General features: G+C 63.7%; 55 protein-coding genes and 1 tRNA gene (1 of these 56 cut by a window edge). 21 read left to right on the plus strand and 35 right to left on the minus strand.

The window, feature by feature from the left end; all coding sequences use genetic code 11:
• The first annotated feature begins 132 nt into the window (after positions 1-132).
• Positions 133-208, plus strand: a tRNA-Thr gene (locus tag AB5Y48_RS16135).
• A 41-nt stretch (positions 209-249) separates the two neighbouring features.
• Here the strand turns inward: AB5Y48_RS16135 and AB5Y48_RS16140 are convergent.
• The 3 genes from AB5Y48_RS16140 to AB5Y48_RS16150 all read right to left on the minus strand — a co-directional run bounded on the left by AB5Y48_RS16140 (position 250) and on the right by AB5Y48_RS16150 (position 3038).
• On the minus strand, positions 250-1167 hold the full coding sequence (locus AB5Y48_RS16140) for a hypothetical protein (protein ID WP_050665234.1): 918 nt from the start codon (positions 1165-1167) through the stop codon (positions 250-252).
• A 105-nt stretch (positions 1168-1272) separates the two neighbouring features.
• Positions 1273-2367, minus strand: a complete 1095-nt coding sequence (gene ompA / locus AB5Y48_RS16145) for a porin OmpA (RefSeq protein ID WP_050665235.1) — start codon at positions 2365-2367, stop codon at positions 1273-1275.
• 113 nt (positions 2368-2480) lie between these two features.
• Entirely contained in the window at positions 2481-3038 is a 558-nt protein-coding gene (locus AB5Y48_RS16150) for a TetR/AcrR family transcriptional regulator (protein WP_050665236.1), read from the minus strand.
• A 130-nt stretch (positions 3039-3168) separates the two neighbouring features.
• Between AB5Y48_RS16150 and AB5Y48_RS16155 the strand changes: the two genes are divergently transcribed.
• The gene (locus AB5Y48_RS16155) at positions 3169-3564 is read left to right on the plus strand and encodes an HPP family protein (protein WP_368165158.1); all 396 of its coding nucleotides are present in this window, start codon (positions 3169-3171) and stop codon (positions 3562-3564) included.
• Between the two features lie 12 nt (positions 3565-3576).
• Here AB5Y48_RS16155 and ilvA read toward each other — a convergent pair whose 3' ends face one another.
• The 5 genes from ilvA to ilvG form a co-directional block, all read right to left on the minus strand.
• On the minus strand, positions 3577-5103 hold the full coding sequence (ilvA, locus tag AB5Y48_RS16160; protein ID WP_368165120.1) for a threonine ammonia-lyase, biosynthetic: 1527 nt from the start codon (positions 5101-5103) through the stop codon (positions 3577-3579).
• A 5-nt stretch (positions 5104-5108) separates the two neighbouring features.
• On the minus strand, positions 5109-6959 hold the full coding sequence (gene ilvD / locus AB5Y48_RS16165; protein WP_050665239.1) for a dihydroxy-acid dehydratase: 1851 nt from the start codon (positions 6957-6959) through the stop codon (positions 5109-5111).
• A 119-nt stretch (positions 6960-7078) separates the two neighbouring features.
• Positions 7079-8002: a branched-chain amino acid transaminase gene (locus tag AB5Y48_RS16170; protein WP_050665240.1), complete on the minus strand. Its 924-nt coding sequence runs from the start codon at positions 8000-8002 to the stop codon at positions 7079-7081.
• Between the two features lie 10 nt (positions 8003-8012).
• A complete protein-coding gene (gene ilvM, locus AB5Y48_RS16175; RefSeq protein ID WP_050665241.1) occupies positions 8013-8288 on the minus strand; it encodes an acetolactate synthase 2 small subunit in 276 nt (91 codons plus the stop codon).
• On the minus strand, positions 8285-9931 hold the full coding sequence (gene ilvG, locus AB5Y48_RS16180; RefSeq protein ID WP_224163649.1) for an acetolactate synthase 2 catalytic subunit: 1647 nt from the start codon (positions 9929-9931) through the stop codon (positions 8285-8287). Before ilvG ends, ilvM begins: the two co-directional genes overlap by 4 nt.
• Positions 9932-10332: 401 nt before the next feature.
• On the opposite strand from ilvG, the gene AB5Y48_RS16185 reads away from it, so the two are divergent.
• The 3 genes from AB5Y48_RS16185 (at position 10333) to AB5Y48_RS16195 (ending at position 13740) form a co-directional block, all read left to right on the plus strand.
• A complete protein-coding gene (locus tag AB5Y48_RS16185; RefSeq protein ID WP_368165123.1) occupies positions 10333-11841 on the plus strand; it encodes a YifB family Mg chelatase-like AAA ATPase in 1509 nt (502 codons plus the stop codon).
• Positions 11842-11903: 62 nt separating this feature from the next.
• Entirely contained in the window at positions 11904-12797 is an 894-nt protein-coding gene (locus AB5Y48_RS16190; protein WP_050665243.1) for an acyltransferase, read from the plus strand.
• Between the two features lie 7 nt (positions 12798-12804).
• A complete protein-coding gene (locus AB5Y48_RS16195; RefSeq protein WP_050665244.1) occupies positions 12805-13740 on the plus strand; it encodes an acyltransferase in 936 nt (311 codons plus the stop codon).
• On the opposite strand, the gene AB5Y48_RS16200 is transcribed toward AB5Y48_RS16195, so the two are convergent.
• Positions 13698-14153, minus strand: coding sequence for a DUF523 domain-containing protein (locus tag AB5Y48_RS16200; protein WP_050665245.1), 456 nt, complete (start codon positions 14151-14153; stop codon positions 13698-13700). The genes AB5Y48_RS16195 and AB5Y48_RS16200 overlap by 43 nt on opposite strands.
• Positions 14150-14800: a DNA mismatch repair protein MutT gene (locus AB5Y48_RS16205; RefSeq protein WP_050665246.1), complete on the minus strand. Its 651-nt coding sequence runs from the start codon at positions 14798-14800 to the stop codon at positions 14150-14152. Before AB5Y48_RS16205 ends, AB5Y48_RS16200 begins: the two co-directional genes overlap by 4 nt.
• A gap of 76 nt (positions 14801-14876) precedes the next feature.
• Between AB5Y48_RS16205 and AB5Y48_RS16210 the strand changes: the two genes are divergently transcribed.
• The 3 genes from AB5Y48_RS16210 (at position 14877) to AB5Y48_RS16220 (ending at position 18233) form a co-directional block, all read left to right on the plus strand.
• Complete coding sequence (locus AB5Y48_RS16210; protein WP_136614442.1) at positions 14877-15512, plus strand: nicotinamidase; 636 nt, start codon at positions 14877-14879, stop codon at positions 15510-15512.
• A gap of 1 nt (position 15513) precedes the next feature.
• Entirely contained in the window at positions 15514-16689 is a 1176-nt protein-coding gene (gene pncB, locus AB5Y48_RS16215) for a nicotinate phosphoribosyltransferase (protein WP_368165126.1), read from the plus strand.
• 338 nt (positions 16690-17027) lie between these two features.
• Entirely contained in the window at positions 17028-18233 is a 1206-nt protein-coding gene (locus tag AB5Y48_RS16220; protein WP_050665249.1) for a NupC/NupG family nucleoside CNT transporter, read from the plus strand.
• A gap of 54 nt (positions 18234-18287) precedes the next feature.
• Here AB5Y48_RS16220 and AB5Y48_RS16225 read toward each other — a convergent pair whose 3' ends face one another.
• On the minus strand, positions 18288-18779 hold the full coding sequence (locus AB5Y48_RS16225) for a metal-dependent hydrolase (protein ID WP_050665252.1): 492 nt from the start codon (positions 18777-18779) through the stop codon (positions 18288-18290).
• Positions 18780-18877: 98 nt separating this feature from the next.
• Positions 18878-19330, minus strand: a complete 453-nt coding sequence (locus tag AB5Y48_RS16230; protein WP_058628256.1) for a YaiI/YqxD family protein — start codon at positions 19328-19330, stop codon at positions 18878-18880.
• 97 nt (positions 19331-19427) lie between these two features.
• Between AB5Y48_RS16230 and zntB the strand changes: the two genes are divergently transcribed.
• Together zntB and AB5Y48_RS16240 are read left to right on the plus strand one after the other, a co-directional pair.
• The gene (gene zntB / locus AB5Y48_RS16235; protein ID WP_050668077.1) at positions 19428-20393 is read left to right on the plus strand and encodes a zinc transporter ZntB; all 966 of its coding nucleotides are present in this window, start codon (positions 19428-19430) and stop codon (positions 20391-20393) included.
• A gap of 10 nt (positions 20394-20403) precedes the next feature.
• Positions 20404-20919, plus strand: a complete 516-nt coding sequence (locus tag AB5Y48_RS16240) for a mechanosensitive ion channel domain-containing protein (protein ID WP_050668076.1) — start codon at positions 20404-20406, stop codon at positions 20917-20919.
• 39 nt (positions 20920-20958) lie between these two features.
• On the opposite strand, the gene AB5Y48_RS16245 is transcribed toward AB5Y48_RS16240, so the two are convergent.
• The 3 genes from AB5Y48_RS16245 to AB5Y48_RS16255 form a co-directional block, all read right to left on the minus strand.
• Positions 20959-21207 (minus strand): hypothetical protein, encoded by a 249-nt coding sequence (locus AB5Y48_RS16245; RefSeq protein ID WP_050668075.1) that lies wholly within the window; start codon positions 21205-21207, stop codon positions 20959-20961.
• A 95-nt stretch (positions 21208-21302) separates the two neighbouring features.
• Positions 21303-21866 carry a DNA-J related domain-containing protein gene (locus AB5Y48_RS16250; RefSeq protein WP_050668074.1) on the minus strand — a complete coding sequence of 188 codons (564 nt, stop codon included), beginning with the start codon at positions 21864-21866 and terminating at the stop codon, positions 21303-21305.
• Positions 21863-23650, minus strand: a complete 1788-nt coding sequence (locus AB5Y48_RS16255; RefSeq protein WP_050668073.1) for a sodium:proton antiporter — start codon at positions 23648-23650, stop codon at positions 21863-21865. Before AB5Y48_RS16255 ends, AB5Y48_RS16250 begins: the two co-directional genes overlap by 4 nt.
• Positions 23651-23829: 179 nt before the next feature.
• Here AB5Y48_RS16255 and AB5Y48_RS16260 point away from each other — a divergent pair, with 179 nt between their 5' ends.
• Positions 23830-25791 (plus strand): LTA synthase family protein, encoded by a 1962-nt coding sequence (locus AB5Y48_RS16260; RefSeq protein WP_050668072.1) that lies wholly within the window; start codon positions 23830-23832, stop codon positions 25789-25791.
• Between the two features lie 32 nt (positions 25792-25823).
• Here the strand turns inward: AB5Y48_RS16260 and AB5Y48_RS16265 are convergent, their stop codons facing one another.
• From AB5Y48_RS16265 to AB5Y48_RS16300, 8 genes are all read right to left on the minus strand, one after another.
• Positions 25824-26720, minus strand: coding sequence for a GGDEF domain-containing protein (locus AB5Y48_RS16265; RefSeq protein ID WP_050668071.1), 897 nt, complete (start codon positions 26718-26720; stop codon positions 25824-25826).
• Between the two features lie 217 nt (positions 26721-26937).
• Positions 26938-28134, minus strand: coding sequence for an acyltransferase (locus tag AB5Y48_RS16270; protein ID WP_050668070.1), 1197 nt, complete (start codon positions 28132-28134; stop codon positions 26938-26940).
• A gap of 231 nt (positions 28135-28365) precedes the next feature.
• Positions 28366-29787 (minus strand): magnesium transporter, encoded by a 1422-nt coding sequence (mgtE, locus tag AB5Y48_RS16275; RefSeq protein WP_050668069.1) that lies wholly within the window; start codon positions 29785-29787, stop codon positions 28366-28368.
• A 109-nt stretch (positions 29788-29896) separates the two neighbouring features.
• A complete protein-coding gene (gene cysG, locus AB5Y48_RS16280) occupies positions 29897-31297 on the minus strand; it encodes a siroheme synthase CysG (protein WP_050668068.1) in 1401 nt (466 codons plus the stop codon).
• A 13-nt stretch (positions 31298-31310) separates the two neighbouring features.
• Positions 31311-32111 (minus strand): nitrite transporter NirC, encoded by an 801-nt coding sequence (gene nirC, locus AB5Y48_RS16285; RefSeq protein ID WP_050668067.1) that lies wholly within the window; start codon positions 32109-32111, stop codon positions 31311-31313.
• 56 nt (positions 32112-32167) lie between these two features.
• Positions 32168-32485 (minus strand): nitrite reductase small subunit NirD, encoded by a 318-nt coding sequence (gene nirD, locus AB5Y48_RS16290; RefSeq protein ID WP_050668066.1) that lies wholly within the window; start codon positions 32483-32485, stop codon positions 32168-32170.
• 2 nt (positions 32486-32487) lie between these two features.
• A complete protein-coding gene (gene nirB / locus AB5Y48_RS16295; protein WP_050668065.1) occupies positions 32488-35031 on the minus strand; it encodes a nitrite reductase large subunit NirB in 2544 nt (847 codons plus the stop codon).
• A 203-nt stretch (positions 35032-35234) separates the two neighbouring features.
• On the minus strand, positions 35235-35621 hold the full coding sequence (locus AB5Y48_RS16300) for a hypothetical protein (RefSeq protein WP_050668064.1): 387 nt from the start codon (positions 35619-35621) through the stop codon (positions 35235-35237).
• 276 nt (positions 35622-35897) lie between these two features.
• Between AB5Y48_RS16300 and AB5Y48_RS16305 the strand changes: the two genes are divergently transcribed.
• Positions 35898-36377: a DM13 domain-containing protein gene (locus tag AB5Y48_RS16305; RefSeq protein WP_050668063.1), complete on the plus strand. Its 480-nt coding sequence runs from the start codon at positions 35898-35900 to the stop codon at positions 36375-36377.
• Positions 36378-36447: 70 nt separating this feature from the next.
• Here AB5Y48_RS16305 and AB5Y48_RS16310 read toward each other — a convergent pair whose 3' ends face one another.
• Entirely contained in the window at positions 36448-36801 is a 354-nt protein-coding gene (locus AB5Y48_RS16310) for a cystatin domain-containing protein (protein ID WP_368165130.1), read from the minus strand.
• A 208-nt stretch (positions 36802-37009) separates the two neighbouring features.
• On the opposite strand from AB5Y48_RS16310, the gene AB5Y48_RS16315 reads away from it, so the two are divergent.
• Positions 37010-37627 carry a chromophore lyase CpcT/CpeT gene (locus AB5Y48_RS16315; protein ID WP_050668061.1) on the plus strand — a complete coding sequence of 206 codons (618 nt, stop codon included), beginning with the start codon at positions 37010-37012 and terminating at the stop codon, positions 37625-37627.
• A gap of 9 nt (positions 37628-37636) precedes the next feature.
• On the opposite strand, the gene AB5Y48_RS16320 is transcribed toward AB5Y48_RS16315, so the two are convergent.
• From AB5Y48_RS16320 to AB5Y48_RS16345, 6 genes are all read right to left on the minus strand, one after another.
• Positions 37637-38269: a LysE family translocator gene (locus AB5Y48_RS16320; RefSeq protein ID WP_050668060.1), complete on the minus strand. Its 633-nt coding sequence runs from the start codon at positions 38267-38269 to the stop codon at positions 37637-37639.
• Between the two features lie 87 nt (positions 38270-38356).
• Entirely contained in the window at positions 38357-39157 is an 801-nt protein-coding gene (locus AB5Y48_RS16325) for an AraC family transcriptional regulator (RefSeq protein WP_050668059.1), read from the minus strand.
• An 84-nt stretch (positions 39158-39241) separates the two neighbouring features.
• Entirely contained in the window at positions 39242-40141 is a 900-nt protein-coding gene (gene rarD / locus AB5Y48_RS16330; RefSeq protein WP_368165132.1) for an EamA family transporter RarD, read from the minus strand.
• An 80-nt stretch (positions 40142-40221) separates the two neighbouring features.
• On the minus strand, positions 40222-40389 hold the full coding sequence (locus AB5Y48_RS16335) for a hypothetical protein (protein WP_169793523.1): 168 nt from the start codon (positions 40387-40389) through the stop codon (positions 40222-40224).
• A gap of 124 nt (positions 40390-40513) precedes the next feature.
• Complete coding sequence (locus AB5Y48_RS16340; protein WP_368165134.1) at positions 40514-42010, minus strand: aldehyde dehydrogenase; 1497 nt, start codon at positions 42008-42010, stop codon at positions 40514-40516.
• A gap of 93 nt (positions 42011-42103) precedes the next feature.
• Positions 42104-42646, minus strand: a complete 543-nt coding sequence (locus AB5Y48_RS16345) for a cupin domain-containing protein (protein ID WP_050668056.1) — start codon at positions 42644-42646, stop codon at positions 42104-42106.
• 185 nt (positions 42647-42831) lie between these two features.
• Here AB5Y48_RS16345 and AB5Y48_RS16350 point away from each other — a divergent pair, with 185 nt between their 5' ends.
• From AB5Y48_RS16350 to AB5Y48_RS16375, 6 genes are all read left to right on the plus strand, one after another.
• Positions 42832-44163: an aspartate aminotransferase family protein gene (locus tag AB5Y48_RS16350; protein WP_050668055.1), complete on the plus strand. Its 1332-nt coding sequence runs from the start codon at positions 42832-42834 to the stop codon at positions 44161-44163.
• Positions 44163-45662, plus strand: a complete 1500-nt coding sequence (locus AB5Y48_RS16355; RefSeq protein ID WP_368165160.1) for a CoA-acylating methylmalonate-semialdehyde dehydrogenase — start codon at positions 44163-44165, stop codon at positions 45660-45662. The genes AB5Y48_RS16350 and AB5Y48_RS16355 overlap by 1 nt, the downstream gene beginning before the upstream one ends.
• 17 nt (positions 45663-45679) lie before the next feature.
• Positions 45680-46411, plus strand: a complete 732-nt coding sequence (locus tag AB5Y48_RS16360) for a glutamine amidotransferase (protein ID WP_136614428.1) — start codon at positions 45680-45682, stop codon at positions 46409-46411.
• Positions 46412-46569: 158 nt separating this feature from the next.
• The gene (locus AB5Y48_RS16365) at positions 46570-47541 is read left to right on the plus strand and encodes a LysR substrate-binding domain-containing protein (protein ID WP_060587822.1); all 972 of its coding nucleotides are present in this window, start codon (positions 46570-46572) and stop codon (positions 47539-47541) included.
• A gap of 86 nt (positions 47542-47627) precedes the next feature.
• Positions 47628-48467, plus strand: a complete 840-nt coding sequence (locus AB5Y48_RS16370; protein WP_050668051.1) for a PfkB family carbohydrate kinase — start codon at positions 47628-47630, stop codon at positions 48465-48467.
• A gap of 158 nt (positions 48468-48625) precedes the next feature.
• Positions 48626-49078 carry an Rrf2 family transcriptional regulator gene (locus AB5Y48_RS16375; RefSeq protein WP_368165138.1) on the plus strand — a complete coding sequence of 151 codons (453 nt, stop codon included), beginning with the start codon at positions 48626-48628 and terminating at the stop codon, positions 49076-49078.
• A gap of 24 nt (positions 49079-49102) precedes the next feature.
• On the opposite strand, the gene AB5Y48_RS16380 is transcribed toward AB5Y48_RS16375, so the two are convergent.
• Positions 49103-49633: a ferredoxin-type protein NapF gene (locus AB5Y48_RS16380; protein WP_368165140.1), complete on the minus strand. Its 531-nt coding sequence runs from the start codon at positions 49631-49633 to the stop codon at positions 49103-49105.
• Positions 49634-49763: 130 nt separating this feature from the next.
• On the opposite strand from AB5Y48_RS16380, the gene AB5Y48_RS16385 reads away from it, so the two are divergent.
• Positions 49764-49979: a hypothetical protein gene (locus tag AB5Y48_RS16385; RefSeq protein ID WP_050668048.1), complete on the plus strand. Its 216-nt coding sequence runs from the start codon at positions 49764-49766 to the stop codon at positions 49977-49979.
• Positions 49976-51322: a DNA recombination protein RmuC gene (gene rmuC, locus AB5Y48_RS16390; protein ID WP_368165141.1), complete on the plus strand. Its 1347-nt coding sequence runs from the start codon at positions 49976-49978 to the stop codon at positions 51320-51322. The genes AB5Y48_RS16385 and rmuC overlap by 4 nt, the downstream gene beginning before the upstream one ends.
• Positions 51323-51361: 39 nt before the next feature.
• Here rmuC and AB5Y48_RS16395 read toward each other — a convergent pair whose 3' ends face one another.
• The 4 genes from AB5Y48_RS16395 to fmt form a co-directional block, all read right to left on the minus strand.
• Positions 51362-52804 carry a TrkH family potassium uptake protein gene (locus AB5Y48_RS16395; RefSeq protein WP_050668046.1) on the minus strand — a complete coding sequence of 481 codons (1443 nt, stop codon included), beginning with the start codon at positions 52802-52804 and terminating at the stop codon, positions 51362-51364.
• A gap of 96 nt (positions 52805-52900) precedes the next feature.
• Positions 52901-54277 (minus strand): Trk system potassium transporter TrkA, encoded by a 1377-nt coding sequence (trkA, locus tag AB5Y48_RS16400; RefSeq protein WP_050668045.1) that lies wholly within the window; start codon positions 54275-54277, stop codon positions 52901-52903.
• Positions 54278-54284: 7 nt separating this feature from the next.
• Entirely contained in the window at positions 54285-55577 is a 1293-nt protein-coding gene (rsmB, locus tag AB5Y48_RS16405; protein WP_050668044.1) for a 16S rRNA (cytosine(967)-C(5))-methyltransferase RsmB, read from the minus strand.
• A 57-nt stretch (positions 55578-55634) separates the two neighbouring features.
• Positions 55635-55927: the 3' portion of a methionyl-tRNA formyltransferase gene (gene fmt, locus AB5Y48_RS16410; protein ID WP_224162800.1), read on the minus strand. It continues 652 nt past the right edge of the window; 293 of the gene's 945 nt are visible here — the last part of the coding sequence; its start codon lies beyond the right edge, outside the window — the gene reads right to left on this strand; it ends in the stop codon at positions 55635-55637.

Consider the following 55927-nt stretch of genomic DNA (forward strand, 5'->3'; position numbering starts at 1 on the left):
CTGTTTCCATGCCGAACACAGAAGTGAAACGCCGTAGCGCCGATGGTAGTGTGGCAGATGCCATGCGAGAGTAGGACACTGCCAGGCACCCAATTCAGAGATGACGCGAGGCGTTGTTTCGACCGGTTTTGTGCTGATATGGCTCAGTCGGTAGAGCGCATCCTTGGTAAGGATGAGGTCCCCAGTTCGATTCTGGGTATCAGCACCATATAAGAGAAGGCCTTCCCACTCGGGAAGGCCTTTTTGCATTTATACTCTCAGGTCTACCTGTTGCACCCAACCCCCCTCTCCGGATTCCATCAGATATATGCCGCTCTGACGAAGCACACCTTTTTCATCTCCCAGACGCTGAAATGGGGTATCGAGAGGGGTGAGCTGTATCGCTCCGATACCCAGGGTCACCAAAGCGATGGGGGTCCGCTCTGGTTGCCACCAGAGTAGTTGTGATAGCCCCTTGTCTCTCTCGTCAAGCCACTGGTTGCCATCCTCATCGAGAGCGGCAAGTTCCGCGAAGCCGTTACCGCTTTGGGCTCCTAACAGCTCGCTGCCGTCATCGACAGTACCGTTACCATTCCGATCCAGCGCAAGAAACCCGCTCGCCCCGGCGAGGCCAGGTAGCTTCTCATTCTGGCCATCACCGTCCAGATCGAACTCGAATTTTGCCGTACTGAAGTCGGCTATTTTTCCATCGAGCGTGAGAACCAGCGGATCCTTGAGTTTGCCCAGCGTGGTACGTCGCTGCTCCACTGATAATTCGCGCCAGTCGAGGGCGAAGGCCAGGCTGATGTCGAACGTTTCCCCCTCCTGCGTCTGGATGCTCGCCCGCGTGAGGACTTGCAGAGTCTCCTGATCCAGTCTGAGGTCGGTCACATCGACCACCTGAGCCGGATCGCTGTTCTCCTGAAGAGGCTGGGAGGGGATTTTATCGCGATCGATGGGGTCGGGTATCTCTATCTCGTGCCCCAGCATGGCTTCGATCATCAACTTGATGAGACGGGTTCGGTTATTGAGCCCATCACTTTCCCACTCGCTCTCTTCCTGCTTCGCGTTGCTCTGGGGGGGACTGGCTTGAGGCACTGGCTGGGCCGCAGGGCGCACGACACGCTGCTGCTCGCTCGCGTGTTGATAGTCGATGCGTGCCATGCTCTGGGCGCTCTCTATGCGCATGATTCACCTCCTTGTCGATCGTCCTGTTATCGACCGTGGGGAGGTGACTGATTAACTGTGAATAGCTATATGCCCAATCTCTGGCAGTGAGCACAGATATAAGGGTCAGAGAGCGGGTCTGACCCCTTCTACCAGTATCTCGACCCTGCGATCCGGAGCCAGGCAGGAGATTAAGCGGCGACGCTCGTGGCCATTACATTGCGCGCCGGTGACAGACTCATGCTGGCCACGCCCCTCCGTATAGATCTTGTTGGCAGGTATGCCCTTCCCAATCAGGTAATTAGCGACACTCTGGGCCCGCCTCTGGGAGAGGCCGAGATTGTAGTCATCCCTGCCAAGACGATCGGTATGGCCAATGACGGTCACCATGCCATCTCTGGGGCGATTGGCTTCGATCTGGGCAAACAGTCGATCAAGCGCTTGATGAGCCTCTGATTTCAGACCGCTCTGGTTGAACTCGAATAGCACATCCGAATTCAGGCTGAAGCGCTGGTTGATGATGACCCTGGCGGGAGGGATCTCGGCAGGAGGGGAAGTGGCGGGTATGGTGCTCTGCCACTGACCCAAACGGTAAACAAGACCCAGGGCCAGCAACCCGTTATCGAGCTCGATGGCAGTACGATCCCAGGAGGCATCACCGATCGGGGTCGTGTATTGATACTCAAGGCGCAGGGCCCAACTCGGGTTTAGGGCATACTCAGCCCCCAGAGCAGCCACGAAGGCAGCGCTGTGTTCCTTGCCCGTTTCACTGACGGAACGGCCGCCATAGTGAGCCGTCGCGGTCGCGTCGGCCCAGGCATAGGCCCCCCCCATGCGAGTGTAGAGATCGAGTCGCTCGTTGAATGCCCCGCCGATCTTCACCGTTCCCTGAAGCATCTGCCCCTTGACCTCGCCGCTTAAGAGAAGACCGTCGAGGGCCCCTTCCGTCTTGTAGCGGCCCAGCCAGTCATAACCCAGCTCAAACCCCACATTTCGATTGAGTTGGTAGCCGGCAAACAGACCGGCCCCCAGGCCGTCACCGCTCTCTTGGCGGGATTGCAGGCGGCCATTGATCTCTTCGACTAGCCGCTGGGTATCGGCATCGAAGTAGTTGGACCAACCGACCTTGGCTCCGATATACCAGCTCTGATCATCGGGAGCGGCGTGTGTTCCCCCGGCCAGCAGAAGGCTGAGCAGTAGAGAGAGGTGATATCGATTCATGGTGTCATCCTTGCGACAGAGGCTTGTCTTCCTTCCCTAGCCTACCCCAAAGCGTCTGGGGCTCAAATGACCGTCTCTCCCTGGCTGTGACCCGGGCAACATTCTGGCTGTTGTCACCCTGCGAGAAGTTCTCTCTCATGCTCCTCCAGCCACCCGAGGCTGAGCCGGCGGGCCTCTTCCAGGGCGGTGGGCTGCTGGTAACTGTGCGCCATGACGATGGCACCTTCGAGCAGCAGGCATATGCGGGTTGCCAGCGCCGCATCGATGCCGAGCCATTCGCCAATAAGCCGTTGCAGTTCATGCTTGTGGGTGGCAACCAGGCGCCGTACCGGGTGGCGCGGGTCGCCAAATTCGGCGCTGGCATTGATGAAGTTGCAGCCGTAGAAGTCGTTCCGTCCAAACCACTCGGCAAAGCCGTCGAACAGTGCCTGCGCCCGTTCGGATTGCGTAGTGCAGGGGCGGATCCTGTCCTCGATCAGGGCGAAGAATTCCCGATCGCGGGCGGTCAGCACCGCTTCAATCAAGGCGTCCTTGGTGGGAAAGTGGCGATAGAGGGTGCGCTTGGTGCTGCCTGCCTCGCGCCAGATACGATCGATGCCGGTGGCATGAAAGCCGTGGCGGTTGAAGAGTCGATAGGCGGTGTCGAGCAGCTGTTGGCGCTTGTCGCTCATGATGATCCCTCTTGAAGTACACCGATCTGTCTACCTAGCATCCTCTCTCGAGCCAAGAAACACAACGAGGAGAATCATGGCGTGGAAAGAGGCGGGTGTGGCAGGGATAGGGGCGGCGTTGGCCATCGGAGTGCTGGGCGGGCTCGATCTGGGGTTACGGCAGGCGCTCCTGATGGCGCCGTTCGGAGCGAGCTGCGTGCTGCTCTTCTCCCTGCCCCAGAGTCCGTTGGCGCAGCCGCGTAACCTGGTGGGCGGGCACCTGACGGCCTGTGTGGGCCTGGCGCTGCAGGCTTTGCCCCTGCCTCCCGAGGTGCAGATGGCATTGGCGGTGGGGCTCGGCATTGGCCTGATGCAGGGGCTTGGTCTTATCCACCCGCCGGCCGGGGCCAACCCGCTGCTGGTGCTGATGACCGGCCAGTCCTGGCCCTTCCTGTGGCAGACGGTGCTGCCAGGGGCCTTACTGTTGTGGCTGCTCAGCCGGAGCTATCACAGGGCGCGGCAGTGGAAAATAAGCAGGGAGGCCTAGGCCTCCCCTCTGTTAACGGCCGCTGGCCAGGAACAGGCGGTAGGCCGGGTCCTCGCTCACCTCCTTCCAGGCGTAGCCAATCTCCCGCAGATAGTCGTGGAAGGCGCTCACGTCCTCGTCCGGCAGCTCGAAGGCACACAGCACCCGGCCGTAGTCGGCGCCGTGGTTGCGATAGTGGAACAGGCTGATGTTCCAGCGGCAGCCCAGGGTCTCGAGGAAGCGCATCAGGGCGCCAGGATGCTCCGGAAACTTGAAGCTGTAGAGCCGTTCGTGCAGAGCCCGCGCCGGGCGGCCGCCAATCATGTAGCGCACGTGATTCTTGGCCAGCTCGCTCTCGGTCATGTTGACCACCGGGTAACCGTTGCCACCGAGCTCCTCGATGATCTGGCCGAGCTCCTGCTCACCACCGGTGAGGCGTACCGAGACAAACAGGGCGGCCTGCTCGGCGTCCGAGTAACGGTAGTTGAACTCGGTGACCATGCGTGGCCCCAGGTTGCGGCAAAAGTCGAGGAAGGCCCCCTTGCGCTCCGGGATGGTGATGGCCAGCATCCCTTCCCGCTTCTCGCCGATCTCGCAGCGCTCCGATACGTAGCGCAGGTTGTGAAAGTTGACGTTGGCCCCCGACAGGATGGCCGCCATTCGCCCCCCTTTGACCTGCTCGCGCTCGCAGTAGGCCTTGAGGCCTGCCAGCGAGAGGGCACCGGAGGGTTCGGCGATGGCGCGGCAGTCATCGAAGATGTCTTTAAGCGCCGCACAGATCTGATCGTTGGAGACGGTGATCACCTCGTCGAGGTACTGATCGCACAGGCGGAAGGTCTCCTCACCGATGCGACGCACCGCCACCCCGTCGGCGAACAGGGAGACCCGATCCAGCGATACCGGCTTGCCGGCGGTCATGGCGGCCTTGAGGCAGGCCGAGCCGTCGGCCTCGACGCCGATCACCTTGATGTCGGGCAGCAGTTGCTTGAGGTAGACCGCCACCCCGGCGGCCAGCCCACCGCCGCCCACCGGCACGAAGACGTGGGTGAGGTGGGTGTCCTGCTCCAGCAGCTCCTTGCCGATGGTGCCCTGGCCCGCGATCACCTCCACATCGTCGAACGGCGGGATCAGGGTGTAGCCCTCAAGCTCGGCAAGGCGGCGGCTCTCGGCGTAGGCCTCGTCGAAGTTGTTGCCGTGCAGCAGCACGTTACCACCGTGGCGGCGCACCGCATCGACCTTGATGTCCGGGGTGGTGGTCGGCATCACGATCAGCGCCCTGATGCCGAGCCTGGCCGCCGACAGGGCGACCCCCTGGGCATGGTTGCCGGCGGAGGCGGCGATGACGCCGCGCTCCTTCTGTTCACTGCTCAGGGTGGCGATCTTGTGGTAGGCGCCGCGCAGCTTGAAGGAGTGGACCGGCTGCAGATCCTCGCGCTTGAGCGCGACCTGGTTGCCGAGCCGCTCAGAGAGCTTCTTGAGGGGCTGCAGGGGGGTGATGCGCGCCGCCTCGTAGACGGGGGAGAGCAGGATTTTGCGCAGGTATTCCGCCGCTGAGACCATGGTGCTTACTCCTCCAGCTTGCTGCGATCGCGCACCGCGCCCTGATCGGCACTGGTGGCCAGCATGGCGTAGGCGCGCAGGGCGAACGACACGGCGCGCTCACGGCTCACCGGTTTCCACGCCTTGGCGCCGCGCGCCTCCATGGCGGTGCGGCGGCTCGCCAGCACCTCGTCGGCCACTTCCAGCACCAGCTCACGGGTCGGGATGTTGATGCGGATGATGTCGCCGTTCTCCACCAGGCCTATGGTGCCTCCAGCCGCTGCCTCGGGGGAGACGTGGCCGATAGAGAGGCCCGAGGTGCCACCGGAGAAGCGGCCGTCGGTGATGAGAGCGCACGCCTTGCCGAGCCCCATGGATTTCAGGTAAGAGGTGGGGTAGAGCATCTCCTGCATGCCGGGACCCCCCTTGGGCCCTTCGTAGCGGATCACTACCACTTCGCCGGCCTGTACGGTACCGTCGAGGATGGCGGCGACGGCATCTTCCTGGCTCTCGAATACCCGGGCCGGGCCGCGGAAGGTGAGGTTCTCCTCATCCACCCCGGCGGTCTTGACGATGGCCCCCTTGAGGGCGACGTTGCCGGTCAGTACCGCAAGGCCACCATCCTGGCTGTAGGCATGCTCGCGAGAGCGGATGCACCCCTCGGCACGGTCCAGATCCAGGGTCTCCCAGCGGCAATCCTGACTGAAGGCGCGGGTGGTGCGGATGCCGGCCGGACCGGCGCGGTAGAAGTCGTGAACCGCTTGCGCATCGCTGCGGCTCACATCGTATTGAGCCAACAGCTCGGCGAGGGAGAGGCCGAGCACGTTGCGGGTGTCGCTGTGCACCAGGCCGGCTCTTTCCAGCTGGCCCAGGATGGCGACCACGCCACCGGCGCGGTGCACGTCTTCCATGTGGTACTTCTGGGTCGAGGGGGCCACCTTGCACAGCTGGGGAACCTTGCGCGACAGGCGGTCGATGTCATCCATGGTGAAGTCTACGCCCGCCTCCTGAGCCGCGGCCAGCAGGTGCAGCACGGTATTGGTGGAGCCGCCCATGGCGATATCGAGTGCCATGGCGTTCTCGAACGCCGCCTTGTTGGCGATGTTGCGCGGCAGGGCGGTGGGGTCTTCCTGTTCGTACCAGCGCTTGGTCAGGGCCACGATGCGCTGACCGGCCAGCTTGAACAGCTGCTCGCGATCGGCGTGGGTGGCCAACAGCGACCCGTTGCCCGGCTGGGAGAGACCCAGGGCCTCGGTCAGGCAGTTCATGGAGTTGGCGGTGAACATGCCGGAGCAGGAGCCACAGGTGGGGCAGGCACTGCGCTCGACCTGTTCGCTCTGGGCATCGGAGACCTTGGGGTCGGCGCCCTGGATCATGGCGTCCACCAGGTCCAGCTTGATGATCTGATCCGACAGCTTGGTCTTGCCGGCCTCCATGGGGCCGCCGGAGACGAAGATGACCGGGATGTTGAGGCGCAGGGCGGCCATCAGCATGCCCGGGGTGATCTTGTCACAGTTGGAGATGCAGACCATGGCGTCGGCACAGTGGGCGTTGACCATGTACTCCACCGAGTCGGCGATGAGTTCGCGCGACGGCAGGGAGTAGAGCATGCCGCCGTGGCCCATGGCGATGCCGTCATCCACGGCGATGGTGTTGAACTCCTTGGCGACCCCGCCGGCGGCCTCGATCTCGCGGGCCACCAGCTGGCCGAGATCCTTGAGGTGAACGTGACCCGGCACAAACTGGGTGAAGGAGTTGACCACGGCGATGATGGGTTTGCCGAAGTCGTCCTCCTTCATGCCGGTGGCACGCCACAGGGCGCGGGCACCGGCCATGTTGCGGCCGTGGGTGGTGGTGGCGGATCTCAGCTTCGGCATTGTCTCTACTCCCTGAATACCCTGCTAGGGCTTGCTATCTATATGGTGGAATCGGTCCGGGTCAGGGTGATCCCTCACCCGGAGCGACTCGGGGAGGTGTCGCCACCTCCCCGTGTTCGTCAGTCGGCGACCGGCGTCAGCCAGCCCCACTTGTCCTCGGTCTGGCCGTTGAACAGGCCAAAGAAGGCCGCCTGCAGCTGCTCGGTCACAGGACCACGGCGACCGGCACCTATGGTCATGCGGTCCACCGAGCGCACCGGGGTCACCTCGGCCGCCGTGCCGGTCATGAAGATCTCGTCCGCCACGTAGAGTGCCTCGCGCGGCAGGGCCTGTTCGCGTACCTCATACCCCAGGTCACGGGCCAGGGTCATGATGGTGTCGCGGGTGATGCCGGGCAGGATGGCGGCGGTGGCGGGCGGAGTGAACAGCACGCCGTTTTTGACCAGGAAGAGGTTCTCGCCGGCCCCCTCGCTCAGGTAGCCGTTGACGTCCAGCGCCAGCCCCTCGGCGAAGCCGTTACGCTTGGCCTCACGGCTGATGAGCTGGGACGAGAGGTAGTTACCGCCCGCCTTGGCGCCGGTCGGGATGGTGTTGGGAGCGAGCCGGTGCCAGGAGGTAACACACACATCCACCCCGTTCTTCAGTCCCTCTTCACCGAGGTAGGCTCCCCAGGGGATGGCGGCGATCATGACGTCGGCCTTGGCATCCTTGGGGGGGTGAAGCCCCAGACCCACATCGCCCATAAAGGCCAGGGGGCGCAGATAACCGCTCTTGAGGCCGTTGTCGCGTACCACGCTGCGGCATGCCTCATTGATCTCGGCCTGGCTGTAAGGGATCTCCAGCCAGTAAATTTTGGCGGAGTCGAACAGGCGGCGGGTGTGCTCCTGCAGACGGAAGATAGCGGTGCCCTTGGGGGTGTCATAGGCGCGCACCCCTTCGAACACAGACGAACCGTAGTGGAGGGCGTGGCTCATCACGTGAACCTGGGCGCTCTGCCAGGGGACCAGCTGGCCATTGAACCAGATGAATTGGGGATGTGACATGGCGTTTTCCTTATGCTCGGAGGCTCGACAGAGGTTCCTCGCTGCCCGCATGGCAGCCGTCGACGCGAGAGACATCCACCAGTTTCACCAGCTGGCTCCACAACTGCTGGATGGGACGTCCCGACTCGACAGTAACCGTGATCCACAGTTGTTGGCAATCCTGCTCCGCTTTTGTCTCCATCGTGAGAGCGCAGAGGTTGAAGCCACGGTGACGAACGACGCGCAGGACGCGCTCCATGACTTCGGGCTTGGGCTGGGCGTGGATATGCAGGGTGTGCTGGTTCATGGGCGTTGCTCCATCATCTTGTGGTTGGCGACTCCCGGCGGAACCAGGGGCCAGACGTTTTCTTCCTCTGAAATGGCCACATGCAGCAGGTAGGCGCTCTCGCTTGCCAGCAGGCGATCGAGGGCGCCGGCTATCTGCTCCTTGCATGTGATGGTCTCACCCTGGATGCCGAAGGCGGCGGCCAGGGCGACGAAATCGGGGTTGTCGGAGAGGTTGGTCTCGCTGTAGCGGCCGTCGAAGAAGAGCTCCTGCCACTGGCGCACCATGCCGAGACGCTGGTTGTCGAGCAGCACCATCTTCACCTTGAGTTGGGCGCGGCGAAGGGTGCCGAGCTCTTGCACGTTCATCATGAAGGAGCCATCGCCGCTCACCAGTACCACCTCATCATCAGGGCGGGCCATCTTGGCGCCGATGGCGGCGGGCAAGCCGAAGCCCATGGTGCCGAGGCCGGCGCTGGAGAGGTGGTTGCGCGGGCTGGTAAAGCGCATGTGTTGGGCCACCCACATCTGGTGCTGGCCCACGTCGCAGGTGACCACAGCCTCATCCGGCAGCCGTTCGCTTAACTGCTTGAGCAGGGCCGGGGCATAGATGGCCTGGCCCGGATGGTCGTAGCGAAAGGCGTAGTCGCGGGCCATGGCGGCGCAGTGAGCACGCCAGGGGCCCAGGGTCAGCGGCATGGCCAGCGCCGGCAGCACGGCGTTGAGATCTGTGCAGATACCCACATCGGCGGCACGGCGTTTACCGAGCTCGGCGGCGTCCACATCGAGGTGGATGACGCGAGCGTTGGGGGCAAACTCGTCGAGCTTGCCGGTCACTCTGTCGTCGAAGCGGGCGCCGACGACGACCAGCAGGTCACACAGTTGTACCGCGAAGTTGGCGGCCTTGGTGCCGTGCATGCCCAGCATGCCGAGGAAGAGCGGTGAGTCGGCATCCAGGGTGCCGATCCCCTTGAGCGTGGTGACGCCCGGCATGCCGGTGACGGCGGCGAACTCGCGCAGGGCCGCCTCGGCATTCGCCATGCCGACTCCGCCGCCGACGTAGAGCAGGGGGCGCTCGGCGGCGGCCAGCAGGGCTCGGGCCTGCTCCAGCGCTGCATTCGGTAGCGGCTCGCTGCGGGCCACGGCAGTGAGAGGGGGGCGCGCCGTGAAGGCGGCGAGCTGTACATCCTTGGGCAGATCGATGAGCACAGGGCCCGGGCGTCCCTCGGTGGCGATGGCGAAGGCCTCGGCGATCACCTGGGGCAGCTCCTCCACGTCGGTCACCATGAAGGAGTGCTTGGTGCAGGAGAGGGACATACCGAGCACGTCCACCTCCTGAAAGGCATCGGTACCGATGGCGGCGCAGGGCACCTGGCCAGAGATGGCCACCATGGGGATGGAGTCGAGCAGCGCCTCGGCCAGGCCGGTCACCAGGTTGGTGGCGCCCGGGCCCGAGGTGGCGATGCAGACGCCGACCCGGCCGCTGGCCCGTGCATAGCCGATGGCAGCCATGGCGGCCCCCTGCTCGTGGCGACAGAGTTGGTGGGCCAGGCCACCGTCGTAGAGGGCATCATAGACCGGCATGATGGCGCCGCCCGGGTAACCAAACACCTGGGTGACCCCCTGTTGCTTGAGGGCCGAAACCAGATACTGCGCGCCATTCATCTGCATACTTCCTATCCCTTTCGCTATCGCCGGCAAACGGCCAAAGAAAAACCCCCGAGCTTTTTGGGCTCGGGGGTCGTCTTGTTGGTTCTGCCGGTGTGGGTCTATCCCTTGTTCCGTGCAGCCAAACGAGCCCCGAGCGGTGTAATAATCACCACCACTAGGACCACGATAATGCTGACGAAACGGGAGACCAGGCTCATGACAAAATCCAGTGAAAATTCGTTAAAAGGTGCGGTTTAACCGCGAATGGCTATTAGAACTAGCACGGGCAGATTTTGTGGGCAAGACTTTTTTTCGTGACAAGTTTCTGTCTTCTCCGGTCATCATCGGGCGAAACCAGAGGATATGACTGAGAGTGGATGCCTTATCAGTTAAAAATAACAAACGGGATAAAGATCATGTCATTAGCTGTGGTTTACAGCCGGGCCAGCCTGGGTGTCGCGGCGCCGCTGGTCACGGTGGAGGTTCACCTCTCAAACGGTCTGCCGGCCTTCAACATCGTCGGGTTACCCGAGACCTCGGTGAAGGAGTCGCGGGATCGGGTTCGCAGCGCCCTGCTTAACGGCAACTTCGAGTTTCCGGCACGGCGTATCACGGTCAACCTGGCGCCGGCGGATCTGCCAAAGGAGGGGGGGCGCTTCGATCTGGCCATCGCCCTCGGTATTCTCGCTGCTTCGCAGCAGATACCGGCAAAAAGCCTGCTCGATCACGAGTTTTTAGGGGAGTTGGCCCTGACGGGTGAGCTGCGCTCCGTGCTTGGTGTGCTGCCGGCGGTGCTGGCCTGTCGTGATGCGGGGCGAACCCTGGTGGTGGCGCGAGAAAACGGGGTCGAGGCCGCCTTGATCCACGATGCCAGGGTACGCTGCGCCCATCAGTTGCTGGCGGTGACCGCCTGGCTCTCGGGTCAGCTCGAACTCCCCTTTCCCGAGCCCGGTGAGGAGCCGCCGTCCGAAGAGGGGCCCGACCTGCTGGACGTGATCGGGCAGGCCCAGGCCAAACGGGCGCTGGAGATCGCCGCCGCCGGCAGCCATCATCTGCTCTTCATCGGGCCTCCCGGGACCGGCAAGAGCATGCTGGCGAGTCGGCTGCCCGGTATCCTTCCTCCCTTGAGCGAAGCCGAGGCACAGGAGAGTGCCGCCATTCACTCCATCGGCGGTCAGCACAGACGAAACTGGCATCGCCGCCCTTTTCGTACCCCTCATCACAGCGCCTCGGCGGTGGCCCTGGTGGGGGGGGGCAGCGACCCCAGACCCGGCGAAATCTCGCTGGCCCACAATGGCGTGCTCTTCCTGGACGAGTTGCCCGAGTTCGAGCGCAAGGTGCTCGACAACCTGCGTGAGCCGCTCGAAACCGGCCACATCACCATCAGCCGGGCCGCCCGTCAGGTGGATTTTCCCGCCCGTTTCCAGCTGGTGGCGGCCATGAATCCGAGCCCTTGTGGTCACTATGGGGATGGTCAGACCCGCTCAACGCCGGATCAGATACTGCGCTATCTGGGGCGACTCTCCGGCCCGTTCCTCGATCGTTTCGACCTCACGGTGGAGGTGCCTCTCCTGCCGAGGGGGAGTCTCAGCGGCCCGGCCCAGCGGGGGGAGTGCAGCGCTGCGGTGCGCGATCGCGTGATGATCGCCAGGGAGCGCATGCTGGCACGAAGTGGCAAGCTTAATCATCGACTCGATAGTCGTGAAATCGAAGATATTTGTCGATTATCGCAGCAAGATGCCGATTTTTTGGAGGGGGCTATCCAAAAACTGGGGCTCAGCATTCGGGCCTGGCATCGCTTGCTGCGAGTGGCCCGCACCATAGCGGATCTGGCCGGGGACGAGGCCATCGAGCGGCGCCATCTGGTGGAGGCGCTGGGCTATCGAGCCATGGACCGCCTGCTGTTACGTCTTCGTAACACATAGGCGAGGAGGGATTCGGCTGGTATCATGGTCAGGTCTGACCAGCATCGAACCGGGAGCCCGTGATGCCATCCAAACTGCTTGAGCGCCTGCGCGGTCTCTGCTCGACCCTGCTCATCTTCCTCAACACCCTGTTCTGGTTTGTCCCTGTCTTCTTCTTTGGTCTGGTCAAGCTGCTGCCTCTGCCGCTCTTGCGTGCCGGTTGCAGCCGCATCACGGATGCCTGTGCGACTTGCTGGATCGGCTTTAACAATTTGGTTCAGAAATACCTGTGTGGCACCCGAATGGACGTGGTCGGAGTGGACAAAGTGACCCCGAACGAGTGGTATATGGTGGTTGCCAACCACCAGTCCTGGGTCGACATTCTGGTGCTTCAGCGGATATTCAACCGCAAAATCCCCTTTCTGAAGTTTTTCCTGAAGAAAGAGCTGATTTGGGTGCCTTTTCTTGGGCTGGCATGGTGGGCGCTCGACTTTCCCTTCATGCGGCGATATTCCCGTAAATTTCTGGAAAAACACCCTCATCTGAGGGGAAAAGACATAGATACGACCCGTAAAGCCTGTGCCCGCTTCCGCCATATGCCGGTGAGTGTGATGAACTTCGTCGAAGGGACTCGCTTCACCCCGGCCAAGCACCGGAAGCAGGGATCTCCCTATCGCCACCTGCTGACACCCAGGGCCGGCGGTATCGCCTTTACCCTGGCGGCCATGGGAGATCAGTTGCACAGGCTGGTGGATGTCACCATCTGTTACCCCGGCGGTATCCCCAGTTTCTGGGACTACATGTGTGGCCGCCTGGGGGAGGTGCGGGTCAAGGTGCGGGTGCTGCCTATCGACAGGAGGTTGATCGGCGATTACTCCAATAACCCCGAGTTTCAACAGACGTTCCAGCAGTGGCTCAATGGCCTGTGGTCGGAGAAGGATCAGACCCTCGCCAGCCTGAGCGCACCTGGACAGTAAGAGAATCATGCTCACTTTTCTGCCCGGCCCGCTTGTCTTCCTGCTCAGCGCCCTGCTGACCATCACCCAGACCGCCTTCTGGGCGACGCTGATCCTCTGCTTCTCCCTGCTGAAGTTGTTGCTGCCCGTGCCGGCCCTGTCGCGCCTGTGCAGTCGTATCAATAACCTGCTGATGCGCGGCTGGCTGGAGTGCAACACCCTGATCATGCGCCTGACCAATCGCATCGAGTGGGAAATCGAGGACAACACCCAATTGCGCAAGGAGGGGTGGTATCTGGTGGTGTGCAACCACCTGAGCTGGACCGACATCGTCGTTCTCGGCCATCTGTTCCGCGAACGTATCCCGGTGCCCAAGTTCTTCATGAAGCACGAGCTCATCTATATCCCATTGTTGGGGCTCGCCTGCTGGGGACTCGACATGCCCTTTATGCGGCGCTATTCGAGAGAGTTCCTCCTAAGAAACCCGCATCTGCGCGGTAAGGATATCGAGACGACCCGCACTGCCTGCGAGAAGTTTCGCCATATCCCGACCACTGTCATCAACTTCGTGGAGGGGACTCGCTCTACCGGTGACAAGCGGGTGCAGAGCCGTTCTCCCTATCGCCATCTGATGGCGCCCAAGGCAGCCGGGCTTGCCTTTACCCTGGCGGCCATGGGGGAGCAGTTTGACAAGATGATCAACGTGACCCTGAGCTATCCGGATAACCGCGAGACTCCGTTCAAGGACTTTATGATGGGGCGCATGACCCGGATCCGGGTGCATCTGGAGGAGCTGCCCATCGAGGGGGACATGGTGGGTGACTACTTTAACGACAAGCAGTTCAAGCGCCGTTTCCAGCAGTGGCTCAACGGCCTGTGGGCCCAGAAGGATGCGCGCCTGACGGCCTGGGAGCAGACCGATCAGCCTGCCGTCGCCAGCAGCGAGGCGAGCTCTCCGAGCTGATCTTCACTGAAGACTGTGATGCCGTGGCGACGCAGTAACTGCGCCGTCTTCCCCTCGCCCGGCTGGGAGATGCCGTCGAAGCGGCCGCTGTAGATGCGGCCGCTGCCGCAAGAGGGGCTCCCCTCTTTGAGCAGGGCGATCCGGATCTCCTCCCGCCGGCAGAGGGCCAACGCCAGCTCGGCGCCCCGATCAAACTCGGCGGTCACATCGAGCCCCGCCTCGGTCACCACCCGTTCGCCCCGCCGCTCGGCGGGGGGGCGCGGGGTCGGCAGGCCACCGGCCACCTCGGGACAGAAGGGAAGCAGGACCCCCTCGGCACCGAGATGACTCAGCCAGTCGCTCACCAGCCCCTTACTGCGCCCGTCGTAGCGTACCGGCATGCCGAGCAGGCAGGCGCTCACCAGTATCTTCATCCTTCCGCTCCATTCATGACCTGATCAAACATGACGCAGCAGGGGCTCTCGATACGGTAGAGGATGGCCGGCCTCTGTTTGCCGGTGCGTTTGCGCCCCGTGTCGCAGAGGATGTCGGCGCGATGGATGCGTTTGCGAAAGGCGGCCGTGTTCATGGGGGTTTGCAAGATGATCTCGTAGGCCCGTTGTAGCTCGGAGAGGGTGAACTCCTCTCCCAGCAGATGCACCGGCAGGGTGCTGTAGCGGCTCTTGACCCTCAGCCGCTCGAGGGCGCGGGCGATCAGCTGGACGTGATCGAAGGCCAGCCTCAGGGTGGGCAGGCTCTGCAGGGGATACCACCGGCCACGGGCCAGCTCGGTGGTCGGTGAGACCAGGCTGAGGTAGACCAGGGTGGTGGACCAGCCACGGGGGTCCCGATCCCGGCTGCCCAGGCTGCATACCTGCTCCCGATAGCTGTTGCCGAGCCCCCACTCCTGCAGCAGGCGGTCCAGGGCGGACTCCAGATCCCGGTCACGCCCTTCGTCGATGCGCAGGGCGGGCAACTGCAGGGCATCGAGACAGGGGGGGCGATCGCGTCGCTCGAGAAGCAACTCGATCTGCTCCTCCCGCAGCCGCAACACCACCACATCCAGACTCATCCTCAGCATCTCGCTCGCTCCGCTCGCCTTCCATAAGTGTTTGGTAGATAATATCACACGGATAATATGTATTGCAGGAGCGAACATGGGAATCATCGCCAGTCTGGACATCGATGCGCAGAAAGGGTTTACCCCCCTCTGCCCGCAGGAGCTGCCGGTACCGGGAGGTGACGAGATAGCCGCTGCCCTCAATGCCCAGGCGACCCTGGCGGCCCTGCGCATCGGCAGCAAGGATGCCCATCCGGCCAACGCCAGCTGGGTGGTGAACAGTCCGAGCGAGATGCTGTTGCCCCTCAATCTGCCCAATGCCGATCTCACCTGGCCGGCCCACTGTGTGCCCGGCACGACCGGCTTCGAGCTGCTCGACGGCTTGCCGGCTCCCATCGATTACGACTTCTTCATCTGGAAGGGGGTCGAGCCAGACCTGCACCCTTACGGGGCCTGCTACCACGATCTGGCGGAGCGCCGCAGCACGGGCCTGCTGGAGTTCCTGCAGGCGCGCGGGGTGGATACGGTGATCGTCGGTGGGCTGGCGACCGACTACTGCGTCAAGACCAGTGCACTGCAACTGCGCCGTGCAGGCCTTCGCGTCATCCTCCATCTGGCCGCCTGCCGTGGCATAGGGGCGCAAACCGTCTCTGCAGCCCTGGTGGCGATGACAGAGGCGGGGGTCGAACTGGCCGCCGATCTGCACGAAGTGCGTCGCCTGCTGGGGTCCTGATATGCCGATTCTGGAGAGTCTGCTCGATACCGATGCCTACAAGCTGCACATGCAGCAAGCGGTGTTCCATCACTACCCGGATGCGGAGGTGGTGGCCGAATTCCACAGTCGTAACGACGAGGACCTGCTGCCCCTGATGGGACAGATCGAGGAGCAGCTGCGTCAGGCCGGTCGTCTGCGCCTCTCTTTGGAAGAGGGGCGCTACCTGGCCCAACGTCCCTTCCTCAGCCAGGACTACATCGACCACCTGAGTCACAAGCCGCTCGATGCCTCTTTGCTCGAGGTGCATGAGCGGGAGGGGCGGCTGGCGGTGCGAGTCAGTGGCCTGTGGCAGGATGTGATCCTGTGGGAGATCCCGATCCTCGCCATCATCAGCGAGATGCGTAACCGCTTCCGTTATCCCCAGCTGGGGGTGAGCGAGGCGGTCGCGCGGCTCGATCAGAAGCTCGATTGGCTCAGTGGCGAGCTCAGTGCCGAGGAGATGGACGGGTTCAGCCTGGTGGATTTTGGCACCCGGCGGCGTTTCTCTCGCGCCGTACAGGAGGCGGTGGTCACCCGACTGCAGGAGCGGTTGCCGGCGTTTCGCGGCACCAGCAACTACCGGCTGGCCCATCGCCTCGGTCTGCCGGCGGTCGGTACCCAGGCTCACGAGTGGTTCCAGGCACACCAGCAGCTCGGTTTTCCCCTCGCCCAGAGCCAGCGGGCTGCCTTGCTCACCTGGCTCGAGGAGTTCGACGATCATCTGGGTATCGCATTGACCGACTGCATCACCATGGATGCCTTCCTGCGCGACTTCGACTTCGAACTGGCCAGCCGCTATCAGGGATTGCGTCACGACTCGGGGGATCCCGTCGTCTGGGGAGAGAAGGCGATCGCCCACTACCAGCGCCTCGGCATCGATCCCCGTGGCAAGACGCTGGTCTTCTCCGACGGGCTCGATCTGCCACGGGCAGTGGCCCTCTTGCGCCACTTCCGTGGCCGCATCAACACCAGTTTTGGCATCGGTACCCAACTCACCTGCGACCTGCCCGGGGTTTCCCCCATGAACATCGTCTTCAAGCTGGTGGAGTGCAACGGTGGCCCGGTCGCCAAGATCTCCGACAGTGCCGGCAAGACCCTGTGTCGGGATGCCGATTTCATCCGCCGCCTGCGACAGGCGTTTCAGCTCTCCCTCTGACCAGGACCCGGATCACCGGGTCTTCTTATTTTTCCAATTAAACACGAAACGATTTCATATTAATTATTTAATGTATCCACAGAGTGCTGGCCGATTTTAATAACGATTTTCTTCACGGGCTACCATATGTAAATTACCCGTTTTTAACGCGATTCTTGGTCGTTATGTCGAGATGATGAAATAGGGTTCCACGTTTGGCTTTTTGTGTTAACCACTGAAACGTTTGCATTTTTTAATCTGAATTTTAAAAAGTGGAATGTGACGCTGCTCCTCTTTTTTATTTTTTCACTGCCTATGATGGCGCCAGTTAAAATTCATACTCACAGGCAGTTCAAATTATGCAATACCTACACTTCATCCTCGGCCTGGCCCTGGTGCTGGCCCTCTCGTTGGCGATCAATCGGCATGGCTGGCGCAAGATAAAGGCACGTTATATCGTTCAGTTGCTGGTCGTCGAATTGGCCCTGGCCTGGTTTATGCTGAACTCCTCGGCGGGGCTCGCCATCATCGGCGGGTTTGCCGCCGGCTTCAGCAAGCTGCTGGAGTTCGCCAAGCAGGGGACCGATTTCGTGTTTGGTGGCCTGATGAACGAAGGGGCCTTCAGCTTCTTTCTCATGGTGCTGATGCCCATCGTCTTCATCTCGGTGCTGATCGGCATCCTCCAGTACATCCGCCTGCTGCCTCTCATCATCCGCGGTATCGGCAGTGTATTGGCCAGGATCAACGGCATGGGCAAATTGGAGTCCTTCAACGCCATCAGCGCCATGATCGTCGGTCAGTCCGAGAACTTTATTGCGCTCAAGAACATACTGCCGCACCTCAACGAGAAGCAGATGTACACCCTGGCCGCGACCGCCATGTCCACCGTCTCCATGTCCATCGTGGGCGCCTACATGCAGATGATAGAGCCGCGCTATGTGGTCGCGGCCCTGATCCTCAACATGTTCAGCACCTTCATCGTGCTCTCTCTTATCAATCCCTACGAGCCGGATAATACGGTCACCGACGCCAAGGCGCTGGCCGAGGGCGATGAGCACCATACCCCGAAGAGAGAGAACTTCTTCGAGATGCTGGGCGAGTACATCATGGCCGGCTTCACCGTGGCGGTGATCGTGGGGGCCATGCTGGTTGGCTTCATCGCCCTGATCGCCATGATTAACTACCTGTTCGAGCTGGCCTTCGGCATCAATTTCCAGCATGTGATGGGCTACCTCTTCTACCCCGTCGCCTGGGTGATCGGTATCCCGGCCGGTGAGGCGTTGCAGGCGGGCAGTGTGATGGCGACCAAGCTGGTGACCAACGAGTTTGTGGCCATGATGGATCTCGGCAAGATCGCCGCCGGGCTCTCCCCGCGCACCGTTGGCATGCTCTCCATCTTCATGGTGTCATTCGCCAATTTCAGCTCCATCGGCATCATCGCCGGGGCGGTGAAGGCGCTGAATGAAGAGAAGGGCAACATGGTCTCCCGCTTTGGCCTCAAGCTGGTCTATGGCTCCACCCTGGTGAGCCTGCTCTCTGCCATCATCGCCGGCGTGATGCTGTGATCCTCTAGGTGCGCCTGCACCCTTGGCCCCGGCCTCTGGTCCGGGGCCTTTTTATTACAACCAGCCGCGCCACCAGCCATTGATGGCCAGCAGAGCCAGGCCGACCAGGGTCTCGGGCAGGGGGCCGTGGCGGGGTTGCAGCAGGGGCAGGGCAAAGCGACGGCGCAGGGGCCACAGCAGGGGGATACCGGCGGGGGTGAGCAGATCCCCGAGCAAGTGGCTGAGATAGCCGATCAGCAGGGCATCCTTGAGGCCATCCGGCATGCCGGGCAGGCTGGCCTGGAGCCCCCAGATACCCAGGCCGGTGGCGAGCAGGCTATGGGTGAAACCCCGGTGGCCACACAGACGGGCCAGAGGGCGCGAGAGAAAGGGGAGCCACTGTCCCAACAGCGACCTGGGGTGGTCGAGATCCGGCAGCAGACCGCCGAGCAGGGCAAGGGGCAGCAACTGCCAGAGTGGCGTTGTCGTCAGGGAGGGGAGCAGTTCGGTGTGGCGGACCAGCAGGGTACAGCCGACGGCAAACAGCAGGTGTCCGCGGGCAGTCATAGGGAGGATGAAACGGGCTTGGAAATGGGCGGCGTATGATAGCAGCCGCCCGTCGCCTGTCATCCCCTTTCAGCCGGGCTCTCGCCGCCGTGACGGGATTAGCCGAGCTTGCCCCGCTGCAACCAGCGGTCGAGGGCGTTGGCGAAGCGCTGCCGATCGGCCTGGTTGAGGGGCGCAGGTCCACCGGTCTGGACGCCGGCCGAACGCAGCTCCTCCATGAAGTTGCGCATGCCAAGGCGCGCCTTGATGGTCTCTTTGGTGTAGATCTCCCCGCGCGGGTTGAGGGCTTCGCCGCTGGCATCGATCACCAGATCGGCCAAGGGAATGTCGGCGGTGATCACCAGATCCCCCGGCACCACAGAGGTGGCGATCAGATGGTCGGCCACATCGAACCCCTTGGGGACCTGGCGGCTGGTGAGCCAGGGGGAGGGGGGCAGGCGCAGGGGGGCGTTGGCGACAAAGACTGCCGCCGTCGACGTGCGGTGGGCGGCGCGATAGATGATCTCCTTGATCACCACGGGACAGGCATCGGCATCGACCCAGATGGTCATGGTGTGCTCCTCGACTGATGGGAGAGGGATGATAGCACGGCTGAGCGCACAGGCCCTTTAGTGTAAGCTGTCGACGCCGCCACCAGAGGAGTGCCCCATGGACAGAGTGCCGAGCGATACCATTTACAGCCTGACCCTGGATGGCCAGGGGGGCATGCAGCCCCTGGCGTCGGCCAGTGAACTGCCAGCCCAGGGGGCGGCCTGGGTCCATCTGGATTATGGCAACCCGGAGTCGGCGCGCTGGTTGATGCAGACCCCCCTGCTCGGGGAGGCGGCCCGTGAGGCCTTGCTCGGCCAGAGCAGTCGCCCCAAGCTGATCAAGTTGGGGGAGACGGTGCTCCTCATCCTGCGTGGAGTGAACCACAACCAGGGACAGCGCCCCGAGGAGATGGTGGCCCTGCGTATCTTCATCACCCCGGACCTCATCATCAGCAGCCGGCGGCGTCCTCTGCTCTCTGAGCAGGACGTGTTCGAGTCGCTACAGCAGGGAGTGGGGCCCGCCAACCCGGCCGATTGGCTGGTGGAGGTGTGCGATGCCCTGACCGATCGGGCCGGCGAGTTTGTGGAGGATCTTCACGACGAGATCCTCGAACTCGAGGAGCTGGTGCTCTCGCGGCAGATGCCCGGCAATGGTCGACTCGGTCGCATCCGCAAGCAGCTCATCCTGATCCGTCGCTATCTCTCTCCCCAGCGGGATCTAGTGGCCCGGCTGGCCAACGAGAAGATCAGCTGGCTCGACGAGGATGACCGGCGCCGCCTGCTCGACATTGCCGATCGGCTGCGTCGCTGGCTCGACGATCTCGACGCCGGCATTGCCCGCAGCGCCGTGCTGGCGGACGAGGTCAATAACCTGATGGCCGAGGCGACCAATCGCCGCGCTTACCAGATGTCGGTGATGGCGCTCTTGTTCTTGCCGGCCTCCTTCCTCACCGGTCTGTTTGGTATCAACCTGGGTGGCATGCCCGGGGCCGAGAGCCCGACCGCCTTCTGGGTCTTCTGTGCGACCCTGCTGGCCATGGGGGGCTTGCTTGCCGTCTGGCTCAAGCTGCGGCGCTGGTGGTGAGGAGAGAGTGATGAGTGCATGGAGTGCCTTTGGCCTGACCCTGGCCCTGGTGGCCGCCCACCTGCTGCTGCGCCGGCTCATCCACCGCAGCCTGCTGGCCATCGGTCAGGCGCGCCAGGTGAGCGAGACCCGGGTCCTCTACGTGGAGCACGTGTTCCACTTCCTGCTCGGTTGCGCCACCCTGCTGGTGTTGGCCGGGGTATGGGGGCTCGATTTTGCCCGCCTGGTGGTGCTCGCCTCCTCCTTCTTCGCGGTGCTGGGGGTCGCCATGGTGGCCCAGTGGTCGATCCTCTCCAACATCACCGCCAGCATCACCATCTTCTTCGCCTTTCCCTATCGCATCGGCGATCGTATTTGCATTCTCGACAAGGATGACTCTGTGACCGGTGTCATCAGCGAGATCGGCCTCTTCTATGTGCGTCTGCGCGATGACAACGGTGACAGCGTTACCTACCCGGCCAATCTGATCCTGCAAAAGCCGGTGCGCAAGCTGGAGGGGCAGGGGCCCGCGAGTCAGCCGGAGTAATGCAGAAACGACAAGGCTCCCGACGGGAGCCTTGGTGCCTCAGCGCTCGAAGAAGCGGTAGAGGTGATCTTCCTGGATCGGGCAGTCGGCCACCTTGTGGATATGGGCCCGCGCCTCCTCCACCGAACCAAAGCAGAGTGGGCAGCCCAGGGTGTCGGTCAGCTCGAACAGGGCCCCGTCGTCGTCGCGAAACTCAACCTGCCAGCCGGGCAGCGTCGTTTCGTGGATGATCTCGGCCTCGTGCAGTCGCCCCTGCTGATAGAGGGTGCGCAGTTCACTGATGGTCATCTTCTCCTCCTCCCCTTGGCAACACCCTCTGAGTGTAGTGAGGAGCCCAGGCCTGTGACCAGACGGTCGGAGCTGCCTCTGGGGGCGCACTGTCTTCAGCCGTTGCCAAGGAGTCGTTCCCTGGCCCAGCGCAGCCGGATAAAGGTCTCGGCATCGCCCCCCCGATCCGGATGGTGGGTCAGGGCCAGTTCGCGCCAGCGGCGGCGGATCCGTTCGGTGGTGGCCCCCTCCTCCAACCCGAACAGAGTCAACGCCTCGCACCGTTCGGACTCGCTCGGCGTGGCCGCATAGCGACGCCAGAAGTCGGCGAGCAGGGCATCGACCTCCTCAGTGTCGGTTTGCCAGCAGTTGGACCAGTCCAGATAGTAGTCGCGCAGGGCCGAGCCGGTCTCGGGAAGCCGGGTCGTCAGGGGCAGCAGCCGGATGTCGAGGCTGTCCAGTTGCAGGTACCACCCCTCGGCGGCCAGCTCCCCCTGCAGGGTGTAGAGGGCGTTCATCAGGGCGAAGTTGCTGCGAAACAGGGCCAGATCCCCCTCGCCCCCCAGGGGCGGCAGTTCGCCGGCGCCCTTGAGCTCTCCGTAGAGTTCGTGAATTTTCCAGCCGATACCGGGATGGCGCAGGCGCGCCAGCACCGCCAGCTTCAGCGGGTTGTCGCTCACGCCTCCTCCCGGGCCGGTTGCAGGGCGATCACCAGATCCCCGGCCAGGGGGACGGCCGGCTCCTCGTTGGTCACGATACGCGGGGTCTTGCCCGGTGCCAGCACGAACAGGGGCAGGGCGCCCGGGTTGGCGGCCTGGTAAGCGGCCCAGTCGAAGGTGTCGGAGAGGCGGGTTCCCTTGATCTGGCCGCCGCGCCCCAGCATGCCACCGAGACGGGCGAAGGTGATGTCGGGGCCGAACAGGTTCTGGCGGGCGCGGAAGGTGGCGCTCTCCCGGTTGGCCTTGCCGTGTTGCTCGCTGGAGCGCAGGGAGAAGACCTTCTCCTCCCCCAGCTGGTGGGCAAAGTGCAGTATCCCGAGGGCGTTGCTGTGGCGATCCGGCGACAGGGCCAGCACTGTGCTGAGGCTGGTGAGGGGCAGGTGGCGCTCGGCATGCTCCGACTGGGGGGCGCCGAAGTAGCAGGGGAGATTGCTCATGCGTGCCAGCTTGCAGTGCTCCCAGGCCGGGTCGGTCAGATGTACGCTCACGCCCTGGTCCGCCAGGGCCCGGGCAATGGCGCGGGCCACCGAGTTGGCGCCTATGATGAGCCAGGTGTCAGGCTCCTTCTGGCGCTGGCCGAGCAGGGCTGCCAGCGGCGTGGCGGTGAGGCTCTGCAGCACCACGGTGGCGATGATGACGGCGAATACCAGGGGCACCAGCTTGTCGGCATCCGGGACACCGGCCTGCTCCAGGCTCAGGGCGAAGGTGGAGCCTACCGCCGCCGCGACGATGCCGCGGGGGGCGATCCAGGCGAGCAGGGCGCGGGCCCGCCAGGAGAGATCCGATCCCCGGGTCGAGACCAGGATACAGAGGGGGCGGGCCACCAGCTGTACCACCAGCAGCAGGACCAGCACCATGGGGCCCATGGCCCAGAGCTGGGCCAGATCGAGCCGTGCCGCCAGCAAAATGAAGAGCGACGAGATGAGGATCACCGCCAGATCCTCCTTGAAGGTGAGCACCTCCTCCAGGTCCAGCCCCTCCTGGTTGGCCAGCCAGATGCCGAACACGGTGACCGCCAGCAGCCCGGACTCGTGGCCGAGCCAGTTGGAGAGGGTGAAACTGGCGAGCACCAGGGCCAGCACCCCAAACTTGTGCAGGCTGACCGGCAGCCAGTCACGGCGGATCAGCAGGGTGGTGAGCCAGCCCACCGCCACCCCGATGGCGCTGCCGATGGCGACCGTCTTGGCCAGGGCAAACAGGGTGTGGCCAACCAGATCCCCCTTGCTGCCCAGCATGATGGCCTCGAACACCAGCACCGCAAACAGGGCTCCGATGGGATCGATGACGATCCCCTCCCAGCGCAGGATGCGATCCACCTCTTTCACCGGGCGAATGACGTTGAGCATGGGGGCGATCACGGTCGGCCCGGTCACCACCAGCACGGCCCCGAGCAACAGGGCCACCCGCAGATCCAGCCCAAGCAGACCGTAGCCGGCGCCGGCGATGACGACGAAGCTTGCCAGCATGCCAAGGGAACAGAGGTTGCGCACCACCTTGCCGATCCCCTTGAGTTCGGCCAGATGCAGGGTCAGCGCCCCTTCGAACAGGATCACGGCCACCGAGAGGGAGACCAGGGGAAACAGCAGATCCCCGAGCAGGGCATCGGGGTCGAGCAGGCCGCCGACCGGCCCCAGCAACAGGCCGGTGAGCAGCAGAAACAGGATGGCCGGCAGACGCAGTGCCCAGGCCAGCCACTGGGCCAGCACAGAGACCAGGGCGATACCCGCGAGAAAGAGAGCAGTCATAGGGACTCCAAATGAGGATGCGCTACTAGCCTACCCGTCCAACGGGTTGGGCTGTCAATCACAATGCTGAACTGAAACTGACGAAAGGGTGAAACGAATCGTGCCGACCGCTGTCATATTGACGTAACGATAACGGCAGTGCCCCGGGATGGGGCTCGTCAGGCAATCTCAGGAACTCTATGTCTCGTATCCGGAATTGGATGGGCCCCTTCTGGCCCGTCGGCTGTTTTGCGCTCTTTTCACTGCTGGCACTGGCGGCCAGCCGACTGGGTCTGGCTCTCTGGCTGTCGGATCGCATGGCTGCCGTGGATGGCTGGTGGCCTGTGATGCTGCAGGGGACCCGGGTCGATGTGGCCACCCTCTGCTGGCTGTGGGGCGTGCCTCTGCTCTTTACCGTGCTGCTCGGTGGTGACCACCTGGTGGGCCGGCTCTGGCGCGTCGTGCTGCGTCTCTGGTTGACGCTGGGGCTCTGGTTACTGCTGTTTCTCGAGCTGGCCACCCCCGCCTTCATCGAGGAGTATGGCTTTCGCCCCAACCGCCTCTTCGTCGAATACCTCATCTATCCGAAGGAGGTGCTCGCCATGCTCTGGAGCGGGCGCCCCGTCGAGCTGATCACCAGCCTGGTGGCGACCCTGCTGGTGCTGGCCGCAGGCTGGTGGGCCTCGGGTCGTCTGACCCGCACCATGACTATGCCGCGCTGGTACTGGCGCCCCCTGCTGGCGGTGCTGGTGCTGGGGCTGGCCATTCTGGGTGGCCGCTCAACCCTGGGTCATCGCGCCCTCAACCCGGCGCTGGTGGCCTTCTCCACCGACCCCCTGATCAATACCCTGCCGCTCAACTCCAGCTACTCGGTGGTGTTTGCCCTCAAGCAGCTCAAAAACGAAGAGGACCCCGGCCAGTACTACGGCAAGCTGCCCAGCGACCGGGTCATCGCCCTGATGCGTGAGCAGAGCGGCCGCCCCGAAGGCGACTTCGTCTCGGCCGAGATCCCCTCGCTTTCCCGCAACGTGGCGACTTATCGGGGCAGGCCGAAGAACCTGGTGATCATACTGCAAGAGAGCCTGGGGGCGCGCTTCGTGGGCTCTCTCGGCGGCCTGCCGCTGACCCCCAACATCGATGCCCTGAGCCGTGAAGGGTGGGCATTTGATCAGCTCTATGCCACCGGTACACGCTCGGTGCGTGGCATCGAGGCGGTAGTGACCGGTTTCACCCCCACTCCGGCCCAGGCAGTGGTCAAGCTGGACAAGAGCCAGACCGGCTTCTTCAGCCTGGCCCAGTTGCTGCGGGATCGTGGCTATGACACCAGCTTCCTCTATGGGGGCGAGAGCCATTTTGACAACATGCGCAGCTTCTTCCTCGGCAACGGCTTCTCCCGTATTGTCGAGCAGAAGGACTTCAAGGATGCGGCCTTCGTCGGCTCCTGGGGGGCCAGCGATGAGGATCTGATGCGCAAGGCCAACGCGGAGTTCACAGCCCTGCATCGGGAGGGCAAGCCCTTCTTCAGCCTGGTCTTCAGCTCCAGCAACCACGATCCCTTCGAGTTTCCCGACGGGCGTATCAAGCTCTATGAAGAGCCCAAGGCGACCCGCAACAACGCCGCCAAATACGCCGACTATGCGGTGGGTGAGTTCTTCAAGGCGGCCAAACAGGCCCCCTACTGGAAGGACACCCTGTTTCTGGTCATTGCCGACCATGACAGCCGGGTGAGTGGCGCCGACCTGGTGCCCATCCCCCGTTTCCGCATTCCCGGCCTCATCCTCGGGGAGGGGGTGGCTGCGCGCCGCGACAAGCGGGTGGTGAGCCAGATCGATATGGGGCCGACCCTGCTCTCCCTGATGGGGGTGAGCGCCGACTACCCCATGCTGGGGCGCGATCTCACCCGCATGCCGGACGACTGGCCGGGGCGGGCCCTGATGCAATACGACAAGAACTTCGCCCTGATGGAGGGCAATCAGGTGGTGATCCTGCAACCGGAGCAGGGTGCCCAGGGTTTTGTCTATGACCCGACAGGGGAGCGGCTCACGGCCACGGATCAGAGTGCGGCCTTCAAGGAGCGGGCGCTCGGTTGGTCCCTGTGGAGTGGGTTGGCCTACCAGCAGGGGCTCTATCGCCTGCCTGGGCAGGCGGAAAAGCGGGGATAGCGAGAGGGGGCCTGGCCCCCTCTCTCATTGAGCTAGTCGGCCCACTCACTGCGGTCCCGTCCTGCCATCTTGGCCCGATAGAGAGCCGTATCGGCACGTCGAAACAGCTGCTCCAGCGTCTCATCCTTGCCCTGTAATCCGACCCCCAGGCTGACCGTCAAGGGGGTGCCGTCATCCAGTACGATGGCCTGCGTCGACAGGCGCAGGCGCTCGGCCAGGGCCAGCAGGTCGGCACGCTCACCGGCGGGAAGCAGCAACACAAACTCCTCCCCCCCGATACGGGCCGCCAGTGCGCCGGTCGGGCATGCCTCCCGCAACAGGGTCCCGAAACGACGCAGCACCTGATCGCCGCTGGCGTGGCCGAAGCGATCGTTGATCCCCTTGAAGTGATCCAGATCGAGCAGGAGCAGGGCCTGGCGCGTCTCTCCCAGTCGCTCTGCGAAGCTGCGCCGGTTGGGCAGGCCGGTGAGCTCGTCACAGTGGGCCTGATCATTGAGTCGTGTGTGGATCTCGCCGACATAGCTCATGGTGTGGAGTATGCCGAGGGCACTGAGCAGCATGCCGATGCTGCGCAGCATGTCTTCGGCAAAGATGGCGATCCAGAGGGGTTGGGCTACCACCTCGTCGAGCAGGTCGAAGGTAGCGCCGAGCAGCCAGATCCCGATGCCGGTACTGAGCAGCAGATAGGCCAGCCGTTGTAGCCGGGCGCACTGCACCACCCAGAACATGAAGGCGAGGGTGCACCAGTTGAGCAGCTCGAAGCCGAGGCTGACCAGATGAATACGTTCCCCCCCGAAGTGAGGCAGCATGATCAGATGGGTGGTGGTGATGAGTAGCATGGCCCCGATCAGGAGAGCGAGGCTCCAGCGTCTCCCCGCCGTGAGATGGGGCAGGCGAGTGGGGCGGATATCGAGATGAAGAAGAGACATCGATGACCTTGCTGATGCGCGGATGTAACAGGCAAGCCTAACGCAATGGCGCGCCGTTTGATGCGTCGATTATCACAAAGCCCGAATTTGCCGCCGTTGGCATCAGGTTACAGGCAGATAGCCGCCATTTTCGTTCTCGTTGTAGTGAGGGGGAGCCGGCCGTGGCGAAAAGAGAGCCGGAGGGTGCCGGCTCTCTTCGGAGGATAGATGGCCGCGTCTATTCCACGGTCACTCCGCTCCCGTTGGCGGCCTCGGGACGGGGAGCCTTGATGAGGCGGCGCAGGGCGCGCTGGGCAGGCCGTTCGATGCCGTGATAGCTGCACCAGGAGAGACCCCACAGCAGCACCATAAAGAGCGCCACGGCGAGCACTCCGCTGACCGGGTCGGTGACCCCGAACCAGGCCTCGACCGCCTCGGGGGCCAGATAGTGTGCCAGCTCGAGCCCGGTCAGCAGCAGGACGGCGTGCCACAGATAGATGGAGTAGGAGAGATCTCCCAGCAGGCGGGTGACGCGATTTTCCAGCAGTGAGAACACGCGTGTGTCGCGCAGCGTCTGACTGGCCGCGATCCAGACCAGTGCCACGAAGGCGATCAATACTGCCATCGTCAGCAGGGGCGTCAGGGTGAAATGCAGCAGGATGAGCGGCAGCAGGAACAGGGCGCCGAGCAGTCGATCGGAGCGGGCAATGGGCCTCAGTCGGGTGGCCTGCACCGGGCGCAGCAGCCAGACGCCAATGGTAAAGCCGGCCACCCCGCGTCCCACCGCAGGGGCACCGTTGGTGAGATCCAGGGTGCCATGCTGGAACAGCAGGGCGGTGAGCAGGGCAATGGCGGCCAGGGGGGCCAGGATAGCCCAGCGACTGCGACTCAGGGCCAGCGGCAGCAGCAGCGGGAAGAGCAGGTAGCTGATCCACTCCACGCTGAGGGACCAGGCGGCGAAGTTCCAGGTCAGGCCATAACCGGCCGGTGCCTGCATCAGCAGAAAGCTGCTCGGTAGCGCCGCCGCCGGCGTGAAGAGAGACTCGAAGGCCTGAGCCCCCTCAAACCCCCACTCCCGAAACAGCGGGCCGGCGTAGAAGCCTGTCTGGTGGGCCTGTTTGAACAATTCCCAGCCGATCAGCACGATCATGGTGGTGGCGAAGAGGGGGTAGACCCGGGTCAGGCGCAGCCAGAGGAAGTGCATGACGCGCACCTGTCTGGTCGCCATGGTCCTGGCATAGACGTGGGCCATCACCAGGCCACTCAGGATGAAGAAGAGATCGACCCAGAGGTAGCCATTCTCGATGAGTTGGGTGGCGCCGGCGATGGACTCCTTCCACTGGGGAAAGAGCAGCAAGCGGGCATGGAACAGCACCACCATGCAGGCGGCAAAGCCGCGCAGCGGCCCGAGAAGGGGGAGTTGTGTGACTGCCATATGGACTCCTTGTCCAGTGGGGCCAAGGGCCCGAAGCAGGGATGGGCTCCAGATGTTGGCCGCCACAACGCTTCATCGGCCAGGTTTCGGGAGTGGTTTATTTTCTTAGCGAATGAAGTTTATTGAGGGAGGGTTGGGATTCAAAGGGTGCCTTGCTCAAGATGCGAGCAACATCACTGTTCCTGGCAAGAGGGTGAGTGGAGAGAGCCCCGCCGCTGCGGGGCCTGAGGGTCACAGCAGAAAGAGGGTGGCGAGGCCGAGGAAGATGAAGAAGCCGCCGGTGTCGGTGATGGCGGTGATCATGACGCTGGAGCCGAGGGCCGGGTCGCGGCCCAGGCGGTGCATGGTCAGGGGGATCAGCACCCCCATCAGGGCCGCCACCAACAGGTTGAGCACCATGGCGAGCGTCATCACGGCGCCGAGGGCCGGATCCTGATAGAGCAGGAAGGTGACGCCCCCCATGATGCCACCCCACACCAGGCCGTTGATGAGGGCCACCCCCAGCTCGCGCAGCAGCAGGAAGGAGAGGTTGCCGCTCTGGAGCTGCTCCAGGGCCAGGGCTCTCACTATCATGGTGATGGTCTGGTTGCCGGTGTTGCCGCCGATGCCGGCGACGATGGGCATCAGGGCCGCCAGGGCCACCAGCTGGGAGATGGTGTGCTCGAACAGGCCGATCACCCGGGAGGCGACAAAGGCCGTACAGAGGTTGATGGCGAGCCAGGCCCAGCGGTTCTTCACCGCCTGACCGACCGGGGCGTAGAGATCCTCCTCTTCGCTCAGGCCCCCCATACGGCGCAGATCGGTATCGCTCTCCTCGAACACCAGATCCACCACCTCCTCGACCGTGAGACGACCCATCAGCCTGCCCCTGGCATCCACCACCGCCGCCGAGATGAGGTTGTCCCGCTCGAAGGTACGGGCGGCCGCCTCGTCGTTCTCCTCCGGATCGAAGGTGACCGGATCTGGCTCCATCACGGTGCTCACCAGTGTCTCGGGCTGGTGGAGCAGCACGGTCGTGAGGGGAAGCTCCCCGACCAGGTGGTTGCGCCGGTCGATGACGAACAGCTTGTCGGTGTTGGCCGGCACCTTGCCGCGCAGGCGCAGGTAGCGCTGCACCGTGGCCAGGGTGACTCCGGGGCGCACCGTCACCAGCTCGAAGTCCATCATGGCGCCGACCGTGTGCTTGCCGTAGCTGATGACCTCGCGCACCCGCTCCCGGTCGGCCGGAGCCATGGTGGTGAGCAGCCGCCCCATCAGGTTGCGCGGCAGGTACTGGCCCAGGTAGATCTGATCGTCGATGTCGAGGGTGCGCAGGGCCCGCAGCAGATCCTTGTCGCTCATGTCGCTGATGAGGCTCTCCCACACCGTCTCCGAGGCCTCCACCAGCACCTGGCCACGCTTCTCCACCTCGACCAGGGCCCACAGGGCATGGCGCTCGTCCGGTGGCAGCGACTCCAGCGTATCGGCGAGATCCGCAGCCGGCAGGCGGTTGACCAGAGTGATCAGCTCGCTGGTCTGGTCGCGCAGGGCGGCGCTGGTCGGCTGGTCCGGCTCGAGCAGGCTGTCGGTGAGGGCATCGTCGTCCAGCAGCAGGGAGAAGATACGGCCGCGATCCAGCTCGCGTTGGCGGGTGCTGTTGATGGGGAGAGACATGGAGGGATTCCTGAGGGCTGCGCGATGGGCCATAGAATACCAGAGCCGGCGGCCCTTGCGCGAAGCGGGGTAGCAGAGAAACGCCTCCCGGGGGAGGCGTTGGCAGACATCAGGCGCTGGCTTGCAGCGGGACGGGGGAGGAGCCGAACCAGGCGAGGGAGTCGGCGAGTGTCACTACGGATCCCACCATGATGAGGGCCGGGCTCTCGACGCCCACCGCCAAGGCGGGCAACTGGTCCAGAGTGCCGCGGATGACCCGTTGCTCCGGCCGGGTGCCGTGCTCGATGAGCGCCACCGGGGTGTCGCCCTCCTTGCCGTGGGCCAGCAGTTGCTCGCGAATGGTGGCACAGCTCGACAGCCCCATGTAGAAGACCAGGGTCTGTTTCTCCCTGGCCAGCAGGGACCACTCCAGATCCTGGGTGCCCCCCTTGCCGTGGGCGGTGACGAAACGCACGCTCTGGGCGTGGTCCCGGTGGGTTAGCGGGATGCCGGCATAGGCGGCGCAGCCGCTGGCCGCGGTGATCCCCGGCACCACCTGAAAACCGATGCCGCTGCCGACCAGCGTCTCCAGCTCCTCGCCGCCGCGACCGAAGATGAAGGGGTCGCCCCCCTTGAGCCGCACGACCTTGAGCCCCTTGCCCGCCTCCTCCAGCAGCAGCTGGTTGATCCCCTCCTGGGGCACGCAGTGGTTACCCGCCTGCTTGCCGACGAAGAGGCGGCGAGCATCCCGGCGCACCAGGGCCATGACCTCGTCCGAGACCAGGCGGTCATAGACCACCAGGTCTGCCTCCTGCATGTGGCGCAGGGCGTGCAGGGTGAGCAGGCCCGGATCCCCGGGGCCGGCCCCCACCAGGACCACCTCGCCGTGGGTCTTGCCCTCCTCGGCAAACAGGGCATCGGCCAGCTGACTGGCCGCTGCCTCGTCGCCCCGGGCCAGGGCCTGACCCAGGCGGTCGGCCCCGAGCAGGCGTTCCCAGAAGCGGCGCCGCTCGGTCAGGCCGGCAAAGCGTGCCTTGACCCGGCCGCGCAGGCTGCCGGCAAACGCCGCCAGCTTGCCCAGATGCTGGGGCAGCATGGCCTCGAGCTTCTCCCGCAGCAACCTGGCCAGTACCGGGGCCTGACCGCCGGAGGAGATGGCCACCATCAGGGGGGAGCGATCGATGATGGAGGGCATGATGAAGCTGGAGCGCTTGGGGTCGTCCACCACGTTGCAAAACAGCCGCCGGGCGTTGGCGCTCTGGTAGACCAGGGCGTTCACCTCGCGCCGGTCGGTGGCGGCCACCACCAGCCACATCCCCTCCAGATGCACAGGCGCAAACGGCTCGGCGCGCCAGGTCAGGGCGCCCTCCTCGGCCAGTGCGGCGAGAGCGGGCTCCACCTCGGGGGCGACCAGGGTCAGGCAGGCGCCGGCGTCGAGCAGCAGGCGGGCCTTGCGCTCGGCCACCTCACCGCCGCCGACCAGCAGTACCGGTTTGTGCTCCAATTGGCAGAAGAGGGGGAAGTAGTCCATGGTGGCCTCCGGATCAGGCGGTTTGGGTCTGGCGAGCGGTGGATGCCGCGACCGGACGCTCGGCTCTGGGGGTGGCATACCAGTAGCCGAGGCCCATGAAGAGGACGCCGGAGACGGTGTTGCCCAGGGTCACCCACAGCAGGTTGTGACCGATGCCGCTCAGGGTGAAGGCCTCGGAGTGGTTGCCGAGCCAGGAGAGGGCGAACAGGGTCATGTTGGCGATGGAGTGCTCGTAACCGGAGGCGATGAAGGCCAGCAGGCACCACCAGATGGCGATGAAGCGGGCGGCTCCCTCGGTGCGCAGGGTCATCCAGATGGCGAGGCAGACCAGCCAGTTACAGAGGATCCCCTTCATAAACAGGGTCAGGGCCGGTGCCTGGGTCTTGGCCAGGGCCACCTTGTGGGCCAGGCTGCCCGCATCCGGTAGCAGGCTGCCACCGTAGGAGTAGAGCAGGGCCACGAAGATGGAGCCCAGCAGGTTGCCGGCCCAGGTCTGGGGCAGGATGCGCAGGGCGTCGCCGGCGCTGATGGCGCCCGCCTTGACCCCGAAGGTGAGGAACATGGTGTGGCCGGTGTAGAGCTCGGAGCCGGCCATGATCACCAGGGTCAGTGCGATGCCGAAGGTGGCCCCCATCACCAGGGGACGGATGGCGGGATCCACCAGGTTACCCAGGGTGAAGATGAGGATGATGCCCAGCCCCACGTAGGCGCCTGCCATGGCGGAGCTGAGCCAGAAGCCGAAGCCGTCCTGGCGGCTGAAGCGATCGATGCGGGCCGCGTTGGCGGCACACTTGTTGATGGTTTCTGTGTACATCTTTTGAATCCTTAAGAGGGCCGCCTGTCGGCAGCCCGAAACGTGTTCAATCCGGTTCAGACGGCGACCCAGACTTCCCGACCGCGCAGTTCGAGCCGATAGGCGGGAACCGAGACGGCGGGGTTATCGAGGCAGAGGCCATCGCGCAGGCGAAAGCGCTGCTTCTTGAGGGGGCTGGCGACCCAGAACTCCCCTTCGTGCTCACCGATCAGGCCCCGTGACAGCACGTTGGCCTGGTAGAAGGGGTCCTGGTTGCCGATGGCGAACAGTGACTCCCCGTCGGTCGGCCGGAACAGGGCCACCTGGTGTCCCGCGATCAGGGCGCAGACACCGGTGCCCGGCAGTATGTCGTCGAGTAGACAGGCCAGTTGCATGATCACTTCTCCAGTTCGATCTGATAGACGGGGATACGCTCGGCCGGGGTGGCCGGTCGCTTTTGGGCGCGCTCGGGGACGAACTGTACGTCCGGGTCACGCTGGTCGCTGTTGATGAAATGGCTAAAGCGCTTCAGTGCGTCTTCATCGGAGAGGGTGCGCGACCACTCGCATTCGTAGGTGGCGATCAGTTGCTGCATCTCGGCTTCGAGCTGTTCGGCCAGCCCCAGCGTGTCGTCGATGATCACCTCGCGCAGGTAGTCGATACCCCCCTCGAGGTTGCCTATCCAGGTGGCGGTACGCTCCAGTTTGTCGGCACTGCGCACGTAGAACATCATGAAGCGGTCGACGTACTTGAGCAGGGTGTCCTGGTCCAGATCCGAGGCCAGCAGCTCGGCATGGCGCGGCTTCATGCCGCCGTTGCCGCCGAGATAGAGGTTCCAGCCGGCGTCGGTGGCGATGATGCCCACATCCTTGCCCTGGGCCTCGGCACACTCACGGGTACAACCGGAGACACCGAACTTCATCTTGTGGGGGGTGCGGATGCCCTTGTAGCGGTTCTCGAGATAGACCCCGAGGCCCACGCTGTCTTGCACGCCAAAGCGGCACCAGGTGCTGCCGACGCAGGTCTTCACCATGCGCAGGGCCTTGGCATAGGCCTGGCCGGTCTCGAAGCCGGCCGCCAGCAGGCGGGTCCAGATGGCGGGGAGATCCCCCTTGTGGGCGCCGAACAGGCCGATCCGCTGGGCGCCGGTCACCTTGGTGTAGAGGTTGAAATCGCGGGCCACCTCGGCCAGGGCCAGCAGCCCCTCGGGCGTCACCTCACCGCCGGCCATGCGCGGGATCACCGAGTAGGTGCCGTCCTTTTGCATGTTGCCGAGGAAGATATCGTTGGTGTCCTGCAGGGGGGCGTGCAGGGGGCTCAGCACATAGTCGTTCCAGCAGGAGGCGAGGATGGAGCCGACGGTCGGTTTGCACACCTCGCAGCCATGCCCCTTGCCATGTCTGGCCAGCAACTCGGGGAAGCTCTTGATCCCCTCGATCTTCACCAGGTGCAGCAGCTCCTGACGGGAATAGGGGAAGTGTTCGCACAGGTGATGGTTGACCTCGATCCCCTGCTTGGCCAGCTCGGCGTTGAGCACCTGGCTGATGAGGGGCACACAGCCACCACAGCCGGTGCCGGCGCCGGTCTGCTGCTTGATGGCGGCCAGGGTGGTATGACCCTCGGCCACGGCGCGGGCTATATCCCCCTTGGAGACGTCGAAGCAGGAGCAGATCTGGGCCGTCTCAGGCAGGGCGTCGACCCCCAGCGTCGGCTTGGCCCCGGCGTAGGCGGGCAGGATCAGGGTGTCCGGGTGCTCCGGCAGGGGCAGGGCGCTCAGCATCATCTGCAGCAGGTTGCCGTAGTCCTCCACGTCCCCCACCAGCACGGCGCCGAGCAGGCGGCTGTTATCTTCGCTCACCACCAGGCGCTTGTAGATACCGGCCTGGTCGTCCTGGAACAGGTAGCTGTGGCTGCCCGGGGTGCGGCCGTGGGCATCGCCGATGGAGCCTACCGAGACGCCGAGCAGCTTGAGCTTGGCGCTCATGTCCGCCCCTTGGAAGGCGCTCTGCTCGCCCAGCAGCTGATCGACGGCGATCTGGGCCATCTTGTAGCCAGGGGCCACCAGGCCGAAGAAGCGGCCCTGCCAGGAGGCACACTCGCCGATGGCGAGGATGTCGGGATCCGAGGTGCGGCACTGATCATCGATGACGATGCCGCCGCGCTCGGCCACCGCCAGATCCCCGTAGCGGCCCAGGGTATCCTGGGGGCGGATGCCGGTAGAGAAGACCACCACATCGACGTCGAGCGAGGTGCCGTCGGCGAAGGCGAGGCGGTGTTTGGCTTCCTTGCCGCCGTGCATCAGGATCTCTTGGGTGTTCTTGCCGGTGTGCACCTGTACGCCCATGGACTCGATCTTGCGGCGCAGCATCTGGCCACCCTGGGCGTCCAACTGCTCGGCCATCAGCACGGGGGCAAACTCCACCACATGGGTCTCCAGACCCAGCGCCTTGAGGGCGCCGGCCGCCTCCAGACCGAGCAGGCCACCACCGATCACCACGCCACTCTTGCCCTCTTTGGCGGCGCTGCGAATGGCCTTGAGATCCTCGATGGTGCGGTAGACGAAGCACTCATGATGCTGGCTGCCGGTGATGGGGGGGACCCAGGGGTAGGAGCCGGTGGCCAACACCAGCTTGTCATAGGTGACGACGGTACCCTTGTTGGAGTGGATCTCGCGGCCATTTCTGTCGATTTTTTTCACCGCCTCACCCAGCAGCAGCCGGATCCCGTGTTTCTCGTAGAAACCCGGTTTGACGAGGGAGAGATCTTCGCTGGTGTGATGGGAGAAATAGGAGGAGAGGTGGACGCGGTCGTAGGCGGGGCGGGGTTCTGCACCGAAGACGGTGATCTCGTGGTGGTCGCCGCCACCACGTTCGATCAGCTCTTCGATGAAGCGGTGCCCCACCATGCCGTTGCCCACAACGACCAGTCTGACTTTGCTCATGATTGCCTCAAGTTGGAGTAATAAAACAACAATGCTGAGGCAAGGCTAACCAGCGTGACGCAGGGGACAATTGATGCAAATCAATTGTCAGTTTATATATCCATTAGGAGGTATCTTGTTGAAATGAAAGGCTATATCCAAATGGGTATATGATGGGTCTGTTTGGTGGCCCTTCAGGCCACCGTCAGCAGGGGATGACGCGGTCAGGTTCGAGTCAGCCCCTTCAGGGACTGGCAGTCGTAGTAGGTGGTGCGGGGTTTGTCGTTGTAGTTGAGGTCGATGACTCCGAACAGCATCTTCTGGGCCGGCAGATAAATGTGCACGTAATTCGCCTGGTGCGTATCTGCCGTTTTCAGGCTCTCGGCACTGTTGCTCATGACGGAGTTGACCATGCCGGCACTGGTGTAGCGCTCCAGCAGGTTCATGGACATCTCCTCGTTATATTTGAGGGTGCAGTGATTCTCCGGCTTGGGGGGAAACTGGCCGATAACAACCAGGCGTCCCTGTGGGCTGGTTTTGTCGATGGAGGTGAGATTGCCGGCGCAGGCGGTCAGCACCAGGGTTGGCAGGAGTAAAAACAGTTTTTTCATGGGGCCTGAACTCATGGGGTGTGGCGAAAGGGGGGGACCGAACGCCGGGATTATTGTTGTGGTGCGGCTGGCCGCTTGTTGATGACTCTGCTGATAAGCAGCGGTGTGATGGTCCCATTCTGCGGGGAAGGATTCAAATCCCGGAGGTGACGAGAGTGTAAGCAGATATTGCAGGGGCCAGACAAGAGTGTGTGGCAGGTTAATAACCCGCGAAGGCTGGGCAAGGGGGTCTCCCCCTGCTAGGGTGAGCCCAGATTGATCAAGGAGTGAGTCTCTATGCGTCCTCTTCGAATTGGCGCCCTGCTGGCCAGCCACCTGTTGGTGGGGGCGGCCGGTTTTGCCGGCGGTATCTATGTGTTGCCCATTCTGACGGCGCCGCCGGCACCGAGTGTCGAGCAGGTAGCATCGGCACAGGGGGAGGCCAGCTTCCGTGGCACCTTCCGCCGGGATCTGAAGGACAGCGATCGTCTCCATTGGGGGGAAGGGGAGGTCTCTGTGGGGCCGGATGCCATCACCCTGATGGGGCGTCTCGCCCCCGGCCCCGATTACCAGCTCTATCTCTCTCCGACCTTTGTGGAGAGCGAGGCCGACTTTGCCCGCCTCAAGGGGCAGATGGTGCGAGTCGGGCCGGTAAAGACTTTCGATAACTTTATCGTCCCCCTTCCACCTGAGGTCGATCCGGCCCGCTATACCAGCGTCATCATCTGGTGCGAGAGTTTCGGTCAGTTCATCACCGCCGCCCGTTACCGGGAGTAAGCCTGCTGGAGGAGTACCGCTCGGTGCGAGGGCTGGGGTCAGCTCGTGATGGCCGGCCAGCGATCTCTCCTTAATTCCGGGGACAGATGGCCGGCAGGGCACCCTGCCTGGCCGGGCGGGTCATCCGGTACTCTCCTTGCAACGTACGGTAGACTCGGGTGTTCCACATCTCCCCGGTATCCAGCATGAACTCGATGTCGTAGTTGATACCGGCGACCACCTGGCGATCGACCCGGGTGATCCCCTTGAGGCGAGCCGATGTGTTCATCTGAGCCAGCACGTGGGCCAAGGCTGCTTTGGCCTCGGCATCCGGTTGAGGCATCGATTGCCAGCCTCCGGGAACGGGGTCACAAGAGAGAGGCTGCGGGGCCTGGCTGCAGGCGCCAAGCAGGCTGCCGAGGAGTATGGCTATCAGGGTTTTCATGGGCTCTTCCTGGTGCGAAAAAAACCATTGTGCCATGGGGTGACCCCATTGGGGGGATGGCGGGGCCGGATGCGACAATGCCTGACCCCTTCCCCATCGCCTGCGAATGTGGCGAGTAACCGACCAGGATCACAAAGCGGGTGTCGCCACATGGGGAGACGACCGGGAGTCTGCTTATAATGGCGCCAGTCCTGAGGGAGAGGGAGTCATGGCAAGGAGAGGATGCCGCTGGTGGTTGGCGGTATGGCTGATGGGATGTGGTCAGGTGTGGGGCAATCCCCTGCCGCCTCTGATGGGGTGGTTAAACGGTGACTTCAGCAGCCGGACCCAGGCCGAGGAGGATCGCCGTTTCGAAGCCGCCGAGTTGCACGCTCGGACCATATGGCCCCATGAAGGACCCGGCTACTGGCTTTATCTGGAGCAGAGCCTCGTCGCTCGCCCCGCCCACCCCTTTCGACAGCGTATCTTCCATCTCACCGATGCCGGTCGGGGAGAGCTGCTGATGGTCGAATACACCATGCCCAAGGCGACCGATTTCGCCGGTGCCTGGCGCGATCCCGCCAAGCTGCGCACCCTGACCCCCGAACAACTCTCCCGCCGCGCCGGCTGCGAGTTGCGCCTGCGCCGCCTCCCCTCCGGGCACTACGAGGGGCGCAACGAGATTGGGCGCTGCCCCACCAACTTCGCCGGTGCCGACACCCTGGTTCAGTACATCTGGATCGGTCCCGAGCACATCCGTTTGCTCGATCGCGCCTATGACCAGCAGGGAACCCTGCGCTGGGGCAGTCCGGGCGAGGGCTATGTCTATCTGCGTGTGACCCCCTGAGTCACCTCATCACGGGGCCAGAGGCAGCAGACTCCAGAGGATGGAGAGGCTGACGGCCCCAAACAGCAGCCCCGTGATCAGATTGATCGGGCGCTGGGCTCGGGCGATAAGCCCCTTGGCCCGCTCGCCGGAGAGGCCCCAGGCCAACAGCAGAAACCAGACGAGTGACAGAATAAACAGCTCCAATGCCAGCAGCAGCCGGATCCCCGTCTCGACCTCGGGCGTCACCATGGCCGCCAGCAGTCCCATGAAGAAGAGCAATGCCTTGGGATTGAGCAGGTTGGTGGCCATCCCCTGGCGCACCCCTCGCAGCAGATTCCCTTGTGCCCCCTCCGACGTCGTGACAAACGCCGCACTGGGGTAACGAGCGGCCAGCAGCGCCCCCCAGGCCATCTTGCCCAGATAGAGGGCACCGATCAGCTTGATCCCCGTGAACAGCAGGGGGGCGCCGGCGATCAACAGGCTGATGCCGGTGAGGCTCAGGGTGGCGTGGAGCAGGATGGCCAGCGAGATGCCGAGCGCCGCCCCGATGGCGAGGGGGCGATGTTGACAGCTACGCAGGATCAGGGCGACATCCGGCCCTGGGCTGGCGAGGGCAACCAGGTGCATGGCACCCAGGGTGAGAAACAGGGAGGCGTACATGGGGATCTCCATCAATCTGACTTGTCCCCAGTCTCCCGTCTGGCGGGGATGATGGCTTGTAAACTATTGCACCGGGTTCGGCGTGCCTCACAGGGGGCGCCGCATCTGCTCCCGATAGCGGGCCGGTGTCACGCCGTAGGCCTGGGCGAAGCCCCGATGAAAGTGGCTCTGGTCGAAGAAGCCCACTGCCAGGGCTACCTCGCTCGGCACCATCCCCTCCGCCAGCAGTCGCTTCCCCTGCTCGAGCCGCAGCCGTTTGAGCCAGGCATAGGGGGTCATGCCGGTGCGCTTCTTGAATTGGCGCAGGAAGGCGAAGCGATCGAGCCCCACCTGGGTGGCGAGCTCCTCCAGGGTGTGAGGCTGATCCAGGGTGGCGAGCAGCCGTTCGCGCAGGAAGCGCAACTGGGGATCGGCCAGGGCGTGTCGCTGCACCGGCAAGGCGAAGAGCTCCCCGAGCAGCTCGAGCAGCAGCCCCTCGACCAGCAGGGGATCCGCCTGCGGTTGCTCCAGGCAGGCATGCAGCCGGGCAAATCCCAGATAGAGGTCGGGGCGGGGTACCAGAGAGGTGGCAAAGAAACGCTCGCCGCCGGGTAGCAGCCGGTGGATGAACTCGGGGGGCAGCGAGAAGACCCGCACCTCGTACCCCTCCGGCAACAGGCTGGTGCCATCGTGCATCTCGTCCGGGTTGACGGTGGAGAGGCACCCCTCGATCAGCCGGTGGCTGCTGCCCTTGTGGATAAACTTCTGCCCTCCCTGCTGCACCAGGCCTATGTGGTAATCCAGATGGACGTGGCGGCCATAGCTGAACTCCCGGTGGCGAGCACGGCACAGCTCGACCCCGGGAAGCAGGGGGGATTGCCAGTAGCGGATGAGGGTACTTGATTCCATAGCCCCATTCTTAGCGCAAAGGGAGGGCGGACGCTTGTAAAAAATTGCAGCGCAAAAACAGAAGGCCCTGGCGGGCCTTCGGGGTCAGGTAGCGGGGGCCGCCGTCTTGCGGCTGCGGCGCAGCCCGTCGAGGCTAAACAGCACCAGGGCGCTCCAGATACAGGCGAAGGTGATGGTCTTGTCCATCAGCAGAGGCTCGCCGTACTGGGTCACCGCCAGGATAAACATCAGGCTCGGGCCTATGTACTGGAAGAAGCCCAGGGTCGAGAGCTTGAGGCGAGTGGCGGCGGCGGTGAAGCAGAGCAGGGGCACGGTCGTCACCAGGCCGGCGGCGACCAGCAGCAGGTTGAGGCTGGCCGGATTGGCGCCGAGGTGGCTGGTGGGAGTGTCGGCGATGCCCCACAGATAGACGGCGGCAGCCGGCAGCATGATCAGGGTCTCCAGCAGCAGGCCGGTGAGGGCATCGAGGGCCAGCTTCTTGCGGATGAGTCCATAGAGGGCGAAGGTCGAGGCCAGTACCAGGGCGATCCAGGGGAGTGAGCCGAAGGCCACCAGTTGTACCAGCACCCCGAAGGTGGCCAGGGCGACGGCCCCCCACTGCAGGCGGCGCAGCCGTTCGCCAAGAAAGAAGAGCCCCAGCACCACGTTGAACAGGGGATTGATGTAGTAACCCAGACTGGCATCGAGCATGTGGCCGTTGTTGATGGCCCAGATAAAGAGCAGCCAGTTACCCCCCACCAGGGTCGAGGTGAGGGCGAGCAGGGCCAGTTGGCGTGGCTGTTTCAGTACCGCCTGCACCCGGTGCCACTGACGCTTGAGCAAGACCAGCGCCAGCAGCAACACGAAGGACCAGATGACGCGATGGGTCAGGATCTCGCCGGCGGGTACCTGGCTAATCAGCTTGAAGTAGATGGGGGCCAGCCCCCACAGGGTGTAAGCGGACAGGGCAAAGATCACCCCCTGACGTTGGGAAGCGGATTGCATGTGATTGACGCCTTGTTGTTATGGGTGATGAGGATCACAAAACGTCAGTGTAGCGGGAGTGTTAACCGGAAAGAAGGGGGTCAGCCGCCGCGGCGGATATTGGTGACATCCTTGAGCAGCCAGAGCATCAGGGCGATGGCGGAGATCCAGGGCCCCCAGGTGACATAGGCCTCGCCCTGCCCGAGGGCATAGAAGAGCAGGGGCAGTCCGATGACCAGAAACAGCACACTTCCTATGAAAAACAGCATTTTTCTATTAAATATAAAGAGTTGCCACATTGATGATTATATCGATTGGGCCTCGTCTGGGAAGGGGTAAATGAAAAAAGGGGGATATTCCCCCTTTTTGTTTTCTGAGTGCTTGTTTATGGCACTAATCGAGCTGGATCCAGGTGCTTTTCAGCTCGGTATATTTTTCGAGGGCGTGCAGGGACTTGTCGCGCCCGTTGCCCGACTGCTTGTAGCCCCCAAACGGCATGGTCATGTCGCCACCGTCCCAGTTGTTGACGAAGACGGTGCCGGCGCGCAGGGCGCGTGAGGTTTTCACCGCCTTGCTGATGTCGGAGGTCCACACTGCCGCGGCGAGGCCATAACAGGTGTCGTTGCCGAGCCGGATCGCCTCTTCCAGGGTGTCGAAGCCGGTGATGGCAAGCACGGGCCCGAAGATCTCCTCGCGGAAGATGCGCATCTGGGGCGTCACATCATCGAAGATGGTCGGGGTGATGTAAAAACCACCGCTCTCCTGATTGCAGCGTTCACCCCCCAGTCGCAGGGTCGCCCCCTCTGCCTTGCCCGAGGCGATGTAGCAGAGCACCTGCTCCATCTGCAGGCCATCAACCATGGCGCCGATGCGGGTGGCCGGATCCAGCGGATTGCTGCTTACCCACTCGCGGGCGTACTCCACCACCCGGGCCACAAACTCGGCCTTGATGCTGTTTTGCACCAGCAGACGAGAGGCAGCGGTGCACACTTCACCCTGGTTATAGAAGATGGCCGAGGCGGCGGTGCGGGCGGCCAGCTCGAGGTCCGGCGCGTCTGCCAGCACTATGTTGGGGCTCTTGCCACCACACTCCATAAAGGCGCGCTTGAGGTTGGACTTGCCCGAACACTCCACCAGGTGTTTGCCGATCTTGGTCGAGCCGGTGAAGGTGATGCAGTCCACATCCATGTGCATGGCCAGCGCCTCACCCACGGTGTGACCAAAGCCGGGCAGCACATTGAAGACGCCATCGGGGAGTCCGGCCTGTTTGGCCAGTCCGGCGATGCGGATGGCGGTCAGGGGGGATTTCTCCGAAGGCTTGAGGATCACCGAGTTACCTGTGGCCAGTGCGGGCCCCAGTTTCCAGCAGGCCATTACCAGGGGGAAGTTCCACGGCACTATGGCGGCGACTATGCCCAGCGGCTCGCGGGTGACCAGGGCCAGGGCCCCCTCTTCGACCGGGGCCACCTCGTCGTAGATCTTGTCGATCGCCTCGCCGTTCCAGGCGATGCAGTTGGCGGCGGCCGGGGCGTCATAGCCGATGGCGTCACCTACGGGTTTGCCCATGTCGAGGGACTCGAGCAGAGCGAGCTCTTCCACATGCTCGCGCATCAATGCAGCGAAGCGTTGCAGGATCAGCTTGCGCTGCTTGGGCGGTAGGCCGGCCCAGCGGCGCTCCTCGAAGGCGCGGCGTGCGGCCTGTACCGCCAGCTCGGCATCGGCAGCGTCACAGGCGGCCACCTTGGCCAGCAGACGACCGTTGGCCGGGTTGATGCAGTCGAGGGTGGCGCCCGAGTTGGCGTCGACATAAGCGCCGTCGATAAAGGCACGAGCCTCGATCTTCAGGGTGGCGGCGCGTTGTTCCCAGTCGGCCAGGGTGAGAGTGGACATGTTCGCTCCTTGAACGGATGGCTCACGATTGCATCACTATGCTAAACAACCAGGCCGAAGTAAATCGTGTTTGTAACAATTTCTTAAACATTATCAGAAGGTGGCCGGGCTGTTGGCCGAGATGAGTACGCACTCCTGATCTCCCGCGTTGCGAAAGCGATGGGGGGTACGGCTGTCGAAGTAGTAGCCGTCGCCGGGTTGCAGCAGATAGACCTGCTCACCCACCGTCACCTCGGCGCTGCCGGCGATGATGATGCCGCACTCCTCACCCTCGTGGCTCAGCATCTCGGCCCCGGTGTCGGCTCCCGGCGGCAGTACTTCCTTGAGCATGCCGATGGTGCGGTTGGCCCGGCTGTGGCCGACCAGCCGGTAGCTGATGGGGTGGCTGCCGAGATCGGGCATCTCGTCGGCACGGAAGATCACCTCGGTATCCATCTCGGTCTCGTCGGTGAAGAAGTTGGCCAGGGACATGGGGATCCCCTCCAGCACCTTGCGCAGAGAGGCGACCGACGGGCTGACCTGATTCTTCTCGATCTGGGAGATGAATCCGTTGGTTACTCCCGAGCGCTTGGCCAACTCGCGCTGGGAGAGCCCGGCCCTGGTGCGTACCGCCTTGAGGCGATTGCCGATATCCATCGATAGAGACTCCCTCTGTTGCTTTGCTGTTTACTATTGTTGTATTTGTGTTAATTATCTTATACCACCCGTATGGGTTGGAACCAATAAGTCGGGGGCGAATCTTCTCCCCTTTTTCAGGCTTCAGGTGTTTAATTTAATACCCGCTAGTCATTAATAGCTAAACACCTTAGGACGAGGTGATCATGAAACCTGTCAACGAGATACAGACGCCCCAGGATCTCTCCGCCTTCTGGATGCCGTTTACCGCCAATCAGCAGTTCAAGGCGGCACCGCGCATCCTCACATCGGCGCAGGGAATGCATTATTACTCAGAGGACGGCCGCAAGATACTGGATGGTACCGCCGGCCTCTGGTGTTGCAACGCCGGCCATGGCCGTCGGGAGATTGCCGAGGCCGTGTCGGCCCAAATCAGTCACCTCGACTTCGCCCCGACGTTTCAGATGGGGCACCCGCTCCCCTTCGAGCTGGCCGACCGCCTGGTGGAGATCGCCCCCCCCGGCTTCAAGCATGTCTTCTACACCAACTCGGGTTCCGAATCGGTCGACACCGCCCTCAAGATCGCCCTGGCCTGGCAACGAGCCCGTGGCGAGGGAACCCGCACCCGCCTCATCGGCCGCGAGCGTGGCTATCACGGGGTCGGCTTCGGCGGCATCTCGGTCGGGGGAATTCCTGCCAACCGCAAATGGTTCGGATCCCTGCTACCCGGGGTCGATCACCTGCCCCACACCCTGGATATCGCCCGCAACGCCTTCACCCGTGGCCTGCCGGACGAGAACCTGACCCTGGCCGACGAGCTGGAGAAGCTGGTCTTCCTGCACGATGCCAGCAACATCGCCGCCGTCATCGTCGAGCCTATCGCCGGTAGTACCGGTGTGCTCCTGCCACCCAAGGGCTATCTCAAGCGGTTGCGCGAGATCTGCACCAAGCACGGCATCCTGCTCATCTTCGACGAGGTGATCACCGGTTTCGGTCGTCTCGGTTCGCCGTTCGCCGCCCAGGAGTTCGATGTCCAGCCTGACATCATCACCACCGCCAAGGGACTCACCAATGGGGCGATCCCCATGGGGGCCGTGCTGGTACAGGGGCACATCTACGACGACATGATGGCCGCCGGCAAGGGAGCCATCGAGCTGTTCCACGGCTACACCTACTCGGGCCATCCGGTGGCCGCCGCCGCCGGTCTGGCGACCCTGGATATCTACCAGAATGAGGGGCTGCTGACCCGGGCGCGCGACATGGCGGGTTACTGGGAGGAGGCGGTACACGCCCTGCGTGGCTGCAAGCACGTCAAGGATATTCGCAACTACGGCCTGGTGGCGGGGATCGAGCTCGAGCCCATGGCCGGAGCACCCGGCAAGCGCGCCTATGAGGTGTTTGTGCGCTGCTTCGAGAAGGGGGCCCTGATCCGGGTGACCGGCGACATCATCGCCCTCTCGCCCCCCCTTATCATAGAGCGCGAGCAGATCGATCAACTCTTCAACCTGCTGCAGGATGTCCTGCAGGCCCAGGCCTGATATCACGGAGGATGCATGACCACCTTGGGGACGGTCGCCACGGGGCGAGCCACGGCGGACGCTCCGCCCCCATCCACAATCCCGCAACGGGGGAGGAGATTGGCCGGGTGGCCCTCTCCTCGGCGGCCGAGTGCGCCGAGGCGATCGCGGTCGCCGAACGGGCCTTTCCTGCCTGGGCCCAGACCCCGCCTCTGGTGCGGGCACGAGTGATGTTCCGCTTCAAGGCCCTGATGGAAGAGCACAGGGACGAGTTGGCGGCCCTCATCACCCGGGAGCACGGCAAGGTGCTGAGCGACGCCCAGGGGGAGCTGACCCGGGGGCTGGAGGTGGTGGAGTTTGCCTGCGGCATTCCGCACCTGCAGAAGGGGGAGCACTCCCAAAACGTGGGACGCGGGGTGGACAGCTGGTCCATGATGCAGCCGCTTGGGGTGTGCGCCGGCATCACGCCGTTCAACTTTCCGGCCATGGTGCCCTTGTGGATGTTCCCGGTGGCGCTGGCCTGCGGCAACAGCTTCGTGCTCAAGCCGTCGGAGAAGGATCCCGGTCTCTCCCTGCGCATGGCCGAGCTGCTCAAGGAGGCGGGTCTGCCGGATGGGGTGTTCAACGTCATCAACGGCGACAAGGAGGTGGTCGACGTGCTGCTGACCGACTCGCGGGTGCAGGCGGTGTCGTTTGTCGGATCCACCCCCATCGCCGAGTACATCTATGCCACCGCCTCGGCCCACGGCAAGCGGGTGCAGGCTCTGGGTGGCGCCAAAAACCACATGGTGGTGATGCCGGATGCCGATCTCGATGGCGCCGTGAGTGCCCTGATGGGGGCGGCTTACGGGGCGGCGGGTGAGCGCTGCATGGCTATCTCGGTGGCGGTGGCAGTGGGTGACCAGGTGGCCGATGCCCTGGTGGCTCGTCTCACCCCCCTGGTGGAGCAGCTGCGCGTCGGCCCCGGGCTCGGGGTCACTCCGGAAAACGAGATGGGCCCCCTCATCAGCAAGGAGCACCTGGCGCGGGTGCGCGGTTACGTGGATCAGGGGGTGGCCGAGGGGGCCGAGCTGGTGGTCGACGGTCGCCCGTTTGGCCACGGGGAGGGTTACTTCATCGGTGGCTGCCTGTTTGACCGTGTGAGCCCGTCTATGCGCGTCTATCAGGAAGAGATCTTCGGGCCGGTGCTCTGCGTGGTGCGGGTGCCCGATTACGAGACGGCGCTGACCCTCATCAACCAGCACGAGTATGGCAATGGTACCGCCATCTTCACCGCCGACGGTCTGACGGCCAGGGACTTCACCCAGCGCGTCCAGGTGGGTATGGTAGGGGTCAACGTGCCCATCCCGGTGCCCATGGCCTTCCACAGTTTCGGTGGCTGGAAGCGATCCCTGTTCGGACCGCTTCACATGCACGGGCCGGATGGCGTGCGTTTCTATACCCGCATGAAGACGGTGACCGCCCGCTGGCCGGAAGGGGAGCGCAGTGGCGCCAGCTTCATCATGCCCACCATGAAGTGATGCAAGGAGCAAACTGGATGAAACTGGGGATCCTCGACTGCGATCGGCTCGATGCCGACTATGCCGAGCGTTTTGGTCGGGTCTATTCGGAGATGTTTATCGCCGGATTCCGGGCTTTGCAGCCGGATCTGGCCTTCTCGGTCTGGGCCGCCTGTGATGGCGAGTTGCCGGCGGATCTCCAGGAGTGCGACGCCTGGCTCATCACAGGTTCACGTCACGATGCCTACAGCGATCTCCCCTGGGTCGTGGCCCTGCGCGACTGGATCCTACGAGCCGATGCGGCCGGGGTGCCCCTGGCGGGTGTCTGCTTCGGTCATCAGGCCATCGCCCAGGCGCTCGGCGGGGCGGTGAACAAGTCGGCCAAGGGGTGGGGGCTCGGGGTTGCGGTTAACCCCGTGCTTGCCGAACGTGACTGGATGGTGCCGAGCGCGCCGCAGATCCGGGTCCTGGCGAGCCATCAGGATCAGGTGGAGTCTCTGCCACCGGGGGCGCTGCGCCTGGCGGGCAACGATTTTTGTCCCAACTTCATGTTCCAGCACGGGGAGCACGTGGTGGCCATTCAGGGTCATCCCGAGTTTCCGGTGGAGTACGACCGGGCCCTCATCGAGAAGCGGCGTGATAGCCTCGGGGAGGCGCGCTATCAGGCCTGCCTCGCCACCCTGGAGCAGGGGGTCGATTCGAGCCTGGTGCTGCGCTGGATCCTGCAGTTTCTCGGCCTGCTGGTGCCGGTGGGAGTGGGTCTCTCCTGAGGCGGTTTGTCAGGGCACCGGGCCGAATGCTAGATTCTTTAGGAAAATGAAGGAACAAGCGGCGATTGGCCCGGCCTCGGATGATAAACTGGCCGCCCTTCGGGGCGGCCATTTTCCTAAGGTCGCCCGACGAGACGCCAGCCAGCGAGGGACGAGCCTTGAAATTGCAGCAGTTGAAGTACTTGATCGCGATACGGGACCACAATCTCAACGTCTCGGCCGCCTCCGAGGCGCTCTATACCAGCCAGCCCGGGGTCAGCAAACAGATCGGTCTGCTCGAGGGAGAGCTGGGGGTGCGCATCTTCGAGCGGCGTGGCAAGCACCTGCACCGCATCACCCCGGTGGGAGAGGAGATCATCAAGTGTGCCGAGGCGATGCTTAACATAGAGAGCAAGATCAAGGCGATTTCCCGTGAGTATCTCGATCCGACCGTGGGCACCCTCAATATCCACACCACCCACACCATAGCGCGCCACCTGCTGCCGAAATCGGTCACCTACTTCACCAAGAAGTACCCCAAGATCTCGTTCCACCTGCACCCCGTGATGTCGGCCAGTAAGGATCAGATCAGCAAGGGGTATTCGGATTTCTCCATCGTGGCCCACGAGATCGGCTTCGATAAGGATCTCATCGTGCTGCCTGCCTATTTGTGGACTCTCTCCCTGGTGGTGCCCAAGGATCACCCCCTGGCCAGGGTGAAACGTCCGACCCTGGAGCAGCTCTGCGACTATCCCATCCTCAGCTACGAGAGCGGGGCGACCGGTCGCAAGGTGCAGGACGAGGCGTTTGAGACCGCCGGGCTCACCCCCAACTACTACATGACGGTGATGGATGCCGGTGTCATCAAGCGCTACGTCGAACTGGGGTTCGGTATCGGCATCATCTCCTCTCTGGTGGCCAACGACACCGATGCCCCGGATCTGGTGGCCATCAACCTGGAGCACCTCTTTACCCCCTGCCCGGCCTATCTCTGTTTTAGCAAGAGCATACTGCTGCAGAACTATATGTATGACTTCATCACCACCTTTTCACCCCACCTCACCAAGGAGGTGATCCAGAACGTGATGCAGCAGCCGACCCAGGCCCGCATCGACGAGCTGTTCCAGGAGGTGGTGCTGCCCGTCTATTGATCCCGATCGCGCCGTCTCCCCTTCTTTCTTGTGGGGCGGCGCTCCCTGCGCTCTACTGAGTCTCCACCCCTGCGAGAGATCCCCCCATGTCCCGTCTGCTGCTGCTTGCCAATCTCAACTGTGATCATGTCCTCTCCCTCTCCGAGCCGCTGGTGGCCGGGGCACGGCTGCAATATCTGGATCAGGGGCGACGGTTGGGAGGGGGGGCTGCCAATACCGGAGTCGGACTGGTGTGGGCGGGTCACGAGGTACTGATCGCCTCCCGGATCGGCCTCGACGAGGCCGGCGACTGGCTGCTGGAGCAGGCGGCGGGCTACGGGCTGGACTGTCGCCATGTGGAGCGCTTCGGCGGGGAAACCGGCGAGTTGCTGGTGTTGGTGGACTCGACCGGCGAGCGCACCATATTGCGCCGGCCCCGTCGGCCCGACCTGCCCGGCGAGCTGCCGACCAGCGGGATCGATTGCCTCTATGTGAACTATCCGGGCTCGGTGGTGATCCCCTACATGCGTCAGATGCTGGGTCAGAGCTTCGTGGTGGCCCAATACCCCAAGGGGGGGCAAGTGCGTCGTCCCTGCCACGTCCTGGTCGCCTCGCGCAGCGATCTGGAGAGCCAGGAGGATCTCTGGCAACAGGCACGCCAGATCGGCGGGGAGAGCCTGCAGTGGCTGGTGCTGACCGAGGGGAAGGAGGGGGCTTTGGCCCTTCATGGGGAGGAGCAGATCCGGGTGCCGGCTCGGCCGGTATCAGTGGTCGATACCACGGGGGCAGGGGATGCCTTCGCCGGTGGGCTGATCCACGGGCTTGCCTCGGGCATGGCCATGGAGCAGGCGTTGCAGTGTGCGGTGGACTGGGGGGCATTTGCGGTGGCCTCGGAGAGTTCGATCCCCTCCGTAGCGTTGAAAAAGTGGCTTAAAACCCCTCACTAGCGGCAACTAGTCGGCATTTTTGCGATTAATCAAAGAAAGTGCCGATTTATCTCCATCTTTATCGACACCCTGTTGTCCAGCTCTTACCCTTGCCTGACTATCCCAGGTGACCCGCATTCGCCGGTGTCCGTTGGCTGTATCAACGAGGCAAGCATTCCATGCAACTGACACGATTTACCGACTACGCCCTGCGTACCCTGACCTTCCTGGCGGTACAACCGGAAGATCGCCTGTCGACCATCACGGAGGTGGCCGATACCTTCGCCATCTCCCGTAACCATGTGGTCAAGATCGTGCATCAGCTCGGCATCAAGGGATACATTGAGACGGTACGGGGCAAGCACGGCGGCATCCGCCTCGGTCGCTCTGCGGTCTCTATCAACCTGCGCGACGTGGTGGTGGACATGGAGAACATCCTCTGCCCCGCCTACTGCAAGAGCGACAACTGCCGCCTGGCCGGTGGCTGCCGGGTGCAGGGGATATTGCGCAAGGCGATGAACGCCTTCCTCGACGTGCTGGGAGAGTACACCCTGGCCGATGCGGTGCGCGATCCGGCGCGCCTCTGCCACCTGTTGGGGCTGGAGCCGGACGATCTGCTGGCGGTGGGCTAAGGCCTCACCGGGAGAGACGGAGCCTCAGGGCTCCGTTTTTGTTTTGGGGTGCCGCTCCAGGGTGATGGCGCCGTGGAAACAGGCCAGCCCACAGGCGCCGCAGCCGTCGCACGCCTCGTGGTTGAGCTGTACCCCTTGGGGGGTCACCTTGATGGCGAGCCGGGGGCAGGCATCCTCGCACAGCAGGCAGTAGTAACCAAGGCTGGCCTGGCACTGGGCCGAGACGCGCACCCGGGTCTGTATCTGACGGCCCAGGGCAAGGTCCAGGGCGCCGGTCGGGCAGGCGCGGGCACAGCTGCCACAATAGCTGCACTGGCCGCAGGAGAGATCCAGGATAGGAGTCCCCAGGATGGCCGAGCCCCGATACTCGGCGCGATCGGCCGGGTGCAACAACCCCTGGGGGCAGGCCCGAAAGCAGTCACCGCAGCGATTGCACAGGGCGAGGAACTGCTTCTCTTCGATGGCCCAGGGGGGTCTTGCCTCCTGGCAGGTGACGGGGGGTGTACGCAGAGGTACCAGGGTGCGTCGCAGCCACTGGCACAGGGTGTGATCCATGATGGCTCCTGTTACCCATTTAGGGTTAACTTTACGGGAATCTCTGCCCACAAGCCAGCACCACGGGATCGCCAGCAGGGATGGGCTTGTGTAAGCTAGCCCCAGTTTCCACCCGCAGATCGCTTCCTCTATGTTGCTCTTTTTCTGGCGCGCGTCGCTGCTCTACATGTTTCCCGGCGTCATCCTCCTCTATATGCGGCTGACCGATACCCCCTTCGCCGAGATCGATCAGGGGGTGAATAACCACAAGTGGCTGCTGATCGCCCTCTATTGTGCCTATGTCCTGTTTTGGGGGCTGGCCAACCGCTATCTGGAACAACTGCTACGGCGACGGGGTCTGCGATGAGCCCACAGGAGTGGTTGTTGCTGGGGGCCGGCGTTGTGCTTTGCACTCTGGGCGGTTGGTTGGCGGGACGCCATGAGAGTCGCCGCCTGAGAGAGGCACTGACCGAGTCACAGGTGCGTGGCGATGCCCTGTTGCAGCGGCTCGACGAGCTTAACGACGAGCGGCTTCATCAAGAGGCCCGTCAGGAGGAGCGCCAGCAGCTGATCATGAGGCTGACGGCCCGTATCAAGGAGCTCGAGGCCATGCTGCGCGCCGAGCGCCAGGCCGCCGCCGAGAGGCAGCAACTGCTCAAGGAGAACGAGGCGCGACTGGTGCAGCAGTTCGAAAACCTCTCCAATCGCATGATCGAGCAGAACTCGGCCCAGTTTCGCGATCTCAACCAGCACAGCCTGGATCGGGTGCTCACTCCCTTGCGCGAGCAGATCGAGGGTTTCCGTCGTCAGGTGGGCGAAACCCATGCCCAGGAGACGGAGCAGCGTCACAGCCTGCGCTTCGAGCTGGAGCGCCTGGCCGAACTCAATGCCCGCATGACCGAAGAGGCGGCGGCCCTGACCCGAGCCCTCAAGGGGGACAGCAAGCAGCAGGGCAACTGGGGGGAGGTGGTGCTGGCACGCATCCTCTGTGAGTGCGGACTGCGCGAGGGACACGAGTATCAGACCCAGGTCAGCCTCACCTCCGACAAGGGGCAGCGCTATCAACCCGATGTGATCGTAGAGCTGCCCCAGGGGAAGCAGATCATCATCGACGCCAAGGTGTCGCTGACGGCCTACGAACGCTGGTTCAACAGCGATGACGAGCTGGAGAAGGCGGTTGCCCTGAAGGAGCATGTGGCGTCGGTGCGAAACCACATCCGCGAGCTGGGGCGCAAGGATTATCAGCAGCTACCCGGGGTGCGAACCCTCGACTATGTGCTGATGTTCGTGGCGGTGGAGCCCGCCTTCCTGGTGGCGCTGGAGGCCGATCCCGGCCTGGTGCGCTATGGCCTCGAGCACAACATACTGCTGGTGAGCCCAACCAACCTGATGGTGGCCCTGCGCACCATCGAAAACCTGTGGCGGGTCGACCGGCAGAACCAGAATGCCCGCCTTATCGCCGAGCGTGCCGGGCGGCTCTACGAGAAGCTGCGTCTGTTTGTGGAGGAGATGCAGAGCCTGGGCGGTAGCCTGCAGCGGGCCCACGAGAGTTACGACAAGGCGATGGGGCGTCTCGCCAGCGGTCGCGGCAACCTGCTGGCGCAGGCGGAGCGGCTGCGGGAATTGGGGGTCGAGGTGCCCAAATCCCTACCGGAGGCGCTGGTGGAGCAGGCGCTGGAGCAGGATGAGCGACCCCGGCGCGAGGGATAGCCGAGAGTGAAGAGGCAGCCGGGAGGCTGCCTCTTTGCATTACTGGCGCCAGAAGGCGGGGAAGAAGAGTACCGCCACCGTCAGGATCTCGAGGCGCCCCAGCATCATGCCAAACGAGAGGATCCACTTGGCCGAGTCGGGCAGGCCGGCGAAGTTACCACTCGGACCGATTACCGGCCCCATGCCCGGACCCACGTTGGCCACCGCCGTGATGGAGCCGGAGATGGCGGTGAGGGGATCCAGGCCGATGGCGCCGAGCAGGGCGGCGATCACCAGGATCACGGCGAAGTAGGCCAGCACGAAGGCGATCATGGAGCGCACTATGCTCTCGCTCACCGGACGGCCATTGTACTTCTGGGGGAAGACCCCGGAGGGGTGCATCAGTTGCAGCATCTGCTTGCGAAACAGGGCGAAGGAGAGCTGTACCCGGAAGATCTTGAGGCCGCCGGCGGTGGAGCCGGAGCAGGCGCCCAGCATCAGCAGGAAGATGAAGAGGATGCTGGTGAGTGGTCCCCAGGTGCCAAAGTCGCCGAGGCCATAGCCGGTGGTGGTGAGCACAGAGACGATGTTGAAGCTGCTGATGCGCAGGGCATCCCAGAATTCGAAGGTGCCCCGCTGCCAGAGATAGAGGGTCATCACCAGGGTGATCCAGACCACCAGCCAGAAGAAGCCGCGTACCTGGGCGTCGCGCAGCAGGCTGGTGTCGCGGCGGGTGAGGCTCTGCACGTAGAGCAGGAAGGGGAGTCCCCCCAGAAACATGAAGACGGTGCCGATCCAGTGGGCAGCGTTGGAGAAGTGGGACATGGACTGATCCGAGGTGGAGTAGCCCCCGGTGCTGAGCGTCGTCATGGCATGGTTGACCGCCTCGAAGGTGGTCATGCCGCTCGCCCAGTAGGCGAGGAAGCAGAGCATGGAGAGCACCAGATAGACCAGCACTATGTTGTTGGCCACCGTCTTGGCGCGTGGGGCGCTCTTGTCAGACCAATCCGAACTCTCGGTCTGGAACAGCTTCATGCCCCCCACGTTGAGGTAGGGCAGCACCGCCACCGCCATCACGATAAAGCCTACCCCGCCCAGCCACTGCAGGATGGAGCGCCACAGCAGGATGCTGTGGGCCATGTTGTCGAGGCCCGATAGCACGGTCGAGCCGGTGGTGGTCACCCCTGACATGGTCTCGAAGTAGGCGTCGGTGAAGGCGATGTGGTTGATAAAGACGAAGGGGAGGGCGCCGAAGATACAGACCACGGCCCACACCGAGGTAGTGAGCAGGAACATCTCGCGCACCCCCAGGCGAAACTCCGCCTTGCGCCCGTAGTGCAGGCAGAGGAAGGCGGCACCATGGGTGATCAACACCGATTTGAGAAACTCGACAAACCCTTCCGTGCCGGTCACCAGCGCCAGCAGGGTGGGCAGCCACATGAAGAGTGCCAGCTTGGAGAGCACCAGGCCCAGGGTGAAGAGGATGGGACGCAGCTTGATCATGGATGAGAGTCTGGTCGTTGATTAACAAAGGGCCCGGCTCGTCCCGTGGAGGGACGTGGCCGGGCCGGATGGATGCAGAGGCGCGCCATGGGAGCCCTAGAGGAAGAAGGGGCTGGGTTGGAACATCCGCTCCACTTCCGGGATGTATTTCTTGTCCACCAGGAACATCACCACATGGTCATCTTGCTGGATCTTGGTGCGATCGTGGGCGATCAGTACCTCTTCTCCACGGACTATGGCCCCTATGGTGGTGCCCGGCGGCAGCTTGAGCTCGCCGACCGTGCGCCCCACCACCTTGGAGGTCTGCTCATCCCCGTGGGCGATCGCTTCGATCGCCTCGGCGGCCCCCCGGCGCAGGCTGTAGACGTTGGCAATGTCGGCCCGGCGTACGTGGGTCAGCAGGGCCGAGATGGTGGCCTGCTGGGGAGAGATGGCGATATCGATGGGCCCGCCCTGCACCAGATCCACGTAGGCGCCGCGCTGGATCAGCACCAGCGTCTTCTTGGCCCCCATCTTCTTGGCGAGCAGGGCCGACATGATGTTGGCCTCGTCTTCGTTGGTCACCGCGATGAAGACGTCGATCTGGTCAATATGCTCCTCGGCCAGCAGCTCCTGATCCGCCGCATCACCGCAGAAGACGATGGTGTTCTCGAGCTGCTCCGAGAGCTGCTCGGCCCGCTTCTGACTGCGTTCGATCAGTTTGACGCTGTAGCGCTTCTCCAGCTGGCGGGCGAGGCCGGCGCCTATGTTGCCCCCGCCGACGATCATGATGCGGCGGTAGGGGCTCTCGAGGCGTTGCAGCTCGGACATCACGGCCCGGATGTGACCCGCGGCCGCCACGAAGAAGACCTCGTCATCGGCTTCTATGATGGTGGTGCCCTGGGGACGGATGGGCCGCCCCTGGCGAAAGATGGCCGCCACCCGGGTCTCGATATTGGGCATGTGCTCGCGCAGGGTGGAGAGGGCGTTGCCCACCAGAGGGCCCCCATAGTAGGCCTTGACCGCCACCAGGCCGACCCGGCCTCCGGCGAAGTCCACTACTTGCAGGGCGCCCGGGTACTCGATGAGGCGGCGAATGTAGTCGGTGACCAGCTGTTCCGGCGCGATCAGATGATCGACCGGCACCGACTCGGGCAGGAACAGGCGATCCCGCTCGGCCAGGTAGGCCGGTGAGCGGATCCGCGCCACCTTGTTGGGGGTGTTGAAGAGGGAGTAGGCCACCTGACAGGCGATCATGTTGGTCTCGTCACTGTTGGTGACCGCGACCAGCATGTCCGCATCCTGGGCGCCCGCCTCGCGCAGTACCCTGGGGTGGGCACCATGGCCGTTGACCACCCGCAGATCGAACTTGTCCTGCAGTTCGCGCAGGCGGTCGACATCGGTATCCACCAGGGTGATGTCGTTATTCTCCCCGGCCAGGTTCTCGGCCAGGGTGCCGCCCACCTGGCCGGCTCCCAGTATGATGATCTTCATGGTCTGCTCACCGCTTCATCAGCTTGGCGTAGTAGAAGCCGTCCATCCCCAGCTCGCCGGGAAGGAACTGGCGTCCCGGCTGCTCCGGGCCATCGTCCGGAGTCAGGGGGATCAGCTCGGCGTCCGGTGTGGTGGCGAGGAAGGCGCGGATCTGATCCCGATTCTCTTCCGGCAGCACCGAACAGGTCGCATAGAGCAGGGTACCGCCGCTTTTGAGTTTCGACCAGAGGGCATCCAGTATCTGTCGCTGTAGCTGGGAGAGGTCGCGAATGTCCTGATCCCGGCGCAGCCACTTGATGTCCGGATGGCGGCGGATGACACCGGTGGCGGAGCAGGGGGCATCAAGCAGGATACGGTCGAATTGGGGGCCTTCCCACCACTGATCCGGTGCGCTGGCGTCCCCGTGAATAAGGCGGGCCTGCAGACCGATGCGATCCAGGTTCTGCTGCACCCGCTTGAGGCGGTCGGCGTCGGCGTCGACCGCCACCACGCCCGCTAGGGCCGGTTGGCGCTCCAGCAGGTGAGCGGTCTTGCCGCCCGGTGCGGCACAGGCATCGAGCACCCACTCGCCCGGCTGGGGATCGAGCAGGGCAGCCGCCTGTTGGGCGGCGCCATCCTGTACCGAGCAGTCACCGACCTCGAAGCCGGGCAGTTTGGTCACATCGCAGGGGCGCTCGAGCAGTATGGTGTCACTCCCCTCGGCGCCGGCGCTGGCTTCGATGCCGGCCTCGGCGAGGCGCACCAGCATCTGGTCACGGCTCTGACGGCGGGAGTTGTTGCGGATCCACATGGGCGGGCGCTGGTTATTGGCCTCGAGGATCGCCTCCCAGTTGTCGGGATAGGCGTGGCGCAACCGCTTGACCAACCACTCGGGATGGCCCAGCCGCACGCTTGGAATGCGGTCGACCCGCATCAGGATCACCTCGGCACTGCGCTGGAAGTTGCGCAGTACGCCGTTGATCAGGCCGCGCAGGGCCTGGCCCTTGAGCAGCTTGGTGGCATTGACCGTCTCGGCCACGGCGGCGTGGGGCGGGATACGGGTGTAGATGAGCTGATAGAGGCCCACCAGCAGCAGATAATGGAAGATGCGGCTCTTGTTCTTGAGGGGCTTGTCCATCATCTCGCCGACGGCGGCGTCGAGACGGGGCAGCCAGCGCAGGGTGCCGTAGCAGAGCTCCTGCAGCAGGGCGCGATCGCGCGGGGCGACCTGCTCCTGGGCGGCCGGCAGCACGGCGGAGAGGGAGTTGCCGTGGTCCAGCACCTGTTGCATGACCAGAGCGGCCTGAGCACGTGTTTTCATCGGGTTACCTTGATTGAGCGCTCGGAAACGAAGAGGGCGGGGCCGGACCCCGCCCCGTCAAGCTAGCGTGGTTCCGACGGTGAACCAGTCACGACGGGAGTTGAGCAGATCCTGTACCGCCATCGGTTTCTTGCCCGGCGGTTGCAGGGTCAGCAGACGCAGTACGCCCCGTCCGGTGGCGACGTCGATCCCCTCCCGGTCGGCCTTGAGCAGGGTGCCAGGCGCCTGGCCGTGGTCGCGCTCCACGACCTCGGCGGACCACACCTTGACGGTGTGCTCTGCCACCTCGCACCAGCTGATGGGCCAGGGATTGAAGGCCCGGATGCAGCGCTCGATGGCGACGGCCTCCA

This window comes from Aeromonas sp. R6-2 (assembly GCF_040908155.1).
Classification (GTDB): domain Bacteria; phylum Pseudomonadota; class Gammaproteobacteria; order Enterobacterales; family Aeromonadaceae; genus Aeromonas; species Aeromonas schubertii.

Coding starts and splice junctions, on each gene's coding strand:
- ilvM (WP_050665241.1), bottom strand. CDS start 8,288: ATGAACCAGCACACCCTGCATATCCACGCCCAGCCCAAGCCCGAAGTC.
- rmuC (WP_368165141.1), top strand. CDS start 49,976: ATGAGCCCACAGGAGTGGTTGTTGCTGGGGGCCGGCGTTGTGCTTTGC.
- AB5Y48_RS16315 (WP_050668061.1), top strand. CDS start 37,010: ATGGCAAGGAGAGGATGCCGCTGGTGGTTGGCGGTATGGCTGATGGGA.
- AB5Y48_RS16370 (WP_050668051.1), top strand. CDS start 47,628: ATGTCCCGTCTGCTGCTGCTTGCCAATCTCAACTGTGATCATGTCCTC.
- ilvG (WP_224163649.1), bottom strand. CDS start 9,931: ATGAATGGCGCGCAGTATCTGGTTTCGGCCCTCAAGCAACAGGGGGTC.
- rarD (WP_368165132.1), bottom strand. CDS start 40,141: ATGCAATCCGCTTCCCAACGTCAGGGGGTGATCTTTGCCCTGTCCGCT.
- AB5Y48_RS16140 (WP_050665234.1), bottom strand. CDS start 1,167: ATGCGCATAGAGAGCGCCCAGAGCATGGCACGCATCGACTATCAACAC.
- AB5Y48_RS16185 (WP_368165123.1), top strand. CDS start 10,333: ATGTCATTAGCTGTGGTTTACAGCCGGGCCAGCCTGGGTGTCGCGGCG.
- AB5Y48_RS16265 (WP_050668071.1), bottom strand. CDS start 26,720: ATGTCTCTTCTTCATCTCGATATCCGCCCCACTCGCCTGCCCCATCTC.
- AB5Y48_RS16360 (WP_136614428.1), top strand. CDS start 45,680: ATGAAACTGGGGATCCTCGACTGCGATCGGCTCGATGCCGACTATGCC.
- AB5Y48_RS16150 (WP_050665236.1), bottom strand. CDS start 3,038: ATGAGCGACAAGCGCCAACAGCTGCTCGACACCGCCTATCGACTCTTC.
- nirC (WP_050668067.1), bottom strand. CDS start 32,111: ATGTACACAGAAACCATCAACAAGTGTGCCGCCAACGCGGCCCGCATC.
- AB5Y48_RS16225 (WP_050665252.1), bottom strand. CDS start 18,779: ATGACTGCCCGCGGACACCTGCTGTTTGCCGTCGGCTGTACCCTGCTG.
- AB5Y48_RS16200 (WP_050665245.1), bottom strand. CDS start 14,153: ATGAAGATACTGGTGAGCGCCTGCCTGCTCGGCATGCCGGTACGCTAC.
- AB5Y48_RS16335 (WP_169793523.1), bottom strand. CDS start 40,389: ATGCTGTTTTTCATAGGAAGTGTGCTGTTTCTGGTCATCGGACTGCCC.
- mgtE (WP_050668069.1), bottom strand. CDS start 29,787: ATGTCTCTCCCCATCAACAGCACCCGCCAACGCGAGCTGGATCGCGGC.
- AB5Y48_RS16195 (WP_050665244.1), top strand. CDS start 12,805: ATGCTCACTTTTCTGCCCGGCCCGCTTGTCTTCCTGCTCAGCGCCCTG.
- ilvD (WP_050665239.1), bottom strand. CDS start 6,959: ATGCCGAAGCTGAGATCCGCCACCACCACCCACGGCCGCAACATGGCC.
- cysG (WP_050668068.1), bottom strand. CDS start 31,297: ATGGACTACTTCCCCCTCTTCTGCCAATTGGAGCACAAACCGGTACTG.
- AB5Y48_RS16220 (WP_050665249.1), top strand. CDS start 17,028: ATGCAATACCTACACTTCATCCTCGGCCTGGCCCTGGTGCTGGCCCTC.
- nirD (WP_050668066.1), bottom strand. CDS start 32,485: ATGCAACTGGCCTGTCTACTCGACGACATACTGCCGGGCACCGGTGTC.
- AB5Y48_RS16310 (WP_368165130.1), bottom strand. CDS start 36,801: ATGAAAACCCTGATAGCCATACTCCTCGGCAGCCTGCTTGGCGCCTGC.
- AB5Y48_RS16380 (WP_368165140.1), bottom strand. CDS start 49,633: ATGGATCACACCCTGTGCCAGTGGCTGCGACGCACCCTGGTACCTCTG.
- AB5Y48_RS16190 (WP_050665243.1), top strand. CDS start 11,904: ATGCCATCCAAACTGCTTGAGCGCCTGCGCGGTCTCTGCTCGACCCTG.
- AB5Y48_RS16385 (WP_050668048.1), top strand. CDS start 49,764: ATGTTGCTCTTTTTCTGGCGCGCGTCGCTGCTCTACATGTTTCCCGGC.
- AB5Y48_RS16320 (WP_050668060.1), bottom strand. CDS start 38,269: ATGTACGCCTCCCTGTTTCTCACCCTGGGTGCCATGCACCTGGTTGCC.
- ilvA (WP_368165120.1), bottom strand. CDS start 5,103: ATGGTCTCAGCGGCGGAATACCTGCGCAAAATCCTGCTCTCCCCCGTC.
- rsmB (WP_050668044.1), bottom strand. CDS start 55,577: ATGAAAACACGTGCTCAGGCCGCTCTGGTCATGCAACAGGTGCTGGAC.
- AB5Y48_RS16260 (WP_050668072.1), top strand. CDS start 23,830: ATGTCTCGTATCCGGAATTGGATGGGCCCCTTCTGGCCCGTCGGCTGT.
- AB5Y48_RS16300 (WP_050668064.1), bottom strand. CDS start 35,621: ATGAAAAAACTGTTTTTACTCCTGCCAACCCTGGTGCTGACCGCCTGC.
- AB5Y48_RS16245 (WP_050668075.1), bottom strand. CDS start 21,207: ATGACCATCAGTGAACTGCGCACCCTCTATCAGCAGGGGCGACTGCAC.
- AB5Y48_RS16255 (WP_050668073.1), bottom strand. CDS start 23,650: ATGACTGCTCTCTTTCTCGCGGGTATCGCCCTGGTCTCTGTGCTGGCC.
- AB5Y48_RS16350 (WP_050668055.1), top strand. CDS start 42,832: ATGAAACCTGTCAACGAGATACAGACGCCCCAGGATCTCTCCGCCTTC.
- ompA (WP_050665235.1), bottom strand. CDS start 2,367: ATGAATCGATATCACCTCTCTCTACTGCTCAGCCTTCTGCTGGCCGGG.
- AB5Y48_RS16340 (WP_368165134.1), bottom strand. CDS start 42,010: ATGTCCACTCTCACCCTGGCCGACTGGGAACAACGCGCCGCCACCCTG.
- pncB (WP_368165126.1), top strand. CDS start 15,514: ATGCCGATTCTGGAGAGTCTGCTCGATACCGATGCCTACAAGCTGCAC.
- AB5Y48_RS16170 (WP_050665240.1), bottom strand. CDS start 8,002: ATGTCACATCCCCAATTCATCTGGTTCAATGGCCAGCTGGTCCCCTGG.
- zntB (WP_050668077.1), top strand. CDS start 19,428: ATGGACAGAGTGCCGAGCGATACCATTTACAGCCTGACCCTGGATGGC.
- AB5Y48_RS16345 (WP_050668056.1), bottom strand. CDS start 42,646: ATGGATATCGGCAATCGCCTCAAGGCGGTACGCACCAGGGCCGGGCTC.
- AB5Y48_RS16325 (WP_050668059.1), bottom strand. CDS start 39,157: ATGGAATCAAGTACCCTCATCCGCTACTGGCAATCCCCCCTGCTTCCC.
- AB5Y48_RS16375 (WP_368165138.1), top strand. CDS start 48,626: ATGCAACTGACACGATTTACCGACTACGCCCTGCGTACCCTGACCTTC.
- AB5Y48_RS16395 (WP_050668046.1), bottom strand. CDS start 52,804: ATGATCAAGCTGCGTCCCATCCTCTTCACCCTGGGCCTGGTGCTCTCC.
- AB5Y48_RS16240 (WP_050668076.1), top strand. CDS start 20,404: ATGAGTGCATGGAGTGCCTTTGGCCTGACCCTGGCCCTGGTGGCCGCC.
- AB5Y48_RS16305 (WP_050668063.1), top strand. CDS start 35,898: ATGCGTCCTCTTCGAATTGGCGCCCTGCTGGCCAGCCACCTGTTGGTG.
- AB5Y48_RS16230 (WP_058628256.1), bottom strand. CDS start 19,330: ATGACCATCTGGGTCGATGCCGATGCCTGTCCCGTGGTGATCAAGGAG.
- nirB (WP_050668065.1), bottom strand. CDS start 35,031: ATGAGCAAAGTCAGACTGGTCGTTGTGGGCAACGGCATGGTGGGGCAC.
- AB5Y48_RS16205 (WP_050665246.1), bottom strand. CDS start 14,800: ATGCTGAGGATGAGTCTGGATGTGGTGGTGTTGCGGCTGCGGGAGGAG.
- AB5Y48_RS16270 (WP_050668070.1), bottom strand. CDS start 28,134: ATGGCAGTCACACAACTCCCCCTTCTCGGGCCGCTGCGCGGCTTTGCC.
- trkA (WP_050668045.1), bottom strand. CDS start 54,277: ATGAAGATCATCATACTGGGAGCCGGCCAGGTGGGCGGCACCCTGGCC.
- AB5Y48_RS16210 (WP_136614442.1), top strand. CDS start 14,877: ATGGGAATCATCGCCAGTCTGGACATCGATGCGCAGAAAGGGTTTACC.